Genomic DNA, 57,671 nt, shown 5'->3' with positions numbered 1-57,671 from the left:
GCAGCGGGAAGCCGTTTTCCTTGTCGTCGGCGATTTCCTTGCGCATCAGCGCGATGCATTCCTGCAGCACGTCGCGCTTGGCGCCGGACACGCGCACCGCTTCGCCCTGGATGCTGGCCTGCACCTTGAGCTTGGCGTCCTTGATCAGTTTGACGATTTTCTTGGCCAGATCGGATTCCAGGCCTTCTTTCACCGTCAGCACTTTCTTCACCTTGTTGCCGCTGACTTTTTCCAGCTTGCCGTACTCCATGCAGCGCACGTCCACGCCGCGCTTGGACAGCTTGTTCACCAGAATGTCGTTGACCTGGTCCAGTTGAAACTCGGCGTCGGCGTACAAGGTCAGTTCCTTGTCTCCGGTTTCGATGCGGGCGTCGCTGCCCTTGAAGTCGTAACGGGTGGACACCTCTTTATTGGCTTGCTCCACGGCGTTGCGCACTTCCACCTTGTTCACTTCGGACACGATATCGAAAGACGGCATGAAATATTCCTAATAATGCTTGATGCCGACATTTTAGAGGCTGGCTCCGCCCTTGTCACTCGGCCGCCCGTTCGTTGCCCTCGCCGCCTTCGCCCAAACGCGCCCGCATCGCTTCCACCTCCTTGAGCCGGCCGCTGATGCGGTCCCAATGCCGCGCGTTCAGGGCGGCGATCACCGCGTCCACCAGCATCATCAGCGGCGTGTTGCTGTCCCAGCCGGCCGGTCCGGCGGTGTGCGCCGCCAAGGTGTAGCGCGCCACGCGCGCCACCGGCGACAGCCACTGATCCGTGAACAGCAGCACGCTGGCCTTGCGCTGCGCCGCCATTTCCGCGATGCGCAGCGCGTCGTCCCAGTAGCGGCGGATGTCGAAGATCACCAGCACGTCCGGCCGGCCCATGTCCACCAGCGAATCCGCCCAGCTTGCCGGCACCCCGCGCAAATGCACCACGTCCGGCCGCACCACTTTCAGATGGTGGCAAAGATAGGCCGCCAGCGGATCGGTCAACCGCCCGCCCAGCAGCCAGATCCGGTGCTTGCGCTCGCCCAGCAGGTCCACCGCGCCGTCGAACTCGGCGCGCGGCACCTGGGCCGCGGTCTGGCGCATCAGCTCGGCGATGCGCTCGGCGTGGCTGGCCAGAAAATCATGATCGCCCTGCAACTGTCCCGGATCATGGCGCATCAGCGGCGATTGCAAACGCAATTCCAGTTCTGCGCGCAGCGCGGACTGGAAGGCGGCGTAATTGTCGAAACCCAGCTTGCCGATCAGGCGCAGCACCGTCGGGCCGCTGACGTCGGCGCGCTGCGCCCATTGCGCGATGGTTTCCAGGCCGGCCACCGGGTAGTTGGCCAGCAGCGCCCGTCCCACCTTGCGTTCGGTGGGGGTCAGCGCTTCGAACAGCGCGCGGACTTGCTCCGCGATCGAGCGACTTTGGCTCATTCTGTTGCCCCTTTGGCGATGCACGACTGCCCTCGTGCCGCGCAGCATAACAGCGCCGGTGTAAAAACGGCATTGTGTCATTGCGCCCACACTGCCGCCCTGATTCTAATATTTATTACAAATTTGGCTTGATTCATTTTTTTTTAACGAATAATACTACCCAAACAACATGGCGGCGACAAAAAAGCAGCCCGCAAGGCAGCGATAAATCACCGCCAAAACAGACAGTTGCAAGCCAGACGATGAACGCTCGGCCGGTATCGGGGAAGTTAGACCGCGGCAATCAGGGAGAGACAGCGATGGAAGCACGCGACGTAAAGACAATCGCGGATTTGAAGGTTTTGATCGAAGAACGCCGCCTGAGTCAGATCAAGGTGGGCCTGGTGGACATGGACGGGGTGATGTGCGGCAAATACATGTCGCGCGACAAATTCCTGTGCGCCCTGGAAGGCGGCTTCGGCTTCTGCGACGTGGTGTTCGGCTGGGACGTGGGCGACAAGTTGTACGACAACACCCTGCTCACCGGTTGGGGCCGCGGCTACGGCGACGCCGAGGTGAGGCTGATTCCCGAATCCTGCCGCGACCTGCCGCTGGAAGGCGATATGATCTTCGTCCAGGGCGAGGTGGTGGGCCGGCTGGAAAGCCTCTGTCCGCGCGGCCTGCTGCGCCGGGTGCTGGAGCGCGCGCGCGACATGGGCTTCGACGTGCTGGCCGGCTTCGAATACGAGTTTCTGGCGGTGGATGAAGACAACGACGCGCTGCAGCAGCGGCTGTACCAACACCCCAAGCCGCTGGGCAGCGGCGCCTTCGGCTACTCCATTCTGCGCAGCTCGGTAAACACCGACTTCTACCGCGCGCTGCTGGACCTGTGCGAGCGGATGCAGATGCCGATCGAAGGCCTGCACGAGGAAACCGGACCCGGCGCGCTGGAAGCCGCGCTGTGCGTGGACAACGCCTTGCGCGCCGCCGACAACGCCGTCTGTTTCAAGACCTTCTCCAAGGTGCTGGCGGAGAAACAGGGCCGCATGCTCTGCTATATGGCCAAGTGGCACCAGGAGCAATCCGGCCAGGGCGGCCACATCCATATCTCGCTGCGCCGCCGCGACGGCGGCGACAGCGCCTTCCACCAGCCGGGCCGCGAACACGCGATCAGCGACGCGATGCGCCACTTCATCGGCGGCATCCAGCGGCTGATGCCGGAATTCATGAGCCTGGCCGCGCCCACGGTCAACAGCTTCCGCCGGCTGGTGCCCGGCTATTGGGCGCCCACCAGCTCGCTATGGGGCGTGGACAACCGCACCGTGGCCATCCGCGCGATTCCCGGCAGCGCCAAATCGCAACGCGTCGAATACCGCCTGCCCGGCGCCGACAGCAACCCCTATCTGGCGCTGGCCAGCGGCCTGGCCGCCGGCCTCTACGGCATCGAACACCGGATCGAGCCGGAAGAACCGGTCAGCGCCAACGGCTATCTGCTGGACGCGCCGCCCCATTTGAAACTTCACCGCACCTTGTGGGAGGCCGCTCAGGCGCTGCGCGGCTCCGCCGCCGCCCGCGACTGGTTCGGCGACGACTTCGTCGATCACTTCGCCGCCACCCGCGAATGGGAGGAACGCGAGTTCCAGCGCCATGTCACCGACTGGGAATTGAAACGCTACTTCGAGATCATCTAAATGAGCGAAAACTACTCCGTCATCACCCCGCTGGACGGTTCCACCCTGCTGCAGCGCGGCTACACCAGCCCGGTCCAGACCCAGGCCGCGCTGGACGCCGCCCGCGCCGCCCAGGCCGGCTGGCGCGCCACCCCGCTGGCCGAACGCAAGGCTTTGATCGGCCGGACGGTGGACTGGCTGATCGCCCACAAGAGCGACTGCGCCGACGCCGTCACCCGCCAGATAGGCCGGCCCATTCGTCAGTCCCCCGGCGAGATCGGCGGCCTGGCCGAGCGCGCGCGCCATATGCTGGACATCGCCGAGGAGGCGCTGGCCGACCTCCACCCCGCGCCCAAGCCCGGCTTCGAGCGCTGGCTGCGCCGCGAACCGCTGGGCACGGTGCTGGTGCTGGCGCCGTGGAACTACCCCTTCCTCACCGCCATCAACACCATCGCGCCGGCGCTGGCCGCCGGCAACTGCGTACTGCTCAAGCACTCCTCGCAAACCCCGCTGATCGCCGATCTGTTCCGCCAGGCCTGCGCCGCCGCCAGCCTGCCCATCGGCGTGTTCCAGACCCTGGAGCTGGACCATGCCGCCACCTTGAAACTGACGGCCGCGCCGGAGATCGACTTCGTCGCCTTCACCGGCTCGGTCAGCGGCGGCCGCGCGGTGCAAAAGGCGGCCGCCGAGCGCTTCATCGGCGTCGGCCTGGAACTGGGCGGCAAGGACCCGGCCTATGTGCGCGCCGACGCCGACCTGCCGGCGGCGATAGAAAACCTGGTGGACGGCGCTTTCTTCAATTCCGGCCAGTCCTGCTGCGGCATCGAACGCATCTATGTGCAGCGCCAGCGCTACCGCGACTTCGTCGACGGCTTCGTCGAGCTGACCCGGACCTATCGCTTCGGCCATCCGCTGGACCCGGACACCAATCTGGGACCCATGGTGCGCGCCGGCGCCGCCGACTTCGTGCGCGGCCAGATCCAGGCGGCGCTGGCCGCCGGCGCGCGCGCGCTGATTCCGGCCGGCCATTTCGCCGCCGACGCGCCGGGCAGCGCCTATCTGGCGCCGCAAGTGCTGGTGGACGTGGACCACGCCATGAGCGTGATGCGCGAGGAGAGCTTCGGCCCGGTCATCGGCATCATGGCCGTGGACTCCGACGAGGAGGCGCTGCGGCTAATGAACGACAGCGCCTACGGCCTGACCGCCTCGATCTGGACCGCGGACCGCGACGCCGCCGTCCGCCTGGGCCAGCAACTGGAGACCGGCACCGTGTTCATGAACCGCTGCGACTACCTGGACCCGGCGCTGGCCTGGACCGGGGTCAAGGACACCGGCCGCGGCGTGTCCTTGTCCACGCTGGGCTATCAGCAGCTGACCCGGGTCAAATCCTTCCATCTCAAGGGGTAAGGCGATGCAACTGCAAGGCAACTGGAACTATCCGACCAGCATCCGCTTCGGCGCCGGCCGCGCCGCCGAACTGCCGGCGCTGTGCCGCGAACTGGGCATGCGCCGCCCGCTGCTGGTCACCGACCCCGGCCTGGCCCGGCTGCCGATGCTGGCCCGGCTGCGGAGCTTGCTGAGCGACGCCGGCCTGGAGACCGCCTTGTTCAGCGATATGCGCCCCAATCCGGTGGGCCGCGACGTCGACGCCGGCGTCGCCGCCTTCCGCGATGGCCGCCACGACGGGGTGGTCGCCGTCGGCGGCGGCAGCGCACTGGACGTAGGCAAGGCCATCGCTTTGATGTCCGGACAAAAACGCCCGCTGTGGGACTTCGAGGACGTGGGCGACAACTGGCTGCGCGTCGATCCCGCCGGCGTCGCGCCCACGCTGGCGGTGCCCACCACCGCCGGCACCGGCTCCGAGGTGGGACGAGCGTCCTTGATCATCGACGAAGCCGCGCACCGCAAGGTCATCATCTTCCACCCGGCCATGCTGCCCAAGCTGGTGCTGGCGGACCCGGAACTGACCGTCGGCCTGCCGCCGGCCCTGACCGCCGCCACCGGCGTCGACGCGCTGGTGCACAATCTGGAAGCCTTCTGCTCCCCGTTCTATCACCCCATCGCCCAGGGCGTGGCGCTGGAAGGCATGCGGCTGGCGCACGACTGGCTGCCGGCGGCCCACGCCGACGGCAGCAATCTGGAAGCCCGCGCCCAGATGCTGTCCTGTTCCATCATGGGCGCCACCGCCTTCCAGAAAGGCCTGGGCGGCGTGCACGCGCTGGCGCATCCCATCGGCGCGGTGTTCGACACCCACCACGGCCTGGCCAACGCCGTGCTGCTGCCCTATGTGCTGGTGCGCAACCGGCCGGCGATAGCCGAACGGCTGAGCGCCGCCGCCCGCTACCTGGGCCTGGCCGACGCCGGCTTCGACGGTTTCCTGGCCTGGGTGCTGCAATTGCGCGCCGGCCTGGGCATTCCGCACACCCTGGCGGAGATCGGCATCGGCGCGGACGCCGCCGCCGACATCGGCCGCATGGCCAAGGCCGACCCCAGCGACGGCGGCAACCCCTTGCCCCTGTCCGCCGACGACTACCGCGCGATCTTCCTCGCCGCGCAGCAAGGCAGGCTGTGATGAGGCGCCCGCTGATCGGCCTGACCACCTACCCGGCCACGCCCGAGCACGGCTACCACACGCCGCTGGAATACGTGGCGGCGGTGGTGCGCGCCGGCGGCGCGCCGGTGCAATTGCCGGCGCTGGGCCCGGAGATGGTGGACGGCTGGCTGGACAAGCTGGACGGCGTGGTGCTGATCGGCGGCGGCGACATCGACCCGGCCCGCTTCGACCGCGACGGCCACCCGACCATTTACAACCTCAGCCCGGAGCGCGACGCCACCGAAATCGCGCTGGCGCGCGCGCTGCTGCAGCGCAAGCTGCCGACGCTGGCGATCTGCCGCGGCCTGCAAATCCTCAACACCGTGCTGGGCGGCAGCCTGCACCTGCACCTGCCGGACGTGGTGGGCGAGGCCGTGCCCCATCGCGCGCCGCCGCGCGTGCCGACGCCGCACCCGGTGCGCGTCGCCGCCGATTCCTGCCTGGCGGGCCTGATCGGCACCGAAGTCCTCACCCAGTCCTGGCACCACCAGGCGATAGACCGCCCCGGCCACGGCGTGGTGCCGGTGGCCTGGGCGCCGGACGGCGTGATCGAGGCGATAGAAATCGCCGACTTTCCCCAGTTGATCGCGGTGCAATGGCACCCCGAGCTCTCCGCCGAGCGCGACAGCGGCCAGCAAAGGCTGTTCGACGCGCTGGTCACCATGAGCGGAACGCCGCCGCCCGGCTGAGCGCCGCCGCGCCTCGCTTCTGAAATAGACACGAAGCCCGGATCACCGGGCCAGGGCCCGGCCGGCCTCCGCCGCCGTTCGGGCGCCGGCGCGTACGCGCGCCCAGGCGGAAAACCACAGACATGCACAATGAGAGAGGAACATCATGGAACCAGTTCGGCATGAGTCCGCGCCCGTCGGCGAGGACGAGAAACTGTTGCACAGCATGGGTTACGCTCAGGAGTTGTCCCGACGCATGAGCGGCTTTTCCAACTTCGCCATCTCCTTTTCCATCATCTGCGTGCTGGCCGGCGGCATCACCGCCTTCCCGGCCGGACTCAGCGCCGGCGGCGGCGCGGCCATCGGCATAGGCTGGCCGCTGGGCGCGCTGTTCGCCGCCATCGTCGCCGCGGCCATGGCCCAGATCGCCTCCGCCTACCCCACCGCCGGCGGGCTTTACCACTGGGCGTCCATTCTGGGCGGCAAGGGCCTGGGCTGGACCACCGCCTGGATCAATCTGCTGGGACTGATCTTCGTCACCGCCGCGGTCAATTTCGGCGTTTACGATCCCTTCTTCAAAACCCTGGTCGCGCCGCTGCTGGGCCTGAATCCGGAACAGCTGGGCTGGGGCCATCAGACCTTGTTTCTCGCCGTGGTGGCGCTGAGCCAGGCCTGGCTCAACCACCTGGGCATCAAGCTCACCACCCGGCTGACCGATCTGTCCGGCTATCTGATCTTCGTCGTCACCCTGGCCCTGGTGGTGTCGCTGCTGATCTACGCGCCCGGACCGCTGGACTTCTCCCGCCTGTGGACCTTCCACAATTACAGCGGCGCCGACGGCGGCGCCTGGCCGCGGATGGACAATACGGTGATGGTGTTCCTGGCCGGCCTGCTGCTCACCGTCTATACCCTGACCGGCTACGACGCCTCCGCCCACACCTCGGAGGAGACCCGCGAAGCGGCGCGCAATGTGCCCAAGGGCATCTTGCGCTCGGTGCTGTGGTCCGGCGTGTTCGGCTATCTGATGATCTGCGCCTTCGTGCTGGTGCTGCCGGACCTGGGCGCTGGAGTCAAGGCCGGCATGGGCTTTTTCGATCTGCTGCTGAGCGCGCTGCCGCCGGCCTTGAAGGCGGCGCTGGGCATAGGCATCTTTCTGGTCAACTATCTGTGCGGCCTGGCCTGCCTGACCTCCACCTCGCGCATGATGTACGCCTTCGCCCGCGACGGCGGCCTGCCGGCCTCGCGCTGGCTGCGCCAGGTGCATCCGCAACACCGCACTCCGGGCCCGGCGATCTGGGTCAGCGCCGCGCTCGCCATCGCCGCCACCTTGTACGGCGACGCCTTCCTGGTGCTGTCCACCGGCGCCGCGGTGTTCCTGTACATTTCCTACATCCTGCCGTCCGCCGCCGGCCTGTTCGCCGAGGGCCGCAGCTGGACCCACAAGGGGCCGTTCGATCTGGGCCGGGCGTCCAAACCCATCGCCGCGCTGGCCACGCTGGGCGGCGCGGTGCTGGTCTTCGTCGGCATCCAGCCGCCGAATGAGAAGGTCTTGTACCTGACCGTCGCGCTGCTGCTGGTGCTGGCCTTGTTCTGGTTCGCGCTGGGCGTGCGCAAGCAATTCAAGGGACCGCCCACCGGTCAGCGCATCCAAGGCCATCAAGCGCATATCCGCGAAATCGAAAGCGCGCTGGACGAGGCAGGCTGAACGCGCAGTCCAAAGGGAGACCGGCGCGGCCGGACAAAGCGCTTGTCTCCCGGCGGCAAATGCGGAATCATCCGGACACGAACCACCGCCAGAGAAGCCCATGCTCGTCACCCCGGAACAATTGCTCGCCTTCACCGCCGCCGCGATGCTGATCACCCTGTCGCCCGGCCCGGACAATCTGATGGTGCTGAGCCAGGGCATCGCCCGCGGCCGCCGCCAGGGCATGGCCTTCGGCCTGGGCTGCGCCTTGGGCTGCCTGAACCACACGGTGCTGGCCGCGCTCGGCGTCAGCGCGCTGATCGCCGCCTCCCCGCTGGCCTTCACGCTGCTGAAGTTCGCCGGCGGCGGCTATCTGATCTATCTGGGCTGGCAGGCGCTGCGCAGCCCCGGCGCCAGCTTCCAGGCCGGCGCCGCCGGGCGGGACGCCGCGCCGCTGGCCGCCACCTTCCGCAAAGGCCTGATCGCCAATGCGATCAACCCCAAAGTGGTGCTGTTCTTCCTCGCCTTCCTGCCGCAATTCGTCAACCCGGCCCAGGGTCCGGCCGGGCTGCAGATCGCCGCGCTCGGCCTGGTCTTCACGCTGCAAGGCGCGCTGATCTTCGGCTGCCTCGGCTATTTCTCCGGCACCATCGGCCAATGGCTGTCCAAGAGCCGCCGCGCCAGCCAGTGGCTGGACCGCATCGCCGGCAGCGTGTTCATCGCGCTGGGCTTGAAGCTGATACTGGACCGCGGTCACTAGCGGCTAGCGAGTTTTCCAGGGGCCATAAAAAAGCCGGCAAGCAAGCTTGCCGGCCGTTCGCTGTCTCGCGAGCCTTCATTTCTGGATCAGGAACTCCACCAGCACGTTCTTGAACAGGAAGCCGGACACGCCGAAGCCCAGCACCAGGAACAGGATGAACATGCCCATCTTGCCGGCCTGAGCCTTCTTGCCCAGGTCCCAGATGATAAAGCCCATGAAAATGATCAGGCCGCCCAGGCACACGATCATGGAAATATTGGTGAATTGTTCTTCCGACACTTGTTGTCCTTTGCGTCCACAGCAGATCACGGACCGGCGGGGTCTTAGCGATGCGCCCCGCCTGGCCGTAATAAGATACTCGCCATCGCCCTCCGGCTCAATGCCCGCGCGCGCCTATCGGCGCCAGCGCAACCTCTGCAGCACCAGGGCGACACCCAGCGCGGCCAACAGCATGCCGCCCACCGCCAGCAGACTCAATTGCTCGTCGAACAGCCACCAGGCCTGCACCGCGGCCAGGCCCGGCGTCAGATAGAAATAGCTGGCCACCTTGCTGACATCGCCGTCTTTCAGCATGCGCATCAGCAGCAGGATGGCGAGCACCGACAGCGCCAGCACGCTCCAGCCCAGGGCCAGCGCCAGTTGCGCGTTCCAGTGGATGGCCTCGCCGCGCTCCAGCCCCAGGGCCAGCGCGCCGGTAATCAGAAAGGCCGCCAGGTATTGATGGAAGGCGCCGGTCAACGGATGCACGCCCTGGCCGAAGCGTTTCTGGTACAAGGTGCCGGCGGTGATCGCGCACAAGGCCAGCGCGGTCAGCCACAGGCCGGGATTGGCGCCTAACTGCAAGCCCTTGCCGCCCAGCACCACCAGCAGCGCGCCGCCAAAACCTGTCGCCAGGCCCAGCCATTGCATGCGGCTCAGCCGCTGCTCGCCCATCAGCCAGCTCAGTATCGCAGTCAGTATCGGCTGCAGGCCGACGATCAGCGCGGTAATGCCGGCCGGCACCGCCAGCTTGATGCCGGCGAAGCTGGCGCCCAGATAAAGGCCGTGCAGCATCGCGCCGCAAGCCCATTGGTGCTTGGCCGCCGCCAGGCCCGGCCAGGCGGGCCGGAAGCAGGCGATCAGCGCGCCGAAGCACAGCAGGGTCAGACCCATCCGTATCGCCAAAAAGGTGAACGGGCCGATGAAAGGCAGGCCCAGCTTGGCGCCGATGAAGCCGGTGCTCCACAGCAGCACGAAGGCCCAGGGGATCCAGGCATTGGATCGATGATTGGTTTCCATATTTTGCGTCATTAAAAAAAGCCCCCTGCGGGGGCTCTTGGGGTCCAACGCGGCGCTTTAGCCGCGTTTCTGTTTGGCGTTGCCGGCAATCCGCATCCGCAGCGCGTTCAGGCGGATGAAACCGGCCGCGTCGGCGTGATTGTAAGCCCCGCCGTCTTCGTCGAAGGTGGCGATGGCGGGGTCGAACAGCGAGTCGGTCTTGGATTCGCGGCCCACCACGATCACATTGCCCTTGTACAGTTTCAGCCGCACCCAGCCGTTGACCGTGGCCTGGGAGGCGTCGATCATGCCTTGCAGCATCAGACGCTCCGGGCTCCACCAGTAGCCGGTGTAGACCAGCTTGGCGTACTTGGGCATCAGTTCGTCCTTCAGGTGGGCCACTTCGCGGTCCAGGGTGATGGATTCGATCGCGCGGTGCGCCTTCAACATGATGGAGCCGCCCGGGGTTTCGTAGCAGCCGCGGGACTTCATGCCCACATAGCGGTTTTCCACGATGTCCAGCCGGCCGATGCCGTGCTTGCCGCCCAGGCGGTTCAGCTCGGTCAGCACCTGGGCCGGGCTCATCGCCACGCCGTTGATCGCGGTGATGTCGCCCTTCTCATAGCTCAGCTCGATGTATTCGGCCTGATCCGGCGCGTTCTCCGGGCTCACCGTCCACAGCCACATATCCTCTTCCGGCTCCGCCGCCGGGTCTTCCAGCACCGTGCCTTCATAGGAGATGTGCAGCAGGTTGGCGTCCATCGAATACGGGCTGCCGCCGTTCTTCTTCTTGCTGATGTCGATGCCGTGGGTTTCCGCGTAGTTCAGCAGTTTTTCCCGCGACAGCAGATCCCATTCGCGCCACGGCGCGATCACCTTGACGTCCGGCTTCAGCGCGTAATAGCCCAGCTCGAAGCGCACCTGATCGTTGCCCTTGCCGGTGGCGCCGTGAGACACCGCGTCGGCGCCCACCTGGTTGGCGATCTCGATCTGGCGCTTGGCGATCAGCGGCCGCGCGATCGAGGTGCCCAGCAGGTATTCGCCTTCGTAAACGGCGTTGGCGCGGAACATCGGGAACACGAAATCGCGGACAAACTCCTCGCGCAGATCGTCAATGAAGATGTTTTCCGGCTTGATGCCCAGCGACACCGCCTTCTTGCGCGCCGGTTCCACTTCTTCGCCCTGGCCAATGTCGGCGGTGAAGGTCACCACCTCGCATTGATAGGTATCCTGCAGCCACTTGAGAATTACCGAAGTATCCAGACCGCCGGAATAAGCCAGTACCACTTTCTTGATGTCAGACATTTTGTATTCTTTCAAATCCATTGATTGCCGGATCCGGCCCGCGCCTGGCGCGGCCTTGCCGAATCGCGTAAACGGCGGGCTCGCCCGCGTCGTCAGTTCAGTCGTAGCGCTGGCCCAGCAGCAGGAACTCGATCAGCGCCTTCTGCACGTGCATGCGGTTTTCCGCCTCGTCCCAGACCACGCTCTGCGGCCCGTCTATCACCGCGGCGGCCACTTCCTCGCCCCGGTGCGCCGGCAAACAGTGCATGAACAAGGCGTCCGGCTTGGCCAGCTTCATCAGCTCCGGCGTCACTTGGTAGTCGCGGAAGGCTTCCAGCCGCGCTTCCTTCTCCGCCTCGAAGCCCATGCTGGTGAACACATCGGTGGTCACCAGGTCCGCGCCGGTCGCCGCATGGCTGGCGCTGTGGCTGGGTTCGAAGTGCTCGGGGCCGTAATGCTGGCCGTCCAAGGCCTTGAGCTCGAAGCCCACCGGCGTCGCCACCTTGAGCTTGAAGCCCAGGATGCGAGCCGCCTGCAGCCAGGTGCGGCAGACATTGTTGCCGTCGCCTATCCAGGCCACGGTCTTGCCCTTGATCGAGCCGCGCTGCTCGATGTAGGTGAAGATGTCCGCCAGAATCTGGCACGGGTGGTATTCGTTGGTCAGGCCGTTGATCACCGGCACCTTGGAATGCGCGGCCAGCCGCTGCACCAGCGCCTGCTCATAGGTGCGGATCATGATGATGTCGCTCATCCGCGACAGCACGCGGGCGGTGTCCTCGATGGGCTCGCCGCGGCCCATCTGCGAGCTTTGCGAGTCCAGGAACATCGCGTGGCCGCCCAGTTGCGCCATGCCCGCTTCGAAAGAAACGCGGGTGCGGGTGGAGTTCTTCTCGAACACCATGGACATCACCTTGCCGACGAGCGGCTGGTACAGCTGGCCGTCGCTACGTCGTCGTTTCAGGACCTTGCTGCGCTCGAAGAGATGGCGGTATTCCTCGTGGGTCAGGTCGCTGAATTGCAAGTAATGCCTAGGGGACGTCATGGTGCTCCATTTCAAAAAAAAAGCCACCGCGCGTTCGACACCGTTTCAGTGTCCTTCATGCGCGATGGCACATTACTACACGCTGGTCTCAAGTCATTCACAGGCGTCGCAAGCATGCCTACGCAAAGCGCATGATTTACATAATTGCGACAAGACTTATATTTATCGGAAATCAGCCTGTCTGACAAGCATTCATTTGAACAAGGCGCGTCCAGGCAGTTGCGCCAGCTCCCCTTCTTTGAGCACTCGCAGCAAAAACTCGCCGCCATCCTCGGCCAAACCGTGCATTTCTATGGATTTCTGGGTTTTTTGCAGCCGCGCCAAATACGCGAGAATGGTGTCGTCTATCACCTGGCCGGGCACCAGCACCGGAATGCCGGGCGGATACGGCACGATCTGGTCGCAGCAGACCCGTCCGACCAGGGCCGCGTTGGGGCGGCCATCGTCGTCCAGCAGCGGCAAGCGCTCGCCGGCCTCGTAAAAAGCGTCGCGCGGCAAGCTGGCCAGACTGGAGAAACGCGGAATCTCCGGCATCCTTCCCAGCGGTCGCGGCGGGCGCTTTTCCTTGGCCAGACGCAGCATGGCATCATAAAGCCGCGACACCTTGCTGCGGGTGGTGCCCAGGGTCAGCAGCAGGGTGATGGTGCTGAACGTGGATTTCTCCACCTGGATGTTGTAGCGCTCGAACAGCGCCTGCTGCAATTCGTCCGCGGTGAAGCCTGACTGGGTGATGTCCACGGTCAGCTTGGTCGGGTCCAGCTGGATGCCGTCCTCCCTCACCTCCTCCGGCAATAGGTCCGACAGTTCCAGCACCCGGAAAGCGCCGGTGGAGTTGATCTTGTCGCGCAACTCCTGCGCCAGCTTCAGCGTGCGGTCCAGCAGCCGGTAGCCCTCCATCACCGCCTGTTTGCGCGCCACGTCCAGGCTGGCGATCAGGTTGTACTGCGGGCTGGTCGACGCGTGCATATTGAAGTTCTCGCGGAACAGATGCGCGTCGAAGCCGGGGTCGTTGACGTGGATCATGCTGGCCTGGGAGAACGCCGACAGCACCTTGTGCGTGCTCTGGGTCACGTAGTCGGCGCCGGACTCCAGCGCCGTCGGCCGGAACGCCGGGTGGAAACGGGCGAAGCCGTACCAGGCCTCGTCGACGATGACCTTGATGCCCTGCTCGTGCGCGGCCTCGATGATGGGCTTCAGATCGTAACGCAGCCCGTCGTAGGTGCAGGAGGTCAGGATCAGCACCCGCGCGTCGGGGTTGGCGTCGATCGCGGCGAAGATGGTTTCCTTGGGCACCGGTCCGAAAATGCCGAACTGCTTGTTGATCGAGGAATCCAGATACACCGGCAGCGCGCCGGACAGGATCACGCCGTGATGCACCGATTTGTGACAATTGCGGTCCAGCAGCAGCTTGTCGCCGGGCGCCAGCAAGGTCTGGAAAATCACTTTGTTGGAGGTGGAGGTGCCATTGGTGGCGAAGTAGGTGCGCTTGGCGCCGAAGGCCTTGGCCGCCAGCATCTGCGCCTCCTCTATCACCCCGGTGGGGTGCAGCAGAGAATCCAGCATCGGCACCGACACCGACAGGTCGGCGCGCAGCATGCTCTCGCCGACGAAGTCGTGAAAATCGCCGACCCAGGGGCTGCCTTTCAAGGAATCGCCGCCGGAATGGCCCGGCGTGTGCCAGGAATCCTTGGCCATGCGCACGTATTGCTTGAGCTTGTCGTAGAACGGCGTCGCGGACTTTTCCGCCAGCTCCGCCGACAGAATGCGGAACCAGCCGTGGAAATCCAGCTCGTCGCGGTAGAAATAGCCGTCCACCGCGTGGCTGGCCAGGTCTTCCACCAGCGCGCGCTCGTCGTCGTCGAACAATAAGACATACAGCGAAATTTCCGGACGGAAGGCGCTGATGCGGTTGGCCAGCTGCGCCGCCGCCTGACTGACGCCCTTCTCCTGCAACTGCTTGTCCACCAGCACCACCTGGACGTCGCCGTCTCGGGCGATCTGATCCAGCGCGTCCTGACTGCGCGCGACGCCGACGAAAGTCAGGCCGTAGGGGTTTTCCAGCCGGACCGCGGCGGCGCCCAGTCCGGCCAGCACATCGGCCTGCCATTTGGCGTCGTCGCTGACCACCAGCACTCGGCTAACGGGTGTCATGATCGGGTTTCTCCTGTTGATATTGCTTTGCGCTGTTATTGATGGATTTGTCTGCCTAAGTCGCTCGCGCAATTTCGCTTGTTTTTATATTTGCCTATCCTATCCACATCCGCGCGTCGCCGTCATTTTGCAGTCGCACATCAGGATTTCCCCATATTCGACGCCCGGCTTGGCGCGGCCAGACAAGGCCGCCCCCTTGCGGTACAATCGCCGCCATGCTGACCCCTGCTGAAAAAGACGCGATTCGCGACCATTACCGGACCATAGCCGACAACTTGCCGGGCTTCCGCCCGCGCGCCGCGCAACGCCGCATGCTGGCGGAGATCGCCAACGCGCTGTCGCGCAGCAAGGACAAGGAAGGCGACGACTGGCCGGAGCGCGCCGGCGAAAGCATCGCCGTGATCGAAGGCCCCACCGGGGTCGGCAAAAGCCTGGCCTATCTGCTGGCCGGCGGCGTGATGGCCAAATCCCGCGCCAAGAAGCTGGTGGTCACCAGCGCCACCGTCGCCCTGCAAGAGCAGCTGGTCAACCGCGACCTGCCCTTCGTCGTCGAAAACAGCGGCCTGCCGCTGACCTTCGCCCTGGCCAAGGGCCGCGGCCGCTATCTGTGTCCGCAGCGCATTTACGCGCTGACCGCCGAGAACGCCCAAGGCCAGCTGCTGGATCTGGACCCGACGCTGGCGCTATGGGACCGCAAGCCGGAAGCCGGCGAAATCGAAACCCTGCGCCAGCTGGCCGACGCCTTCTATTACCGCCGCTGGAACGGCGACCGCGACGCCTGGGAAAGCGTGATAGAGGACGGCCTGTGGTCGCGCGTCACCAACGACCGTCACGGCTGTTTGAAAGCCGCCTGTCCCAACCGGCCGGAATGCCCGTTCTATCTGGCGCGCGACGTGCTGGAAAACGTGGACGTGGTGGTGGCCAACCACGACCTGATGCTGGCCGACGTGTCCATGGGCGGCGGCGTCATCCTGCCGGCGCCGGAAGAAAGTTACTACTGTATCGACGAGGCGCACCACCTGGCCAAAAAGGCGGTTAACCAGTTTTCCGCCGAACATTCGCTGGCTCAGGCCATGTCCTGGCTGGACAAAGTGGCCGCCGCCGCCATCCGCGTGGAGGCGCTGACCGACAAGGTGGACATCGTCAGCCAGGCGATAGAAGCCGCCAGCGCCTGCTCCGAAACGCTGACCGAGTGGCTGTGGCTGCTGGAAGGCGAAGACGCGCTGGCCGCCTCCAGCGACAATCTGGAGCCCACCTGGCTGATAGAGGACGGCGTGCTGCCGGAACGCTTCCAGGGCCCCACCGCCAATATGGCCACCTCGGCGCGCTCGCTGTTCAAACAGCTGAGCCTGCTGACCGACGCGCTGGGCGAGGCGCGCAAGGACAAGGGCGGCGAAGCGGCGCAAGTCGACAAGACCGCCTCCGACCTGGGCTTTCTGACCGCGCGCGCCGAACAACTGCTGGCGGTGTGGGAGTTGTTTGAAAAAGAAACCGAGCCCGCCAGCCCGCCCATCGCCAAATGGATCACCCGCCGCGCCGAGGGCAAGGGCGATTACCTGTTCTCCGCCTCGCCGGTCAGCGCCGCCGCCAGCCTGGCCGCCACGCTGTGGCGCCGCGCCGCCGGCGCCATCCTGACCTCGGCCACGCTGCGCTCGCTGGGCGAATTCGACCTGCTGCTGTCGCAGACCGGCCTGAAATGGATGCCGGAAGTCAGCTGCGTGGCGCTGGACTCCCCTTTCAATTTCGACGAGCAGGGCGAGCTGTATCTGCCGCCGATGCTGGCCAGCCCCAAGGACGCCGGCGGCCATACCCGCGAAATCGTGGAATGGCTGCCCAAGCTGATCGATGTGAAAGAACCGGTCGGCACCCTGGTGCTGTTCTCCTCCCGCAAACAAATGCAGGAGGTCGCCGCCGGCCTGCCGGCCGCGCTGCGCGAGCGGCTGCTGATTCAGGGCGAAATCCCCAAGAGCCTGCTGATAGAACAGCACCATCAGCGGCTGAAACAGAGCGAACCCAGCGTGATCTTCGGCCTGGATTCCTTCTCCGAAGGCCTGGACCTGCCCGGCGAAAGCTGCGTGCACGTGATTATTGCCAAACTGCCGTTCGCAATGCCGGACGATCCGGTAGGCAAAACCCTGTCGCGCTGGATAGAGAAACGCGGCGGCAATCCCTTCATCGAGATCACGGTGCCGGAAGCTTCGATCAAGCTGGTGCAGGCCGTGGGCCGGCTGATCCGCACCGAACGCGACTACGGCCGCGTCACCATTCTGGACAACCGCTTGCAAAAACAAAGCTACGGCAAGCGGCTGCTCGCCTCGCTGCCGCCATTCAAGCGCATCTGATTTTCGGGTAAAATGCTAAATATTCAGCAACAAACAAAACGCCTGAACATAAAACGCCAAGTGCAAATCGCTTAGCAGACGATAAAAAACAGGCTAAACCAAAAGCAAACACTCCGGTCCACCGCCATGATCTGCAATCCATACGAAATAGTCATCCAGGGCATCACTTCCGAGGGGCGCACCTTCCGCCCCAGCGACTGGGCCGAACGCCTGGCCGGCATCCTAGCCTCCTTCGACGATCAGAAACTGCACTACCACGCCCATGTCCGCCCGATGATGCTGGACGGCGTGCGCTGCGTGGCGGTGGACAAAAAACTGGAGAAAATCAGCCCGCAGGTGTTTTGCTTTCTGATGGACTTCGCCAAGGACAACGATCTGCGCATCGTCGATTGCCGCACCCTGCTGGACGAGGTCTACCCCAATCAATTCTTGGCGTAATTGCAACACTACCCCTGTCCGAATTGTCTTGATGCAACAACATTGCAACACCCACGTCATATTTTGTGGCTAAACTAAGACATGTGTTGTGGCGATACCGCACTTATCTACTATAGATATTGCAGGTCCGCCAGCTTCGGCACCTGACTTTAGTAAAGCAAAAACTGACTTGGAGCATTCAAGATGCAAAAGAAAAATCTGGCAGCCCTGCTTGCCGCAATGTTCGCCTTGCCCGTTGTCGCCCACGCTGACGTAACCATCTACGGTTTCCTCAGCGGCGGCATCGAATCGAGCAAAGCCACCGGTTCCGGCGGCAGCGAATACAGCAGCCGCACCCGCATCGTCGACCACAACTCCCGCATCGGCTTCAAGGGCTTTGAAGACATCGGCGGCGGCACCAAGGCGATCTGGCAGGTGGAAAACAGCCTGCGCAACTTCGAACAAGGCGGCACCGACGACAAAGGTCAAACCGCGACCTTCGCCACCCGCAACACCTTCATCGGCCTCGACAACGGCGACTTCGGCCGCGTGCTGCTGGGTCGGCACGACTCCGCCTACAAGATGTTCACCGGCAGCGGCAACAGCGCGCTGGGCACCGACCTGATGGTCAACACCACCGCCGACAACTTCGGCAGCAGCTCGGTCAACAGCCGCGGCGAAGCGCGTATGGCCAACTCGGTTCACTACTTCTCCCCGAGCTGGGCCGGCTTCAAGCTGGGCGCGTCCTGGGGCGTGGATGAAAACCGCGTATCCGGCAACGACTCCAAACGCATCTCCCTGGGCCTGGGCTACACCTGGCAAGGCCTGAACCTGGCCGCCGCCTGGGATCGCCAGTACGATACGGCGGTTACGGCCAACAGCAACACGTACAACACCTCCAGCAGCAACAGCCCGGCGGTACTGTCGCTGAACTCCGGCAAGAACGTCACCTTCTACGGCCTGGCTGCCAGCTATAAGTTCGACACCGGCACCTTCGTCGGCGGCAACTACGAATGGGGCACCTACGACCAGGTAGGCGGCGGCCAAGTTAAGCAAGACGACTGGCTGATCGCTCTGGGTCAGGACTTCGGCGCGGCTTCGGTCAAGCTGTCCTACGGCCAGCTGGGCACGCTGAAGAACACCTCCGCCGGCGTTAACGGCGACGACTTCAAGGCCAAGCAATGGACTCTGGGCGGCACTTACAACCTGTCCAAAACCACCCAAGTACTGGCTTACTACACCAAGATCAGCAACAACGCCAAGGCCAAGGCCAACTTCGCCAACAACCCGGTATACGATGCAGGCACTCTTGGCACCTCTTCTGCCTCTCTGACCGCCGGCAACGACCCGCAAGCCTTCGGCGTAGGCTTCAAGATCGCCTTCTGATCCTGAACGACTGCCGTTCCAATCACGCCGCCGGCCCTGCCGGCGGCGTTTTTCATTTGCTCAGGCTGGCGCGCAAGGCCTCGATCGCGTAACGCACTTTGGCCGGCTGAATGTCGCGGCGCGGCGTCACCGCGTAAATCGCCAGCGGCGGCAAGCTCCACTCCGGCAATACTCGCAATAAGCGGCCGTCGGCCAGTTCCTGACGTATCTCCGGCTCCGGCTGCACCGCCACCCCCATGCCGGCCAGCACGAACTGGCGCGCGGCGACGATATTGTTGCTGACCAGGCGCGCGTCCGGCTCGGCGGTGAAGCGGCTGCCGTCAGCGTGCTCGAAGGCCAGCCAACCCAGCTTGCGGTCAGACAAAGCCACCCACTGCAGCGCGGACAATTGCTCCGGCCGCGTGATCGCCGGCTGACGCGCGAGATAAGCCGGCGACGCGCACAGCACATTGGGCCAGTCCGCGAGGTGGCGCGCCACCAGGCTGGAGTCCTTGAGCACGCCGGCGCGCAAAGCCAGATCGATGCGGTTGTCCACCAGATCTATCATTTCATCGTGGAAGAACAAACGCAGCTTCAGGCCCGAGTGCGCGCTCAGCAGCGGCGTCAGCGCCTCGCTCAACAAGGCACCGGCAAAACCGGTGGGCGCGGCGATGCGCAGCTCGCCCACCGGCGCGTCGCGCAGCTCCAGCAAACGCTGCTCGGCCAGCTGCGCCGCGGCCAGCATATCGGCGCAGCCCTGATAGAACAGGCTGCCGGCCTCGGTCAGCGTCAGCTTACGCGTGGTCCGGTGCAGCAGGCTGACGCCGTGCTGCTGCTCCAGCTTGCTGATGTGCTGGCTGACCGCCGACGGCGTCATGCCCAGTTCGCGCGCCGCGCCGTTCATCGAACCCTTGTCCACCACCATGGCGAAGACCGCCATCCGTCTCAACGCATCCATTATTAAGCCCATCTAAACTATCAATCTTATTTTTGCCGGATTATCGCTCTATAATCAAGCTGCTATTCTGAACGCCATCAAACTTCATCACGTTTATCGCGAAAAGGAATCCCCATGAAAATCGCTCTGATCGGCGCCAGCGGCTTTGTCGGCTCGGCCATCTTGCAAGAACTGCTGGCCCGCAAACATCAAGTCAGCGCCATCGTCACCACTCTGTCCAAGCTGCCGCAACACCCGCAACTGAGCGGCGTGGCCGCCGACGCCTACCAGGCCGGCCAGATCGCCGCCGCCGTGGCCGGCCACGACGCCGTGGTCAGCGCCTTCAATCCCGGCTGGGACAAGGCCGACATCCAGGCGCTGGCCGTCAAGGGCCACGACGCCATCGTCGCCGGCGTCAAGCAGGCCGGCGTCAAGCGCTTCCTGGAAGTGGGCGGCGCCGGCAGCCTGGAAGTGGCGCCCGGCGTGCAATTGGTGGACACCCCGGAATTCCCGGCGGAATGGAAGGAAGGCGCACTGGGCGTGCGCGAGGCCCTGCGCCGCCTGCGCGAAGAAACCGCGCTGGACTGGACCTTCGTCTCCCCGCCGGCCTTCCTCCACCCGGGCGAACGCAGCGGCAAATACCGGCTGGGCGGCGATCAGCTGCTGTTCAACGGCGACAAGCCGGCCGATATCAGCGTGGAAGACCTGGCCGTGGCCATCGTCGACGAACTGGAAAAACCGCAGCATCTGCGCCGCCGCTTCACCGCCGCCGCAGTCTAAGAGGCGGTTCAAAGTCTTGCGAGCAAGAGCGAGACAAGGCGAAAACGAGAGAAAAAGCGGAATGTACACGTGGTACATGAGCATTTTGAGCTCGGTTTCAACGCTGTATCGCCGAAGCGCAGCAGACCTTGAACAGGTTCTAAGAACGTGTTTACGATCTCGCGAGCTAGGGCGAGACAAGGCGTTGCGGCTGAGAACGCGGAATGTACGCGTGGTACATGAGCATTTCGAAAGGGTACTCACCGTGTCACGTCTCACGACGCGCAGCAGATCGTAAACAGGTTCTAAGCTCCAAGCCCGGCTCGCCCGGGCTTTTTCACGCCCCATTCCCCTCCCCGGCCTGCCCCAAGGGCCTTCCGCCCGCCCGGTTCATGCCGTCCGAATGCGAAGCGGTTTCAACTCGTCGAATCCCCGACGCAACTTAGTCCTGACTCTATAATTCTAAATTGACAGCCGTCGCCGGCTTGTCTAGATTGCCCGGCTGCCGCAAGATGGCGAGGCGCAGGCCGGACCCTCGCGCCAAAGCCGTGCGAAACCATGACAACGACAATAATAAGGACGGTCCAGGCCGTCCGGACAACAACCCGCTTAGCGGGACACAGCCCTTAAAGAGAAGCATTATGGCCATCAGTGTTTTTGATTTGTTCAAGATAGGCATCGGCCCGTCCAGCTCCCACACGGTTGGACCGATGCGCGCCGCGCGCCAATTCATCGCCCGGCTGGAAAAAGACGAGTTGCTGACTCAGACCGCCAGCGTGCGCGCCGAAATGTTCGGCTCGCTGGGCGCCACCGGCAAGGGCCACGGCACCGACGTCGCGGTCTTGCTGGGCCTGCAGGGCGAACAGCCCGACCTGGTGGACACCGACGCGGTGGACGGCATGCTGGCCGCCATCCGCGCCGACAAGTCCGTCGCCCTGCTGGGCAAGCAGACCGTGCCCTTCGTCGAAGGCGAACACCTGATTCTGCACAAGAAGAAAACCCTGCCCTACCACCCCAACGGCATGATTTTTGAAGCCTTCGACGCCGCCGGCGCCAGCCTGTCCAAGCGCGCTTATTACTCGGTGGGCGGCGGCTTTGTGGTTGATGAAGCCGCCATCGACGCCGGCTTCGTGCCGCCGGGCGTCACCGAGCTCAAGCACCCGTTCAAGAGCGCGGCGGAATTGCTGGCCTTGTGTCAGCGCCACGGCAAATCCATCAGCCAGATCATGCTGGAGAACGAGCTGGCCTGGCGCAGCGAGGAACAAGTGCGCGCCGAGCTGCTGAAGATCTGGCAAGTGATGCAGGACTGCGTCAAGCGCGGCTGCGAGCGCGAAGGCATCCTGCCCGGCGGCATGAAGGTGAAGCGCCGCGCCGCCGACATGCACCGCAAGCTGCTGGCCTCGCCCGAGGCGGCGCTGCGCGACCCGCTGACGGTGATGGACTGGGTCAATCTGTACGCGCTGGCGGTGAACGAGGAAAACGCCGGCGGCGGCCGCGTGGTCACCGCGCCCACCAACGGCGCGGCCGGCATCATCCCGGCGGTGATGCACTATTACGCCCGCTTCGTGCCCGGCGCCAGCGACGACGGCATTGTGCGCTTCCTGCTCACCGCCGGCGCCATCGGCGTGCTGTTCAAACTCAACGCCTCCATCTCCGGCGCCGAAGTGGGCTGCCAGGGCGAAGTGGGCTCGGCCTGCTCGATGGCCGCGGGCGCCTTGGCCGAAGTGCTGGGCGGCACCCCGGAACAGGTGGAAAACGCCGCCGAGATCGGCATGGAGCACAATCTGGGCCTGACCTGCGATCCGGTGGGCGGCCTGGTGCAAGTGCCCTGCATCGAACGCAACGCCATGGCCTCGGTCAAGGCCATCAACGCGGCGCGCATGGCGCTGCGCGGCGACGGCCAGCACTTCGTGTCGCTGGACCGGGTGATCAAGACCATGCGCGACACCGGCATGGACATGAGCACCAAGTACAAGGAAACCGCGCGCGGCGGCCTGGCCATCAACGTCATCGAAGTGCCGGTGAATATTGTTGAGTGCTGAGCCGCAGGCCTGTTAGCATCAAAGCCGATGGCGCTTGCGCCGTCGGCTTTTTTTACGACCTCATCCCGCGAAATCCGAACCAGCCATGCATCACATCGCCACCGCCAGACTGCAACTGCGTCCGCTGCACGCCAGCGACGCCCCCTTCATGCTCAAGCTGCTGAACGAGCCGGCCTTCATCGCCAATATCGGCGACAAGGACGCCCACGATCTGCTCGGCGCGCTGCGCTATATCGAAGAAGGCCCGCAAACCAGCTATCGCAAGCACGGCCACGGCCTCTTGCTGGTGGAACGGCTGGACGACGGCGCCCCGGTCGGCATCTGCGGCCTGGTCAAGCGCGACGGCCTGGACTACCCGGACATCGGCTACGCCTTCCTGGAGCAATACTGGGGCTGCGGCTACGCCAGCGAAGCCGCGCTGGCCGCCATAGAGCACGGCCGCGAGCAACTGGGCCACGCGGTGGTGGTGGGCATCACCGCGCCGCACAACCAGGCGTCCATCCGCGTGCTGGAGAAAATCGGCCTGCTTTATCAGGGCCGGATCGAACTGCCCGGCATCGACGGCGACAGCTGTTACTTCGTGCCGCCGGCCCTGTTCAAAGATCAGCCCGCCTGAGCAGGCGCCGCCAGCCGCAGCCAGCGCCGGCACAGCAACACGCCCAGCGCGGCGGCGGCCGTCGACATCGCGAACGTCGTCGCCATGCCGCCGTGCGGCCACACCAGCCCGCCGATCAGGCCGCCGGCGCTGCCGCCAACCCCAAACGAGGCGATGATGTACAGACCCTGGGCGCGGCCGTGGTGATGTGGGTCGAACATGCGGTGGATCAAGCCCACCGAGGCGGCGTGGTGCAGGCCGAAAGTCAGCGCGTGCAGCAGCTGCGCGCCTATCGCCACCCAGGCCAGCTCGGCCGCAGCGGCGATCAAGGCGAAACGCAGCGCCGCCGCCAATAGCGACGCCAGCATCAGCGTTTCCAAACGCGCGCGCGCCATGATCTTGGGCATCAACAGGAATACCGCCACCTCGCTGACCACGCCCAGCCCCCACAGCATGCCGATCGCGCCTTGCTCATAACCCGCCTGCTTCAGGCCGATGGAGAAAAAAGTATAGTAAGGGCCGTGGGCGAAGGCCATCAGGAAGCAGCAGCCGAACAAGGCTATCACCTCCGGCCGCCGCAGCGTGGCCGCTATCGGCGCCGACGGTCCGCTCTTGCGCTCGGCGGCCACTTCCGGCACCCGCCAGGCCGCCGCGGCCACCAGGGCCAGCAGCGCGCACAGCGCCCAGGGCAGATTGCCAATACCGATGCTGTCCAGCAGCAGGCCGCCGCTCATCGCCAGACAGACGAAGCCTATCGAGCCCCAGACCCGCACCCGGCTGTAACGCCCCGGCTGCGCGCGCGTCAGGTGGGCGGTGCTGGCCTCCACCAGCGGCAGCGCCGCCGCCCAGAAGAAGTGGGACACCGCCAGGCTGACGAACACCCACCAGAAAGCGCGGTCCAGTCCCACCAGCAGGAAGGCCGCCGCCGACAACAGCGACGTCGTCAGGATGATGGCGCGCCGGCGGCCGCGGCGGTCCGCCAGCCAGCCCCAGAAGCCGGGCGCCACGATGCGCGCCAGCGTGGACAAGGCCATCAGCACCGAGATCTGCCAGGCGGAGAAGGACAGCGATTGCAGATAGAGCCCCCAGAACGGACTGAACAGGCCCTGGAAGGCGAAATAACTGAAATAGAACAGGCTGAACGGCAGCAGGGATACGGTGGGTGACGCGGAAGACGACATGATCTGAAGCTCGGCCCTTGACGGGTTTCTGGTTGAAAATGGCGCGCAGAATTCGAGCGGCTTTTTAGAGCCTGTTCAAAGTCTCGCCAGCTAGAGCGAGACAAGGCGAAAACGTTTTCAACGCCGTATCGCCGACGCGCAGCAGACTGTGAACCGCCTCTTAAAATTGCCCTTTGAACTTGCCGATATCCCGCCGCGCCTTCTTGGTGGGACGGCCGTCCCCGTGCGGGAAGCTGGCGCGCTCCGACTTCAACAGCAGCACCTGCTCTTCACGGGCGCGCTGAGAAGCCTCGTCCTCGCGGTAGAGCAGCCGCGCCTCCTGCGCCGGCCGGCGCTGGGTGCTCAGCGCCAGCACCTCGACGCGGTATTCCAGCTGATGGATGCGCATCACCAGCTGGTCCCCCTCCTTGACCACCCGCGACGCCTTGACCCGGTCGCCGTTGACCTGCACCCGCCCCAGCTCCAGCGCCTCGTGCGCCAGCTGCCGGGTCTTGAAGAAACGGGCGGCCCACAGCCATTTGTCGAGACGGACCTTGCCGTCGTCCTCGCCTGAGGCCGCCATCAGAGCACGCTCCATTCGGCGGCGGCCAGGCCCTCCAGCTTCAGGCTGAGCCGGTCGCCGGAACGCACCGCGGCCACGCCTTCCGGCGTGCCGGTATAAATCAGATCGCCGGCCTGCAGGCCGTAGATCCGCGACAGATAGGCGATGACGGCGGCCACCGGGAACAGCATCAGGCCGGTGTCGCCCTGCTGGCGCAGCTCGCCGTTGACGCGCAATTCAAAGCTCAGCCGCTGCGGATCGGCCACCCGCTCCGCCGGCGCCAAACGAGACAGGCAGGCGGCGGTGGGGAAACCCTTGGCCTTGGTCCAGGGCTGCCCCTTGCTCTTGGCCGCCGATTGCACGTCGCGCGCCGTCATGTCCAGACCGATGCCATAGCCGGCCACATGGCCGAGCGCTTCGGACTCCGCAATGTCGCGGCCGCCCTTGCCTATCAGCAGCACCAGTTCGCACTCATGGTGAACGTCGCGGGAATAGTCGGGCAAACGCAGGGGCTCGCCCTCTCCGGCCAGCGCCGACGTCGGTTTCAGGAACACCAGCGGCTCGTCCTCCAGCGGGTTGTTCAATTCCGCCGCGTGGGCGGCGTAATTGCGCCCGATGCAGAAGATATTGCCCACCGCGACCTCCTGATCGCCCAAGCGCGCCTTGAATGCCGTCATGACCATCCTTTCCCGTTCTGTTCAACGCCAAGCTTACCAGCTCGCGATTATCCCATAATTTCCACCCCCCCGGCATGCCAGGCCGAAAGGACAGCTAGGCAGATTGTGCACTGCGGCAACAAGATGCGGCTTTCGACGCGCCTTATCGTCCTCCTCCCGGTGAAAATGTCATGCAACCCTGTTACAGTCATGGCGTACCTTGCGACCGCACACTTTGTTACACGGTCCAATGCAGGAAAGCTTCGATAACGCTTCGGCACGTTTCAGGAGACAGCTTTGACCCAAGAAAGTACAAACCCGCTGGATAGTTTCTTCGCCAGCCTATCCGAGGCCAACCAACAATGGATGCAGCAGTTCGTCAACAACCTGCCGCTGCCGCCGCAACCTGGAAATGCTGAACTGCCGCTGGCCAACGCCTGGGGCGCCATGCTCAGCAACGCCGGCCAGCTGTTCGCCTGGCAAAGCAGCTTGTATCAGCAGCAGATGAATCTGTGGTCGCAATTCCTGGGCCAGGCGCCCGTCAACGGCGACGCCTCGGCGAAAAAGGGCGATCGCCGCTTCGCCTCGCCGGAATGGGATGAACACCCGTTCTACCATTTCCTCAAGCAAGGCTATCTGCTCACCAGCAAATGGATGACCGAGCTGGTGGACAACGCCCAGCTGGAGGAAGAAGCCAAGGACAAGCTGGCCTTCGCCACCCGCCAATACCTGGACGCGGTCTCCCCCAGCAACTTCATGCTGACCAACCCGGACGTAATGAAACGGGCGATAGAGACCAAGGGCGAAAGCCTGGTCGACGGCATGAAGAACATGCTGGAGGATTTCCAGAAGGGCCATATCTCGATGTCGGACGAGAGCCAGTTCGATATCGGCAAAAACATCGTGGTCACCCCGGGCGAGGTGGTGTTCCGCAATGAATTGATCGAACTGATCCAGTACACCCCCACCACCGGCCAGGTCTATGAAAAACCGCTGCTGATCGTGCCGCCCTGCATCAACAAGTACTACCTGATGGATTTGCAGCCGGACAACTCCATGGTCCGTCACTTCGTCGCCCAGGGTTACCGCGTATTCCTGATCAGCTGGCGCTCGGCGGAACCGGAGATGAAGCACTTCACCTGGGAAAGCTATATCGAGAAAGGCGTGATCGCCGCGGCGGAAACCGTGCGCAAGATCAGCAAACAGGACAGCATGAACGCGCTGGGCTTCTGTGTCGGCGGCGTGATCCTGACCACCACCCAGTGCGTGCTGCAGGCGCGCGGACTCAAATACTTCGACTCCACCACCTTCATGACCTCGCTGATAGATCACGCCGAGCCGGGCGAGATCTCCTACTTCATCGACGAGAATCTGGTGGCCAGCCGCGAAGCCAAGATCGCCGCCGGCGGCATCATCAGCGGCAAGGAGATAGGCCGCACCTTCGCCAGCCTGCGCGCCAACGATCTGGTGTGGAACTACGTGGTCAACAACTATCTGCTGGGCAAGACGCCGGCGCCGTTCGACCTGCTCTACTGGAACAACGACGCGGTGGACCTGCCGCTGCCGATGCACACCTTCATGCTGCGCCAGTTCTACATGAACAACGCGCTGACCAAGCCGGGTTCCATCACCCTGTGCGGCGTGCCCATCGACGTTTCCAAGATCGACATCCCTGTCTACATCTTCGCCGCGCGCGAAGACCACATCGTGTTGTGGAGCTCCGCCTACTCCGGCATCCACTACCTGACCGGCGCGCCGTCGCGGCGCTTCGTGCTGGGCGCCTCCGGCCATATCGCCGGCTCGATCAACCCGGTGACCAAGGACAAGCGCAATTACTGGGTCAACGACGCCCAACCCCAGCACGCGGACGCCTGGCTGGAAACCGCGGAAAGCCGCCCCGGCAGCTGGTGGAAGGACTGGGACGCCTGGCTGGCCCCTCAATCCGGCAAGAAAGTCGCCGCGCCCAAGAGCCTGGGCAGCAAAGACTTCCCGCCGCTGCAAGCGGCGCCGGGCAGCTATGTGCTGGCCAAGGCCATGCCCAGCGTGGTGGCCAGCCTGCAATAAGAACCTGTTTACGATCTGCTGCGCGTCGGCGGGATGGATAGACATGGGCGTTGAAAGCCGCTTCGCAACGCTTTAGCGGCCTCCCCGCCCCGCCGCCGGCGCGCTGGCCGACACACCGACCTTCGCGGTCACATTGAAGAGAGAGACGGAGAAAAACATGGAAGTCGTGATTGTCGCAGCAACCCGCACCGCCATCGGCAGTTTCGGCGGCGCGCTGGCCAAGATCCCGGCCCCGGAACTGGGCGCCACCGTCATCAAATCCCTGCTGGCCAAAACCGGCCTGAAACCGGAAGACGTCAGTGAAGTCATTCTCGGCCAGGTGCTGACCGCCGGCAGCGGCCAGAACCCGGCGCGCCAGGCGCTGATCAAGGCCGGCCTGCCGGTCACCACCCCGGCCACCACCCTCAACGTGGTCTGCGGCTCCGGCCTGCGCGCCGTGCACCTGGGCGCCCAGGCCATCGCCAACGGCGACGCCGACATCGTCATCGCCGGCGGCCAGGAAAGCATGTCCCTGTCGCCGCACATCCTGCCCGGCTCGCGCGACGGCTTCCGCATGGGCAACGCCCAGCTGATCGACACCATGGTCAACGACGGCCTGACCGACGCCTACAACGCCTACCACATGGGCATCACCGCTGAAAACGTGGCGGAAAAGTACGGCATCGGCCGCGAAGAGCAGGACGCGTTGGCGCTGGCCTCGCAGCAACGCGCCGCCGCCGCTCAGAAAGCCGGCAAGTTCAAGGACGAAATCACCCCGGTGCTGGTGCCGCAGCGCAAGGGCGATCCGCTGGCCTTCGACAGCGACGAGTTCATCAAGCACGACGCCAGCGCCGAAGGCCTGGCCAAGCTGCGCGCCGCCTTCAAGAAGGAAGGCACCGTCACCGCCGGCAACGCTTCCGGCATCAATGACGGCGCCGCAGCGGTGCTGCTGATGTCGGCCCAAAAGGCGGACCAGCTGGGCCTGAAGCCGCTGGCCGCGATCAAGGGCTACGCGCTGACCGGCTGCGCGCCGGAAATCATGGGCATAGGCCCGGTGGCCGCCACCCGCAAGGCGCTGGACAAGGCCGGCTGGAAGGTGGAAGAGCTGGATCTGGTGGAAGCCAACGAAGCCTTCGCCGCCCAGGCGCTGGGCGTGGCGCGCGAACTGGGCTGGGGCCCGGACAAGGTCAACGTCAACGGCGGCGCCATCGCGCTGGGCCACCCGATCGGCGCTTCCGGCTGCCGCGTGCTGGTCACCCTGCTGCATGAAATGCAGCGTCGCGACGCCAAGAAGGGCCTGGCCACGCTGTGCATAGGCGGCGGCATGGGCGTGGCGCTGGCGGTGGAACGGCGCTAAAACCGGTACCCGTCAATCACAAAACCCACCGGTTCCGATCGGTGGGTTTTGTTTTGGCCGCGCCCGCCGCGGCTAGCCCGAGCGCCCGTTGTCGCCGTGCTGGCGCAGAAAGTCCATGTTCAACTCCAGCGGCGCGCCCAGCCACATGGCGAAGTCGCTGTGGTCCTCGACATCGTCGCCGGTCAGCGGATGCAGCAGCACGCTCAGCCCTTCCCGGTTCAGCATCAGCCACGGCACGATCTCGCCGAACAAGGCCGGCGCGAAGGCGATCTGATACGCGCCCACCGGATGCGGCCCGTAAGCCTGCTCTCGCCAGCGCCCCAACTCCACGGCGAAGCGCTGCGCCACCGCCTCGCGCAGCCGCCGCGCCGCGGCTTGCTGCGCCGCGTCGAAATACACATGGGCGTGATAGCCCGTCGCCTCGATGGCCTCTTGCATCGCCTGTCCCCCGCCCCCGCCGCGTTCACGGCGGCCGGCCCCGAATAAAGCCGGTAAAGCTATCGTCTCCGCCGAAAAAAATCAACAAGCATATTTTGGCGGCGCGCGCCTGCCCTTGATCCGCAAGCAATCCGCGCCAAACAAAAACCTCCTGGCCGCAAAGGCAGGAGGTTTGGGCGATTGGCCGGCCCGCTGGCCGGCGTAGACGGTCGGATGGACCGTGAGGGGAAACAGCGCACGGATCAAAACCAGCGAGGCGCTCAGCACATCAAGGCAGCCGCATCGCCGCGGCGCTCGCCTTAGTGAGGGACAATGATGGGCGCCCCGTCCGGCCCATGCTTCTTCTGATGTTTGGCCGCCCGCTTCTCCTTGGGCGTCATCAACGGCTGTTTTTTGGCTTCCTTGCTGCTGTGTCTTGATTTACTCATGATCAGCTCCTTGGCGTGCATCGGCGGTGCCAATGCCGGCTCCAGTATAGACCTCATCCGGGCTTGCCATGGCGATAAAATACCCATCCGGGCGTCAAGACCAGAGCGGCGGTTCCAATCGCCTTTTAAATGGTTCAATCAATACTTACACCTGAAACAAAGTCGCCGCCAAGGCCGGGATCGCCACGGCGAAACCCTCCGGCCCCAGTTGGCGAAAATGCTGCTGCGTCGCGCTAATAAAATCCTGGATGAAAGCGGGTTTTTCCCGACCATGTTTATCCTGCACGATCAGCGTGGGCGCGGGACTGAAATCGGCGAACGGTCTTCGTATCAACGCCGGTCCATCCCGAGTGGCGCTGCCGGACGGGCACATATTCAGGATGGAACAGCCGAATCCCGCGGAAACCGCCGCGCGCACGGTTTCATAAGAGCGCGTCCTGAAGCGCACATGAGGCTGACAAGGCGATATGGCGAACAAGGCCAGCAAATACGCCGCCGTCTGCGGCAAATCCAGCAATACCAGCGGCCGCAGCGCTAAATCCGCCAAGGAGACCGACTCTTGTTCCGCCAGCGGGTCTTGTCTCGACAGCAAGGCATGACAGGGCACTTTGCAGATACGGCTGACCTCCTCGTCCAAGTGAAATCCGATATCGTAGGTCACGATCAAATCCACCTCGTCGGCCGCCAGCCAGCCGCGCAATTGCGACTGATCTCCTTCCCGCAGCTGGATGTCGACTTCGCCCTGGCCCTGTATATAGCGCTTCAGCACATCCGGCATGAATAAAGCGCCAAACGGCTCAAAACAGCCAATCCGCAATTGCACGGCGCCCGGCCGCGTCAGATTGGCGATGCTGCGATTAAACGTCGACTTCGCCTCCAACATATCCTGCGCCGCCAGCATGAATTGCTTGCCCGCCGGGGTGATTTTTACGCCTCGCGCCGGGCGGCGTTCAAAAATCCGAAATCCGATTTGGTGTTCCACATGAATGATGGCGCTCAACAAGGCGGACTTGGAAATCGGTATCGACTCCGCCGCCGCCGCGATGCTGCCCGTCAACGCCACCTCATAGACATAACGGATTTGTCTAATCGAAATATTCATGGCCCCGCCCCCTCGCCGGCATTGAGCAGCTTGTTAAAAGTCCGCCGCGCTTCAGCGATACGGCCTTGAAAACAGCTTCAGAATGCTCATGCACCGTATGACCATTCCGCTTCTTCAGCCGCAACGCCTTGTCTCGCCCTCGCTCGCAAGACTTTGAACAGGCTCTTACACATAAAAACAGCGCAACTTGCCGCGAAAAATGCGTTTTTCCGCGCCGCCTCGTTTGCTTACCATCATCGCCAGGCAACACCACCGCCCAGTCATGCCATTGCGGCCACGCCGCTCCTTGCCTTGGAGCTGAGTATGTCATCTATTTCTACAAATCCGCTGGCGGACGCGTCCCCGCTCTGCCGGCTGAACGTGCAAACCATGACCGCCCGCTACGCCGCGGCAAGCCTTTCTCCGCTTGAAGTCGCGGACGCGGCGCTGGCCAGGGCCTCGGCGGTCCAAGACCGATACAACGCCTTCGCTTCCATCGACCGCGCCGGCGCGCTCGCCGCCGCCGCCGCGGCCGATGAGCGTTGGCGGCGGGGCCGTCCCTTGTCGCCCATCGATGGCGTGCCGGTCACGATCAAGGACATCGTCCAGGTGCAAGGCTGGAGCGTGCGCTATGGCAGCCACAGCAGCAGCGCGGCGGTTTGCGACAGCGACGCGCCGTCGGTGGCTCGCTTGCGCGCCGCCGGCGCCGTCTTGCTGGGCATGACGACAACGCCGGAGTTCGGCTGGAAAGCCGTCACCGATAATCCGCTGCATGGGATTACGCGCAATCCTTGGCGGCCTGAGCTGACGCCGGGCGGCTCTTCCGGCGGCGCGGCGGCGGCGGCAGCGGCCGGCGCGGGCGTATTGCACCTGGGAACGGACGGCGGCGGGTCCATTCGCATCCCGGCGGCCTTCTGCGGCCTGGTCGGACACAAGCCGAGCTTTGGCCGGGTGCCCGCCTATCCCGGCAGCGCCTTCGGCACCCTGGCGCATCTTGGTCCGATCGCGCGCTGCGTCGGCGACGTCAGCGCCATGCTGGACGCGATGAGCGGCCGCGACCTGCGCGACTGGCATCAGCCCATCGGCAACCCGCCATCCTTCCCGCCCCTGGCGCTCAGCCGGGCCAGGGTGGCTTACTGGTCCACCCCGGCCTGCGGCCAGCTGCGGCCGGAAGTGGCCGCGGTCATGGAACGGGCCTTGAGTCTGCTGCGCTCCTTGGGGATGGAAATCCAGCCATTCGAGCTCCCCGACATCGATCTGCTCGATGTTTTCCAAAAGCACTGGTTCAGCGGCGCGGCCAACCGGCTGTCCAGGGTGGCGCCGGCCCTGCGCGGACAACTGGACCCGGGCTTTGTCGAGATAGCCGAACGCGGCCTGGCCCTGAGCGCGGCGGACTTGGTCGCGGCTCAGACCCGGCGCGCCGAGTTTGGCGCCTTCATGGACCAGACAATGAGCCGGTTCGATCTGCTGCTGGCGCCGGCCACTCCCTTGGCGGCCTTCCCCATCGCCTCGCGACAGCCGGCCGGCGATGGCGCGGCCTGGACGGAGTGGGCGGGCTTCAGCTTCCCGCTCAATCTGAGCCAGCATCCCGCCTGCGTCGTCCCCTGCGGCCTGACTCCGGACGGCAGACCGCTTGGGCTGCAATTCATCGGCGCGCGCGGGGCGGACCGGCAATTGCTGTCGCTGGCCGGCCAGTTTGAAGCGCTGGGTGCCTTTCCTCATTTATTAGACTCAGGAGCCGACGATGAGCGCTGAACCCCTATCCGCCGCCGACTGGCGCGCCCTGGCCAAGGAGCCGCCCTTGGAACTGGGGCTGTTCATTGACGGGGATTTTCGCCAGGCGCGTTCCGGCCGGCGCTTCGCCAGCGTCAATCCCAGCAATGACCAAATCCTGGCCGAGCTGCCCAGCGCCGATGGCCAGGATGTGGATCTCGCCGTCAATTCCGCGCGGCGCGCGTTTCAGTCCGGCGCCTGGTCCAGACGGCCGCCGCGCGAGCGTATGGCCGTGCTCAATCGGCTCGCCGATTTGATCGAACGACATCAGCGCACCTTCGCCTTGCTGGACTGCCTGGACATGGGCAAGCCGATCAGCGAGATGCTGACGGTGGACCTGCCCCTGAGCGTGCAATGCCTGCGCTTTACCGCGGAATCCATCGACAAGGTGCAGGGCACGGTGGGCGCAACCGCCCACCACATCCATAGCTTTGTGCTGCGTCAGCCCTTGGGCGTGGTGGCCTGCGTGGTGCCCTGGAATTACCCCCTGCTGATGAGCTGCTGGAAGATCGCGCCCGCGCTGGCGGCCGGCAACTCCGTGGTGCTCAAGCCGGCGGAGGAGTCTCCGCTCAGCGCTTTATGGCTGGCCAAGCTCTTCGTCGAGGCCGGCGGCCCGCCCGGGGTATTCAATGTGCTGACCGGCGATGGGCCTGGCTGCGGCCGGCCGCTGGCCTTGCATCGGGATGTCGACAAGATCGCCTTCACCGGTTCGGTGGAAGTGGGCAAGCTGATGCTGGGCTACGCGGGCCAGTCCAATATGAAGCAACTGTCCTTGGAGTGCGGCGGCAAGTCCCCCCATGTGATTCTGGCCGATGTCCAGGACCTGGAGGCCGCCGCGCGCTGGGCGGCCATGGGCGTATTCGGCAATCAAGGCCAGGTATGCTGCGCCGGCTCCCGCCTGTTGGTGGAGCAAAGCATTCTTCCCGATTTCCTCGACGCCTTCCTAAGCGCCGCGCGCAGCCATCACCTCCCGGGAGACCCGCTGGACCCGGCCACCAGCATGGGCCCGCTGGTGAGCCGCGGTCAGCAGCGGCGCGTGCTGGATTACATCGCGCTGGGCCGGCAAGCCGGCGCGCAATGCCTGTTGGGCGGCGACGCTCCGCGCCACCTGGAACACGGCGCCTACGTCAACCCCACGGTGTTCGCCGGCGTGGACAACGGCATGCGCATCGCGCGGGAAGAGATCTTTGGCCCGGTGGCCTGCGTGCTGCCGGTATCCGGCTTGGACCAGGCCATCGCCATCGCCAATGACAGCCGCTTTGGCCTGGCGGCGGGCATCTGGACCCAAAACCTCAACCATGCGCATCGCTTCGCGCGCGAGGTCGAAGCCGGCATGGTCTACGTCAACAGCTATATGGACGGCGATATGCAACTGCCATTCGGCGGCTGGAAAGAGTCCGGCAATGGCCGCGACAAATGCTTTGACGCGTTGCTGGCCTACACCCAGACCAAGGGGGTGTGGATGACGCTGAATCAGGAGCAGTAGGACAGCAGAACGCCGGCCATCGAAACCAACCGGCACCGCATCGTAAAACCGAGGAGAGAACATCATGAGCAGCACGGCCAATCGCCATCCCACCGGCCATCTCTTGTACCCCTTCGCCAATGCCAGCCATATTGCCGCGCATCCGCCGTTGCGGATCGATCGCGCTTCGGGTTGCCATGTCTTCGATCAAACCGGGAAACGCTATCTTGATGGGCAAGGCGGCTTGTGGAATGTGAACGTCGGGCACGACCATCCGGAAATCAAGGAGGCGATCACCCAACAATTGAACCAGCTGGGTTTTTATTCGATTTTTGGCGGCACCACCACGCAGCCGGCCCAGGCGCTGGCCGAACGCTTATGCCGGATGACGGAGCCGGAAGGCATGAGCGCCGCCTTTTTCTCCTCCGGCGGCTCGGAAGCCAATGAGGCGGCGTTTAAGCTGGCCCGCCAGTACTGGCGGCAAAGCGGCGAGCCGGAGCGCCATAAAATCATCTCGCTGAAGCAGGCTTACCACGGCGTCACCCTGGGAGCCTTGTCGGCGAACGGCAGCACCGCTTATCGCCAGGCTTACGAGCCCTTGCTGGCGGGCTTCAGCCAAGTGGACACCCCCCATCTATACCGCAACCCCTACACCGACGATTCAGACACCCTAGGCCGCTTATGCGCGCAATTGCTGGAGCGGGAAATCCTGCATCAGGGCCCCGGCAGCGTGGCGGCCTTCATTGCCGAACCGGTGCAAGGCGCCGGCGGCGTCATTGTCCCGCCCGCCAATTACTGGCCCTTGGTGCGCGAGGTGTGCGACCGCCATCGCGTGCTCCTGATTGCGGACGAGGTGGTCACCGGTTTCGGCCGCATTGGCAAGCTGTTCGGCAGCCGGCATTGGGGGGTGAAACCGGACATCATGGTATTCGCCAAAGGGATTAACAGCGGCTACATCCCGCTGGGCGCGACTTTGATCAACCAGCGGGTGGAGTCCGCCTTTCACTCCAGCGACGCCCGCCAGTTCAGCCCAACCGCCTTCTATCACGGCAACACCTATGCCGGCCATCCGCTGGCCTGCGCGGCGGCGCTGGCCAATCTGGAGATCATCGAAAGGGACAAGCTGACGGCAAACGCGGCCAAGGTGGGCGGTCATTTATTGCAGCGCCTGACAAGGATAAAGAGCACGCATCCCCATATGGGCGATGTCCGCGGCCTGGGCCTGATGATAGGCGTGGAACTGGTGGCCGACCCCGTCGGCAAACAGCCTTTTGATCTGGATCTGGGCTTCGGCGCCTATATCTCCGACTACTGCCGTCAACATGGGGTGTTGATACGCAATCTGGCGGACACCTTCATCATTTCGCCGCCGTTGACGCTGAGCCTGGAGCAGGCCGACCTCATCGCGGACACTTTCGAGCAAGCCGTCGAGGCCGCGGAGAAAGCCTTGCTACGATAAGCGCCATGGATAGCAAGCGGCTTGAATCGACAACAATAGCCGGTCCCAAGAGACGGTTAACGACGCGCAGCGGACTTTGGACAGGTGCCAAAGCGCTGGCCGACAATAGAGGAGCATCATGATGCCAGGATCCCCCCCGTTCCCCATGACGGCGCCCGCGCAGCCCCTGCCCTACGCCGGATCGCTGCGCCGAGTCTTATCGCTGCCGGCGCTGACCTTGTTTGGCCTGGTCTATATGGTGCCCTTGACCGTATTCACCACCTATGGCGTGGTCACTCAAGTCACCGGCGGCCGCACCGCTTTGGCTTATCTGCTCACCTTGCTGTCCATTTTTTTCACCGCGCTGTCTTACAGCCGCATGGTCGGCCGTTACCCGGTTGCAGGCTCGGCCTATTCTTACGCCCGTAAAAGCTTTGGTCCGATGGCGGGCTTTCTGGCCGGCTGGTCTTTATTGCTCGATTACCTGTTCTTACCGATGATCAATTATCTGGTGATCGGCATCTACCTGCATCAAAGCTTTCCTCAAGTGCCGGCCTGGGGCTTTATCGTGACCATGATCGCGCTGGTCACGGTGTTTAATGTGCTGGGCATTCAATCGGTGTCGCGTTTCGGCAATGTGCTGGTGGCCGCTCAACTCGTCTTTGTTCTGGTGTTTGTCGCGCTGGCCGCCCGGCAGATCATGACTCAGACCAGCGTGGATCTGCTGGCCCCGTGGCAGGGGGACGGCAGCGCCATCGGCATGGCTCCGGTGCTGGCCGGCGCGGCCATTCTGTGTTTGTCCTTTCTGGGCTTTGACGCGGTGTCCACTTTGGCGGAAGAGGCGCGGGAACCGCATCGCGACATCCCGCGGGCCATCATCATCACGACAATAGGAGCGGGGCTGCTGTTCATCCTGCTGGCGGCCATCAGCCAGCTGGCTTTCCCCGGCAGCCGGTTCCAGCATGCGGATTCCGCCGCCAATGAGGTGATGCAGCGCATCGCCGGCCCCTATTTCGTCAGTTTTTTCACCGCCAGCTATGTGGCCGGGGCTTTTGGATCGGCGCTGGCCTCCCAAGCCTCGGTCTCGCGCATTCTGTACAGCATGGGCAGGGATCGCGTCTTGCCGCACCGGGTCTTCGCCGGCCTGTCGCAACGCTTCAACACCCCGATCTGGTCGATACTGGTGGTATCCCTCTGTTCCCTGCTGGCGCTGGTGATGGATTTGGCCACCCTGGCCTCCCTGATCAGTTTCGGCGCGCTGGTGGCGTTCTCGGTGGTGAATCTGGCGGTGATCAAAACCTATCTGCTGGACGGCAAGCCGCATCCGTTCAGCGCCTGGCTGCGTTATGGCTTGCCTGCGGCGGTTGGATTTGCCCTGACGCTATGGCTATGGACCAGCCTATCGGCGCTCACCCTGCAAATCGGCCTGGCCTGGCTGGCCGCGGGCATGGCGTATTTGCTGTGCCTGACGCGCGGCCTGCGCAAAGCCGTGCCCACGGTTCAATTCGACGACAGCGGGTCTTGAACGGGGGCGGGCGTCCGACGCCCGCGCCCCCAGCCAAAATGACATGGCAATCATCAGCTATGCTCATACTCTTGCGCCCCGGTTTCATTAGCCACAGAATGCATGGCATACATCCCCCGGAGCCGGCATGAACACCCTCGCAACCCCGCAATTGGACACCATTCCGCAACGCATCGCCTCTTTGCGCGCCGCCATGAAGAACGCCGGCGTCGACGCCTGTCTGGTGCCCTCCTCGGACCCGCATCTGTCGGAATACCTGCCGGCGCGCTGGCAGGCCCGCCAATGGCTGTCCGGCTTCACCGGCTCCATGGGCACGCTGATCGTCACCCGCGACTTCGCCGGCGTCTGGGCCGACAGCCGCTACTGGGTGCAAGCGGAAGCCGAATTGGCCGGCAGCGGCATCCAGCTGGTCAAGATCGTCAGCGCCGCCAGCGCCGACCACCTGGGCTGGATCGCCAAGACCCTGAGCGCCGGCCAAACGCTGGCGGTGGACGGCGACTCGCTGGGCCTGGCCGCGGCCAAGGCGCTGCAAGCCGCGCTGGAACAGGCAGGAGCCCGCTTGCGCACCGATCTGGACCTGATAGACGCCATCGACCCGCAGCGCCCGCCGCTGCCGGACGAGCCGGTCTATCAACATGAACCGGCCTTCGCGCCGCAAAGCCGCGCCGACAAGCTGGCGCGCTTGCGCGCCGCCATGGACGAGGCCGGCGCCGACTGGCACTTCCTGTCCACGCTGGACGACATCGCCTGGAGCTTCAATCTGCGCGGCAGCGACGTCAACTACAATCCGGTCTTCATCAGCCACGCGTTGCTGAGCCGGCGGCAGGCCACCCTCTTCGTCGGCGAAGGCAAGGTTTCCGCCGAGCTGCGCGCCCAACTGGCGGCCGACGGCGTCGAAGTGCGGCCTTACGCCCAGGCCAAGCCGGCGCTCGCCGCCTTGCCGGCCGGCGCCAGCCTGCTGCTGGACCCGCGCCGCGTGACCCTGGGCCTGCGCCAGGCGGTCAACCCGGCCGCCCGCGTGATCGAGGCGATCAATCCCAGCACCCTGTTCAAGTCCTGCAAGACGGAGGAAGAGGCCGCCCACATCCGCGGCGCGATGGAACAGGACGGCGCGGCCCTGTGCGAGTTCTTCGCCTGGTTTGAAGGCGAGGTCAACCGCAGCCGCGTCACCGAGCTGACCATAGACGAGGAAATCACCGCCGCGCGCGCGCGCCGGCCCGGCTTCGTGTCGCCCAGCTTCGGCACCATCGCCGGCTTCAACGCCAACGGCGCGCTGCCGCACTACCACGCCACCGAAGCCGCCCACAGCGAGATCAAGGGCGACGGCCTGCTGCTGATAGACTCCGGCGGCCAATACCTGGGCGGCACCACCGACATCACCCGCGTGGTGGCGGTCGGCGCGCCGTCCGCCGAGCAGAAGCGCGACTTCACCCTGGTGCTGAAAGGCACCATAGGCCTGTCCATGGCCCATTTCCCGCGCGGCACCCTGTCGCCGATGCTGGACGCGCTGGCGCGCGCGCCGCTGTGGCAGCAGGACATCGACTTCGGCCACGGCACCGGCCACGGCGTCGGCTACTTCCTCAATGTGCACGAAGGCCCGCAGAGCATTTCCCGCGCGGTGCCGGACGCCAATATGGCGATGCAGGAAGGCATGGTCACCTCGATTGAGCCCGGCGTCTACCGCCCGGGCCGCTGGGGCGTGCGCATCGAGAACCTGGTGCTGAACGTGGCCTCGTCGCAGAACGAATTCGGCGACTTCCTGCACTTCGAAACCCTGACCCTGTGCCCCATCGACACCCGCTGCCTGGACTTCAACCTGCTGTCCCGCGCCGAGGTGGACTGGCTGAACCAGTACCACGCCGAGGTGCGCGCGCGCTTGCTGCCGCTGGTGGACGGCGCGGCGCGCGAATGGCTGCTGGCCAATACCGAAACCATTTAAACCTCTCCCCGCCCGGGCGCTGCCGCGCCCGGGCCACGCTCATGCTCGATCGACTCAACGACCTACGCCTCTTCCTCGACGCCGCCCAGCTGGGCAGCTTCTCCGCCGCCGGCCGCAAGCAAGGCCTGTCCCCCGCCGCCGCCAGCGCCTGCATCCAGCGGCTGGAAGCGGCGCTGGACAGCCGGCTGTTCCAGCGCACCACCCGCCAGCTGCGGCTGACCGAGGCCGGCGAAGTCTTCCGCGACCACTGCCAGCGCGCGCTGGACACCCTGCAGCAAGGCCAGGACCGGCTGCAGCGCGAGCAGCGCGAACTCAGCGGCCTGATCCGGCTGTCGGCGCCGTCGGACCTGGGCCGCCACGCCTTGCTGGACTGCCTGGACGAATTCCGCCGCCTGCACCCGGCGGTGCATTTCGCCTTGCAGCTGGACGACACCCCGGCCGATTTGATCGGCGAGGACATCGACATCGCCATCCGCTACGGCCAGCCGGCGGACAGCAGCCTGATCGCGCGCGAACTGGCCGCCAGCCGCCGCGTGGTTTGCGCCGCGCCGGCGCTGCTGGCGCGCACCGGCATGCCCAGCCATCCGCGGCAGCTGGCCGAGCTGCCGACGCTGACCCTGGTCACCGGCGACGGGCCGATGCATGAATGGCCTTACCGCGAGCACGGCCAGCGCCGCGCGCTGCGGCTGGAGCGCGCGCAGCAGAGCAACGACGGCGAGGTGATCCGCCGCTGGGCGCTGCAAGGCCAGGGCTTCGCCTACAAATCGCTGCTGGACATCGCCGACGATCTGCGCCAGGGCCGCCTGCTCACGGTGCTGGACGAATACTTCACCGACAGCGCGCCGCTGCACCTGCTCTACCCCGGCCAGCGCGGCCAGCCGCTGCGCATTCGTCGGCTGATCGATTTCCTGCGCGAGCGGCTGTCGACGCTGCCGGCCACCGCCCTGCTGCCGGAGGCCGGCGCCCAATTGTAAGAACCTGTTTACGATCTGCTGCGCGTCGGCGATACGGCGTTGAAAACGCTTTCAGAATGCTCATGTAACACCTGTACATTCCGCTTCTTCAACCGTTTTCGCCTTGTCTCGCCTTAGCTCGCGAGATCGTAAACAGGCTCTAAGAAAACCGCGGCGCGGCCAATGGCCGTCCCGCGGTTGTGGAACGCGACTCAAGACCCAAGGCTCTCAGTCCGCCGGCACCTTGTCCGCCTGCAGCGCGTAGCGCGCGATCTCGTCCTTGCGCATGAAGGCGACGCCGGCATGGCTCTGCGCATAGCGGATGAACTGCTCCAGCGCCTTGACCCGCGCCGGCGAGCCGGAAATGCGGTCGTGGGTGCTGATCGACATCATCCGCCGCCGCGAACCCGCCTCGGCGTAGAGCACGTCGAATTCAGCCTTCAGATCCGACAGATAAGCCTCATTGCTCAGCGCCGGCGAATCGAAACGCACGATGTCGTTGTTGCGCAAGGTATAGGGCACCACCACGAACGGCTTGCCCTTGACCGCCACCGTGAACGGCTCGTCGCGGCTGACGTTGTCGATGTGATAGAGAAAGCCCAGTTGCTGCAGAATGCTCAGGGTATTGGGCGTGCCGCGCAGCCAGAAGGCGTTGAAGCCCACCGGCCGCGTGCCGGTGGCGCGCTCGATGCTGGCGATATTGGCGCTGTAGGCCGCCAGCTCCTGCTCCGGCGTCATCGGGTATTGCGGCTCCCAGGTTTGGCCGTGCGCCGCCGCCTCGTGGCCGCGCGCCACGATCTCGCGCGCCAGCCGCGGGCTGCGGTCCACCGCCTGCCCCACCATGTGCGAAGTCACCTTGACCCCGGTGCGGTCCCACAAGTCCAGCAGCCGCGGAATGCCCTCCTTCACGCCGTAGTCGTACCAGCTTTGCATCGGCAGATCCGCGTACTTGGGGTCCAGCGGCGGAAACGGCCCGCTGGCGCCGCGCTCCGGCTGCGCGCCGGCCTCGAACTGCATGGAAATCGAAATCGCCAGGCGGGCGCCGTTCGGCCAGAAGGCGCCGCCGCTTGTTGAAGTTGTCGTCATCTTGTTGGCTCCTGTCGCCGCCAGCGCCGCGCCGTGCGCCAGCATCAGCGCGGTGCCGCCCGCGGCCGCGCCGGCCAGGAACTGGCGACGATTAATGGGTAGGGTATCGGACATCTCGAGTCCTCTTGTTCGCTTCGGCGCGGCCTACAACAAGGCCCCGCCCTCCACGTCCAGCACTGCGCCGCTGATGAAGCCGTTGGCCATCGCCAACAGATAGGCTTGCGCCAATTCCCGCGGCTGGCCGACGCGGCCGACGGGCAGGCCCTGGCCGATGCGCGCCAGCGTCGCCTGGCGCGCGGCCGAGCCGGCCTCGCCCCACAGCTCGGTGTCCACCACGCCGGGGCTGACCACGTTGACGCGGCGCGGCGCCAGTTCCTTGGCCAGATTCTTGGCCGCCGCCTCCAGCGCGGCGTTGACCGTGCTTTTCAGCAGGCCGCCGCTGGAGAATTTGCGCGCCAGCAGGCCGGAGGTGAAGGTCACCGACGCCCGCTCCGTCAGATAGGGCAAGGCCTCGCGCACCGCCAGCAGGCTGCCGAACAGCTTGACGTCGAAAGTCTGCCGCAAAGCCTCCTCGCTCAACTCGGCCAAGGCCGGCGCGCCGACCCGGGCGCCTGCGGTCAGCACCAAGTGATCGATGCGGCCGATGTCGGCGAAGGCCCGGGCCAATGCCCGGCTGTCCGTCATGTCCGCCTGGATGCCTTCGCGATCCGCCTCGGATTGGGCGCTGCGTCCCAGCACATAGACCCGCGCGCCGGCCGCCGCGGCCGCGTCCGCCACCGCCCGGCCGATGCCGGAGCCGCCGCCCAACACCGCCACGGTCTGGCCGTGGAAAGCAAAATCCCCCGCGCTCATGGCTTCACCACGCCCAGTTGCTGCATCAGGGTCAGATTGTCTTCCAGATGCCAGTTCTCGGCGATGCGGCCGTTCTTGACACGGTACAGGTCGAAGGCCTGGAACTCCACCGGCTGGCCCTGGCCTTGCACGTCGCCGAAGCGGCCGCTGAAATGGCCCTGGAAATGCAGGCGCAGCGCGACGCGGTCGCCGGCCAGCACCATGTCGGTGACGTCCACCTTCAAATCCGGCACCGCGGCGCGGAACTGGCGCGAGGCCTGCAAGGGCCCGGCCACGCCCTGCTGGCGGCCGGCGGGCAGGGTGCGGTCGATGAAGTCGGGGTCCAAGGCCAGTTCGGCGTAACGCGGATCGCCGCTGTTCCAGAACGCCGCGTAACGCAGCGCGGCCAGTTTCACCGCCGCCGTGCTGCCGGCCGGACGGTCCGCCCACACCCGCGCCGGTTGCGGCAGGTTTTCCGCCGCGCCGGCGAAGGCCGCGGTCAAGGCCAGGCCGAAGCCCAGCGCCAAGGTCAAAGCTTTCATCATCGTCTCCCGATTGCGGCGTCGCCAACACGGCGACACCGGACCAGCGCATTGTGTCGCCGCCGAAGGAATTTGATAATTGGCTTTAAATTTGGATGATCTGCTTGTTCAATTTGAAAATAGGCGTAAAAAAAAGCGAAGCTCCAGCGCTTCGCCTTTCTCAAAGAACCTGTTTACGCAGGTTCTTAGAGCCTGTTCACAATCTCGCGAGCAAGAGCGAGACAAGGCAAAAACGAGCGAAAAAGCGGAATGTACACGTGGTACATGAGCATTTTGAGCTTGTTTTTAACGCTGTATCGCCGCAGCGCAGTAGATCGTGAACAGGTTCTTAGCCGCCGGTGCCGCCCACGGTCAGGCCGCCGTCTATGCGCAGCGTGGGCTGGCCCACGCCCACCGGCACGCTCTGGCCTTCCTTGCCGCAGACGCCGACGCCCTGATCCAGCTGCAAATCATTGCCTATCATGCTGACGTAGTTGAGCACGTCCGGCCCGTTGCCTATCAGGGTGGCGCCCTTGACCGGATAGCTGAGCTTGCCGTTTTCGATGCGCCAGGCTTCCGACGCGGAAAACACGAACTTGCCGCTGGTGATGTCCACCTGGCCGCCGCCGAAATTGACCGCGTACAGGCCGTCCTTGACCGAGGCGATGATTTCCTGCGGATCGTGCTGGCCGGCCAGCATATAGGTATTGGTCATCCGCGGCATCGGGATGTGGGCGTAGGACTCGCGGCGGCCGTTGCCGGTGGCGCCCACCTGCATCAGGCGCGAATTCATCGCGTCCTGCATATAACCCTTGAGCACGCCGTCCTCGATCAGCACGGTGCGCTGAGTGGGATTGCCCTCGTCGTCTATCGCCAGCGAGCCGCGGCGCTCTTCCATCACCCCGTCGTCCACCACCGTGACGCCCGGCGCCGCCACCCGCTGGCCGATCTTGCCGGAAAAGGCCGAAGTGCCCTTGCGGTTGAAATCGCCTTCCAGGCCATGGCCTATCGCCTCGTGCAAGAGCACGCCGGGCCAACCCGGCCCCAGCACCACGGTCATCTGGCCCGCCGGCGCCGGCCGCGAATCCAGATTGGTCAGCGCCTGATGCACCGCCTGGCGCGCGTAGCGCTCCAGCACCTCGTCGTCGAAGTAGGCCAGGTCGAAGCGGCCGCCGCCGCCGCTGGAGCCCTGCTCGCGGCGGCCGTTCTGCTCGGCGATCACCATCACCGACAGCCGCACCAGCGGCCGCACGTCGGCGGCGCGCACGCCGTCGTGGCGCGCCACGTAGACCACGTCGTATTCGCTGGCCATGCCGGCCATCACCTGGATCACCCGCGGGTCCTGCGCCCGCGCCATCCGCTCCACTTTTTCCAGCAAGGCCACCTTGGCCGCCGCCTCCAGGCTGTGGCAGGGGTCCAGCGCCGGGTACAGCGGCTTGGGCGCGCGCCGGGTCTGCGCGCCGGCGGAACCGTCTCCGCCCGCCTGGCCGATGGCGCGCACCGCGTCGGCGGAGCGGCTCAGCGCCTCCAGGCTGATGGCGTCGGAATAGGCGAAGGCGGTCTTGTCGCCGGCCACCGCGCGCACGCCCACGCCTTGGTCAATGCTGAAGCTGCCGGACTTGACGATGCCCTCTTCCAGGCTCCAGGCCTCGCTGCGGGTGTATTGAAAATAGAGATCGGCGTAGTCGATGGCGTGGTGGCGCATGCGCGCCAGCGTGGCTTCCAAAGCCGCCTCGTCCAGACCGTAAGGCTTGAGCAGCAGGCTGTCTGCCGCGGAGAAAGCATCTTGCATAGTGTCGGGTTCTTTCACGCGAGTACGCGGTGCGCCAGCGCCGGCAGGCGGGTGCGCACCGACTGGATCAATGTCGGGTCGATTTCGGCGAGGATCACGCCCTCGCCCTTGTCTATTTCGGCCAGCACGCGGCCCCAGGGATCGATGATCATCGAATGCCCGTGGGTCTTGCGGCCGTTGTCGTGTTCTCCGCCCTGCGCCGAGGCCAGCACATAGCTCTGATTCTCTATCGCGCGCGCGCGCAGCAAGGGCTCCCAATGCGCCTCGCCGGTGGTGGCGGTGAAGGCCGCCGGCAAAATCATCAGATCATAGGGCGACAACTGGCGGAACAGTTCAGGGAAACGCAGATCGTAGCAGATGCCGAAGGCCATCTCGGCGAAGCCCAGATCCGCCTTGACCGGCTGTTCGCCCGGACGGATGGTGTTGGATTCGCAATAAGTCTCGCCCAGGCCGGAGAAGCCGAACAAATGGATTTTGTCGTAGCGGGCGCGCACTTCGCCGTCCGGGTCGAACAGCAAGGTGGTGTTCAACACCCGCTGCGGTTCCGGGCTGCGCAAGGGCACGGTGCCGGCCGCCAGCCACACGCCGTTCTCCTGCGCCATCCGCGCCAGCGCGCTCTGGATGGGGCCGTCGCCGTAGGCTTCGCACACGGCCACCTTATCGGTTTCCTGCCGCCCCATCAGGCAAAAATACTCGGGCAAGACCACCAGCCGCGCGCCCTTGCCGGCGGCTTCCGCCACCCAATGCGCGGCGCGCTGCAAATTGGCCGTCACGTCGGAGCCGGACACCATCTGCACCGCCGCCGCCAAAAATGTCTGCTTCATGGTTTTCCCCCTTTGTTCTGCTGTATCGGACCGATCGCCGTGCGCACCACCTTGGGGTCGCGCAAGGAGCCGCTCACTTCGTAATCCACCGACAGGATGCGGCCCACCGGATCGCGCAGCACTTTCTGCGCCGCCAGCGTGGCGATGCCCACCACCGGATTGAGCAGGGCCGCCCCCGCCGCCAGCGCCACGCTTTCCGCCAGCCGCGGCACCACGTGCACTTTCAAGACCTGGCTTTCCTTGCCCAGATCCAGTTCTCCGGAAATCGTCACGTCCGCGCCCGGCCCCTTCATCTCCACCTTGGACGAAGTGAACAGACCGTTGCGGGCCTGCGCCTCGCCCTTCAGGCTGTCGAAGGCGAAGCCGTCGCTGAACACGTCGGTGAAGTCCAGCCGGATGCGGCGCGGCAGCGATTGCAGGCTGAGCGCGCCCAGGAGCTTGACCACGCCCGGGTCCACCTTGGCGAAGCGTCCGTCCTTGAAGTCTAGCGCCAATTCGCCGGATACCTTGGCCAAATCCAGATCGCCCAGGCCGCCGGGCCAATTCAAACGGCCGTTGAGCGTGCCCTGGCCGTTGCGGAAAATCTCGCCCTGACCCAGCCGCGTCAGCAGCTTGCCGGCGTCGCCGACGAGCAATTCGAAGCGGGCGTCGACATTGCCGGCGCCGCGCGCGTCCGAACGCACCGTGGCCTTCAGCGTGCCGTCGTTGGTGGTCAGCCGCAAGGGCGCCATCTGCCAGACGCTGCCGTCGCGGCGCGCCTCCAGCTCCAGCCGGCCCACCGAGCGCCCCTGCAACACCAGCTCGCCGACGCGCACCTTCATCTCCGGCAGCCTGCGGTTCAGCACCGAGGCTTCGCCGCCGGCCGCGGCCTTGGCCTCCGCCGCGCCCTCCTTCTTCTCCGCCGGCAGGCTCAAGGCCAGACGGCTGAGATTGGCCTGCAGCAGGCCGTTGCCTTCCGGCCGATAGCTGGCGTCGCCGCTCATCTCGTTGGAGCGCAGCTGTACGGTCCAGGCCTTGGACAGCTCGCGGTTGCCCAAGCGGGCGTTGACCTTGTGCAGGCTCAGGCCCGGCAACACCAGTTCCGGCGTTTCCAGTTCCAGCTGCAAGGCCGGCAGGGCCGCAGGCTCTCCGCCGCCGCTGGACTGCGCGGCGCCGTCGGCCAGTTTCAGCCAATCGTCCAACACCACCTTGGGCTGCGCCACCCGCACCGCCAGGCCGGACGCCGCCGGCTCGCCCGGCGCGCGGCCCACGCCCAGCGCGCCGGCCTGCAAATCGCCGTGTTCGTTCAAACGCAGGCGGCCGGCTATCATGCCGTCCAGACTGAAGTCCAGGCGCTGGGTCTGGACGCCGCGCATCTGCTGCGGCCGCAGCTGCAGTTGCAGCGGCAAGGCCGCGCCGGCGCTCTTGGCCAGCGGCGGCGGCAAATCGAAGGCGGTGCCTTGCAAGTCCGAACTCACCGCCAGGCTTTCCAAGCCCTGCTTGACGACGAACTGCGCGCGGTAGCCGGACTTGCCCGACACCTGCTCCGCCAGCGCCGGCAGATACTGCTTCAGCACTTGACGCGAATCGGCCTGGCCGGCCAGTTCGAAACGCATGCGCTTGTCTGCGCCGGTGTTGGCCTTCAACTGGAACGGACCGCCGAAGCCGACGAACTGCAGGCCCGGGCTGTCCACGCCGCGTTCGGTAAAGGTCAGCCGGCCGCGCGCCTTGCTCAGCGGCGGAATCGGCAGGGATTTGAAGCGCAGCGCGTTGTCGGCGAAGCGGATGTCGCCGCGCACCGTCACGCCCTGTTCGCCGGCCAGCGGTATCCCCAGTTTCAAGTCCAGGCTGGCGTCGCCGCCGGCTTCGATCTGGCCGGTGAAACCGTCCAGCCAGCCGTCCACTGGGCTTTGCGTGGTGAAGGCCAGCATGCGCTGCAGACGGTCGGCCGCGCGGCCCTCCACCGTCAGCATGGGCACGTCGGCGCCCAGATTGTCTATCACCGCCTTGACGCCGCTCAGCGGTACGCCCACGGTGACGGCGCGGCGCGCGTTCACCTCCATCCGTTCGTTGCGGAACAGCAATTGGGCGTCGATGTCGTCGATGCGCGGCCAGCCGGACTGATAGCTGAGACGCGCGCGCTCCACCTCGGCCTCCACCAGAAACTCGCCGCCCTTGCCGCCGGCAAAGGGGAACTGCTCCAGATCGCCGCGCAGCTTCATCGTCGCCTGGCGCAGCTGCCCGCCCTGCAAGGCCTGGCGCAGCCAGCGCAAAGTGTGCTCGCCCACCTCGTGCGGCAGATACTCCGCCACCCTGGCCGCCGGCACTCCGGCGATGCTGGCGCGCAGATCGGCTACGCCGGCCCCGGCGCCCTGATGCCGATAACTGCCTTGCAGGCTGCCGGACAAATCGGCGTTGGAGAAGGCGGCCTGGCGGAAGTCCAAGACCACCGCCTGCCCTTCCCGCCGCCAGCCCACGTCGGCGGTCAGCTTGTCGAAATTCAACGGCGCGACAAAAACCGATGGATAGCTGACCTGGGACTTGCCGGTGTCCAGCTGCAGGCGGCCGCCTTTTTCGTCGAAGCTGATCGCGCCGCTGACGCCGGACACGCCGGGCAGCTCCCCGAACGGCTGCCAGGCCAGCTTTTCAAAACGGGATTTGAGTTTGAAGGCCTTGGGCGCTTCCAACGCGCCCTTCCAGCTGACGGTCAGGTCGCGCAGCGCGCCGCTGGGCGAGAAACGCGCGAACAGCGGGTTGCGGTCGGCGCCCAGCGCGTGGATGAAGGGGGTCAGGTGGCTGAGGTCCACATTGTCCAGCGTCAGTTGGCCGAAGCCTTGCTCGCCGTAACGCCACTCGCCGTCGATATTGGAATTGTCGAAAGCCAGGCCGCTGGCGCTGGCCAGGCTCAGCCGGCTGGCCTTGACCTTATAGCTGCCGCTGAGCTGGCGCGTCAGCTGCAACTCGCCCTGCAGCCGCGGCAGCACCAGTTCGTGGGAATCCGGCGGCGTGTAGGCGGCGTCGTGGACGTTGACGCTGGCTTTCAAGGCGTCGATGGCGCCGTCGGAGAAGGACATCTCCACCGTGCCGCTGCCCTCGCCGCTGCGCAGCATGCCCAGTTGTTGCAGATAACGCGTCCACGACCCCACCTTGGCGCCGTCCAGCGCCACCTTGAGCGAGCCCGACCACTGCTGCCAGGCGGCGATGTCGTCGCCGCGCCAGGACGCCGTCAGATCGAAGCCCTTGCCCAAGGACGCCGCCGGCTGGCCGGACAGCTTCAGGCCGTGGCCGAACAGGCCGGCGCTCAGCTTGAGCTGGCCCTGGCTCAGATCCAGCCGCGGCAGGCCCAGCAATTCGTCCTGCCAGCTCAGCCGCGCGTCGCTGATCTCCAGGCTGGGCTGGCGCAGCAGCCAATTGCCCAGGCCGCTGTCGGCGGAGCCGGAACTCAGATCGAAGCCGTTCAGATAGATCACGCCCTGGCGCGAGCGCAGCAGCTCCACAGTCGGGCCCTTGACCACCACGCTGGCCAGCCGCGGCTCCAGCGCCAGCAAGGAACGCCACGACGGCTCCAGCGACACCTGACGCAAGGTCAGCGCCTTGCCGTCCTGCGGATTGGCGATGGTGACGCCGCCCAGCTCGAAACGCGGCCCCACGGTCAGCCATTCGCCGGACAAGGCCGCCACCTGCACCGGCCGCCCCAGCGACTGGCTCAGATAACGCTCCAGCGGCTGGCGAAACTGGTTCAGATTGGGCAGTACCCAGAAAGTGAACGCGCAAAAGGCCGCCAGCAGCAGCGTCAAGGCGGCGGCGGCGGCCATTCCCAACAGCGCACAGGTCCGTTTCAGGACCTTGATCACATGGATATGGGACAGAACGGAGAAGAGCTTTTCCAAATGCGGCAAACCGTTACAATGTGGCCATCAAGAATTGACATGCCGTAGAGGCCTATTATGCCAGCAAACACGGCCGCTGCCATTGCCCGCAGCCGCGAGTTCTCTCACTATCTGCAGCGTCTGCTGACCGCCCGCCCCGAAGAATTGGAGCGGCTGCAAGCCAGGCTAGGCCGGCCTTTCGACGCGGCGGAGATGGAAGCCTTCGCCGACTGGCGGGCGCTGAGCGACGCCGAGGGGCTGGCGCCGGCGCTGCGGCGGCTGCGCCAGGCGGTGGTGGCGCGGCTGATCTGCCGCGATCTCAACGGCCTGGCGGATCTGGGCGAGGTGGTGTCCACCGTCAGCGCGCTGGCCGATTTCGCCGTCGAACGGACGCTGGCCTGCGCCCGCGCCGGCCTCGCCCACTACGGCCAGCCGATAGGCGAGGACAGCGGCGAGGTCCAGCAATTGATCGTCATCGGCATGGGCAAGCTGGGCGGCGGCGAGCTCAACGTCAGTTCCGACATCGACCTGATCTTCGTCTACCCGGAAAGCGGCGACACCGACGGCGCCGCCCATGGCGGCCGCGCCATCAGCAACCACGAATACTTCACCCAGGTGGGCAAGAAGCTGATCGCCCTGCTCAACGACGTCACCGCCGACGGCCAGGTGTTCCGCGTCGACATGCGGCTGCGGCCCTACGGCGACTCCGGCCCGCTGGCGATGAGCTTCGCCGCCTTGGAAAACTATCTGCTGAGCCAGGGCCGGGAATGGGAGCGCTACGCCTGGATCAAGGCCAGGCCGCTCAGCGGCGACGCGGCGGCGCTGGCCGACACGGCGCGCCCCTTCGTCTACCGCAAATACCTGGACTACAGCGCCTACGGCGCGATGCGCGAACTGCACGCGCAGATCCGCCGCGAAGTGGCCCGCCGCGACATGGCCGACAACATCAAGCTGGGCCCCGGCGGCATCCGCGAAGTGGAATTCATCGCCCAGGTCTTCCAGCTGATACGCGGCGGCCGCGACCGCAGCCTGCAACTGCGCGGCACCCGCGAAACCTTGCGCCGGCTGGGCGAACTGCGGCTGCTGGAACCCGCCGCCGTCGCCGAACTGCAGGAAGCCTACGCCTTCCTGCGCAATCTGGAACACCGGCTGCAATATCTGGACGATCAACAGACCCAGACCCTGCCCGCCGCCGCGGACAACCGCGCCCGCATCGCCGCCGCCATGGGCTGCGCCGACTGGGAGCAGTTCATGAACCGGCTCAACCAGCAGCGCCGCAAAGTCACCCGCCACTTCGAACAAGTGTTCATCCTGCCCACCGAGGGCGCCGCCGATCATCCGCTCACCGAACTCTGGAGCGACATCGCCGAGGAATTGCCGGTGGAGAAGCTGCGCCAGCTGGGCTTCGCCGAACCGGAACAAGTGGCTCGCCAGCTGCAAAGCCTGGCCCAGGGGCAGCGCTACCAGCAGATGCCGCTGAACGGCCGCAAGCAGTTCGATCAATTGATGCCGGCGCTGATCGAAGTCGCCTCCCGCTTCGACAACGCCGACGCCACGCTGACCCGCATCATCGCCTTGATGGAAGCGATCAGCCGCCGCGCCTCCTACCTGGCGCTGCTGACCGAATACCCGCAGACCCTGCAACGGCTGGCCTCGCTCTACTCGTCCAGCGCCTGGGTTTCTGGCTATCTGACCCGCCACCCGATACTGCTGGACGAGCTATTGGACGCGCGCGTGCTCTACGCCACGCCGGACTGGCCGCAACTGGCGGAACAACTGGAACAGCAGCTGAGCCAGGCCGACGGCGACGTGGAGGCCAAGATGGACGCGCTGCGCCACTTCCAGCACGCGCAATCCTTCCGCCTGGTGGCGCAGGACCTGGCCGGCATGTGGACGGTGGAGGCGCTGTCCGATCAACTGTCGCTGCTGGCCGACATCGTGCTGGCGGCCACGCTGCGCCACGCCTGGCTGGACATCCCCAGCCGCCACTGCGACACGCCGCGTTTCGCCATCATCGGCTACGGCAAGCTGGGCGGCAAAGAGCTGGGCTACGCCTCGGACCTGGACCTGATCTTCCTCTACGACGACGAGCACCCGGACGCCGCCGAACTCTATTCGCGGCTGGCGCGCAAAATGTCCACCTGGCTGACCAGCGCCACCGCCGCCGGCGTGCTCTACGACATCGACCTGCGGCTGCGCCCCAACGGCGCCAGCGGCCTGCTGGTCAGCTCGGTCAACGCCTTCCGCCAATACCAGGAGCAACAGGCCTGGGTCTGGGAACACCAGGCGCTGACCCGCGCCCGCTACGTGGCCGGCGACGCCGAAGTCGGCGTCCAGTTCGAACAGGAACGCCACGCCATCCTGACCCGTCGGCGCGAGCCGGCCGTGTTGCGAGACGAGGTGCTGGCGATGCGCCAGCGCATGCTGGACAGCCACCCCGCCCGCGACGAAGACCCCAAAAACGCGCGCGGCGGCATCATAGACATCGAATTCCTGGTCCAATACCTGATCCTGGCCCACGCCCACGCGCTGCCGGCGCTGACCGCCAACGCCGGCAATATCGCGCTGCTGGCCACCGCCGCCGAGGCCGGGCTGATCCCCGCCTCCGACGCCGAAGCCGCGCGCAACGCCTACCGCCACTACCGCCGGCTGCAACACGCCGCCCGGCTCAACGAAAAGCAGACCGTGACGCCGGACGCCGCCTTGCTGGAGGACTATCGCCAGTGCCGCGCGCTATGGCAGCGGGTATTCGAGCAAGCGCTCAAATAACGGTTCACAGCGTCATGAGGGCGAGATAAACTCATTGGATAAGAACCTAGTTCAAAGTCTGCTGCGCTTCAGCGATACGGCGTTGAAAACCAGCTCAAAATGCTCATGTACCACGAGTACATTCCGCTTTTTCGCTCGTTTTCGCCTTGTCTCGCCCTTGCTCGCGAGACTTTGAAAAGGTTCTGAGGTCGGACAAGATCCGGCCCCATCCCAAAGCGAAAACACAATATTGGAGAACACCAAGATGTCGATGGCTGATCGTGACGGAAAAATCTGGTATGACGGCGAAATGGTGGACTGGCGCGACGCCACCACCCACGTGCTGACCCACACCCTGCACTACGGCATGGGCGTGTTCGAAGGCGTGCGCGCTTACGAAACCCCCAAGGGTCCGGCCATCTTCCGTCTGGAAGACCATACCGCGCGGCTGTTCCGCTCCGCCAAGATCCTGGGCATGGCGCTGCCGTTCACGCCGGAACAGATCAGCCAGGCCCATCTGGACGTGGTCAAGGCCAACGGCCTGAAATCCTGCTATTTCCGCCCGATGGCCTTCTACGGCTCCGGCAAGCTGGGCGTGGCGCCGCTGAAGAACGACGTGCGCGTGATCGTGGCCGCCTGGCCCTGGGGCGCCTATCTGGGCGACGAAGGCCTGGAAAAAGGCATACGCGTGAAGACCTCCTCCTTCACCCGCCACCACGTCAACATCACCATGTGCAAGGCCAAGGCCAACGGCAACTACATGAACTCCATCCTGGCCAACAACGAAGCCACCGCCGACGGCTACGACGAGGCGCTGCTGCTGGACGTGGACGGTTTCGTGGCGGAAGGTTCCGGCGAAAACATCTTCATCATCCGCAAGGGCAAGCTGTACACTCCGGACCTGACCAGCGCGCTGGAAGGCATCACTCGCGACACCGTGGTGCAGATCTCCAAGGAAATGGGCCTGGAACTGATAGAAAAGCGCATCACCCGCGACGAGGTCTACAGCGCGGACGAAGCCTTCTTCACCGGCACCGCCGCCGAAGTGACCCCGATCCGCGAACTCGACAGACGCGCGATCGGCGACGGCAATCGTGGTACCATCACCGCCGAAATCCAGAAGCGCTACTTCGACATCGTCAAAGGACTGGATGCCGAACACCAGCACTGGCTGACCTACGTCAACTAAGCAAGACGAGCCGCCCGCGCGGCGGCTCCGCAAGGAATACAGAATGGCTGAACAGAAAGAAAACACTCAACGCGTGATCGAAGTCACCCAGCACGACCTGCCGCTGCATTGCCCGATGCCGGACATGGTGTCCTGGAACTCCCACCCGCGCGTGTTCCTGCCCGTGCACAAGACCGGCGAAGCGCTGTGCCCCTATTGCGGCACCCGCTACAAGCTGAACGGCCCGGCAGGCGGCCACCACTGAGACCGGCTCCGCGCCGGCAACGCAGCTAAGGTGTGGCGCGAGCCGCACCTTTTTTGCTTGCCGGCCCGCCTCGTCTGCAAACCCAAGCCGGGCCGCGCCCCGGTTTCGGTTTGCAATCGGAACATCTGCAATGAAGAAGAAAATCCTCGTCATCGGCCCTTCCTGGGTCGGCGACAGCGTCATGGCGCAACCGCTGTACCAAAGACTGCACCAACGCCACCCCGATCTGGAGCTGCACGTGTTCGCGCCGGCCTGGACCCTGCCCTTGCTGGCGCGGATGCCGGAAGTGGCCAAGGCTCATCTCAACCCCTTCGGCCACGGCGCGCTGCGCCTGGGCGAGCGCTGGAAAGTGGCGCGCCAGCTGGCCGCCGAACGCTTCGATCAAGCCATCGTGCTGCCCAACTCGCTGAAATCCGCCTTGATTCCGCTGTTCGCCGGCATCCCGCTGCGCACCGGCTTCCTCGGAGAATCGCGCTACTGGATTCTCAACGACGCGCGCGAACTGGACGAGCAGGCGCTGCCGATGATGGTGGAACGCTTTTGCGCGCTGGCCGAAGACAAGGGCGAGCCGCTGCCGCGGCCGCTCAGCCATCCGCGGCTGGCGCTCACCGACGCCAGCCAGCGGGCGGCGCTAGACAAGCTGCAACTGGACGCCGGCCGGCCCGCGGTCGCCTTCTGCCCCGGCGCCGAGTACGGCCCGGCCAAGCGCTGGCCGGCCCGGCACTTCGCCGAACTGGCGCGCCGCTTCGACGCCGCCGGCTACGCAGTGTGGCTGTTCGGCTCCGGCAAGGACCGCGAAGTGGGCGACGACATCAGCCGCCTGTCCGGCGGCCTGGCCGTCAACCTCTGCGGCGCCACCGGCCTGGAAGAAGCGATAGACCTGATAGGCTTGACCCGGCTCGCCGTCTGCAACGATTCCGGCCTGATGCACGTGGCCGCGGCGCTGGACAAGCCGCTGGTGGCGCTGTACGGCTCCTCCAGCCCCGACTTCACGCCGCCCTTGTCGACGCGGGCCGCCATCGTCTCCCTCAACCTGGATTGCAGCCCCTGTTTCGAACGGACCTGTCCGTACGGCCATACCGATTGCCTGGAAAAAATGGAGCCGGAACGGGTCTGGCAAGCCGCGCTTCCGCTGCTGCCCGCCCACTCCCAAGAAAAAACACAATAATGAGCACAGACAACACCGCACCCGTCGAAGAAAACAGCCGCCGCATGGAGCTGATCCGCGCCGCGGCGATACTGTTCCGCGACCAGGGCTACGAGCGCACCACGGTGCGCGACCTGGGCAACGCGGTCGGCATGCAGTCCGGCAGCCTGTTCTACCACTTCCGCACCAAGGAGGAAATCCTGGTCGCGGTGATGGCGCTGGGCATCACCAGCACCACCGAACAGCTGAAGCGCGCGCTGGACGCGGCCGGATCGCCGCGGGCCAAGCTGGCCGCGCTGTTCCGCGTCCACCTCAATTCGCTGCTGGGAGACAATCAGGCGGCGCTGGAAGTGATGCTCTACGAATGGCGCAGCGTGTCCGCCGCCGCCCGGCCCGGCCTGATCGTGTTGCGTGACCGCTACGAAGCGCTGTGGCAGCAAGCGCTGGACGAAGCCGCCGCCGCCGGCCTAGTCAAGCCCGACACCGCGCTGCTGCGCCGCACCCTGCTGGGCAGCCTGCACTGGTCGGTGCAGTGGTACCGCTCCCAAGGGCCGCTGAGCGTGGATCAATTGGCCGAACGCATGCTGGAATTGGTATTACTGCCACAAATCTGACCTTTAGGCCTGAAAAAATTCGGCAATCCGGTAAAAAAGATTCTAGAATCAGCGATATAGGGCACCTGGGCTCTATACCGTCCTGCGCGACGGCAACGGCACCCACGGTTTGGAGAGAGCGATATGGCAAGCACCGGCAGCATAGGCAGCCTCAACTCTCTGCAGCAATTGCAATCGCTGCAGAACACGCGGCCTGAGCAAAAGACGCTGGAAGAACCGCGGTCCGCCACTCCTGCGGTTTCCCAGCAAAACGTCAGCCAGGCCGCGGTCCGGCAGAACCCCGACACCGCGCGGGTCGAACAGCAGCTGCAACGCCAGCTGAACACCGCGCAGACCAATGCCGCGCAAACCCGCAACGGCGAGCAGCAAAGGGTCAGCCAGGAACAGGCGCAAACCGCCGCCCTGGCCAGCTCCGCCGCGCCGGCCGCCGCGGCCAACGACACCCCGCGGGCTCAGCAGCGCGCGGCGGAAGCGGCCAGCACCAATCGCGCCGCCAGCGCCCCGCCGGCGACGCCGCCGCGCCCGAACACGGTGCCGGCGGCCAATGAGCAGCAAGCCGCCAACAATCAGGCGGAACAGCAGACCAATCAGACCAACAACAACGCGAACAACGCGGTGGCCCGTTCCCAACAGCAGAACGCCAGCGGCCAGCTGGCGGTCACCCAGTACCAGACCACCCAGTCCCTGCTGCAGAACAGCACCTACCGTCCGCGGGTTTCGGAAGTGGCCTGAGGCCTCCTCACTGAAAAAAACGGCAATCCATGCGGATTGCCGTTTTTCTTGCTGGATCGCCGCTCGGACCATCCCGCCGACGCGCCGCAGACATCAAACAGCCTCTCAGGCCTCTCCGGTTTTGCGCCCCGGTCGCCACAGCACGTCCGGCTCGCCGGCCTGACGGTTCAGATAACGCGACAGCACGAACAGCAGATCGGACAGACGGTTCAGATAGCGGCGCGCGGCGTCGGACACCGTCTCCCGCTGCGCCAGCGCCACCACCGCGCGCTCGGCGCGGCGGCATGCCGAACGCGCCTGGTGCGACAGCGCCGCCGCCCGGCAGCCGCCGGGCAGGATGAACTCCTTCAGCGGCGGCAAATCCTCGTTGAGGAAGGCCACCACGGCCTCCAGCGCCTGCACATGCTCGGCGCCCAAGGCGCTGTAGCCGGGCACCGCCAACTCCGAGCCCAGGTCGAACAAATCGTGCTGCGCCTCGGACAACCAAGTCCTGACCTCGTCCGGCAAGGTCTCCGCCAGCAACACGCCCAGCACCGAGTTCAGCTCGTCCACCTCGCCCAGCGCGCAAATGCGCAAGCTGTCCTTGCCCACCCTGCTGCCGTCGCCCAGGCCGGTGCTGCCGTCGTCGCCGGTGCGGGTGACGATATGCGATAACCTATCACTCATCGCGTTTTCCATCCTTTTCAATCTTGCCCAAAGAATTGATGGTCTGGCGCAAGCTCTCCTTCAAGGCCTCGCCGAACAACATCTCGTAATCCTCCTTGAGCTGATGCATCACGCCGGACAACATCTGCTTGGCCTGCAACTCCAAAGCGTCCTGCAGCCACAAGGACAACTCCACCTTCATCCGCGGCAGCATTTTCTCGTACATGGACTGCAGCAAGGCCTGCTCGTCTATCACCGCCACCGTGCCCGGCGGCGCATTCACCGCCTGAGGCGCCATCATCGCGGCGGCCGCGGCGGCCGAAGCCACCTCGGACACTTTCAAGACTTCCACGCCGCGCGCCGGCGGCGCGTCGGAAACGGCTTCCCGCTCGGGCTCTCCCGACGACGCCGCGCCGGCAGCCAGCGCCAGGCCCGCGGCCGCCAGCGCCCCGGCTCCCGCCGCCAACTCCGCGGCCCCCATCCCATCCGTCTCGGTCTCGGGCTCGGACTCCAGCACTGTCAGTTCGGGAATCTCGCCCTCGGCCAGGGCCAAGGACTCGGGCTCGGCGTCCGCCAAGGGCATGGCCGGCTCGGCCGCTTGCGGCTCCAGCATTTGATCCAATACAGGCTCGGCTACCGCTTCGACTTCCGCCTGCTCGGCAAACTCAGCGTCCAGCTGCGGAACTTCCAACTCGGCGGCTTGCGGCTCCAGCACCTCGTCCAGCACAGGCTCGGCTACCGCTTCAACTTCCGCCGGCTCGGCAAACCCAGCGTCCAGCTGCGGGACTTCCGACTCGGCGGCTTGCGGCTCCAACGCCTCGTCCAGCACCGGCTCGGCCACCGCTTCAACTTCCGCCAGCTCGGCAAACCCAGCGTCCAGCTGCGGGACTTCCAGTTCGGCGGCTTGCGACTCCAGCGCCTCATCCAGCACAGGCGCGGCTGCCGCTTCGACTTCCGCCTGCTCGGCAAACGCAGCGTCCAGATGCGGGGCTTCCAGTTCGGCGGCTTGCGGCTCCAGCGCCTCATCCAGCACAGGCTCGGCTACCGCTTCGGCTTCCGCCGGCTCGGCAAACGCAACGTCCAGCTGCGGGACTTCCGGTTCGGCAGCTTGCGGCTCCAGCACCTCGTCCAGCACCGGCTCGGCCACCGCTTCAACTTCCGCCGACTCGGCGAACACAGCGTCCAGATGCGGGACTTCCAACTCGGCGACTTGCGACTCCAGCACCTCGTCCAGCACAGGCTCGGCTGCCGCTTCGGCTTCCGCCGGCTCGGCAAACCCAGCATCCAGATGCGGGGCTTCCGACTCGGCGACTTGCGGCTCCAGCGCCTCATCCAGCACAGGCGTGGCTACCGCTTCGACTTCCGCCGGCTCGGCAAAACCAGCGTCCAGCTGCGGAACGTCCGACTCGGCCACTTGCGGCTCCAGCGCCTCGTCCAGCACAGGCTCGGCTACCGCTTCGGCTTCCGCCAGCTCGGCAAACCCAGCGTCCAGCTGCGGGACTTCCAACTCGGCGGCTTGCGGCTCCAACGCCTCATCCAGCACAGGCTCGGCTACCGCTTCGGCCTCCGCCAGCTCGGCAAATTCAGCGTCCAGCTGCGGGACTTCCGACTCGGCGGCTTGCGGCTCCAGCGCCTCGTCCAGCACAGGCTCGGCTACCGCTTCGGCTTCCGC

The 57,671-nt window shown here is 65.4% G+C and carries 47 protein-coding genes and 1 pseudogene (1 of these 48 running past the window's edge); 26 read left to right on the top strand and 22 right to left on the bottom strand.

The window, feature by feature from the left end; translation table 11 throughout:
- Both ACODSD_RS17060 and ACODSD_RS17055 read right to left on the bottom strand, forming a co-directional pair.
- Window positions 1-478, bottom strand: the 5' portion of a protein-coding gene (locus ACODSD_RS17060) for a YajQ family cyclic di-GMP-binding protein (RefSeq protein WP_019099884.1). 23 nt of this gene lie to the left of the window's left edge; only the first 478 of its 501 coding nucleotides appear in the window; its start codon is at window positions 476-478; the stop codon falls past the left edge of the window.
- A gap of 55 nt (window positions 479-533) precedes the next feature.
- Entirely contained in the window at window positions 534-1,415 is an 882-nt protein-coding gene (locus ACODSD_RS17055) for a MurR/RpiR family transcriptional regulator (protein WP_235088962.1), read from the bottom strand.
- Window positions 1,416-1,747: 332 nt separating this feature from the next.
- On the opposite strand from ACODSD_RS17055, the gene ACODSD_RS17050 reads away from it, so the two are divergent.
- The 6 genes from ACODSD_RS17050 to ACODSD_RS17025 all read left to right on the top strand — a co-directional run bounded on the left by ACODSD_RS17050 (window position 1,748) and on the right by ACODSD_RS17025 (window position 8,769).
- Complete coding sequence (locus ACODSD_RS17050; protein WP_486637037.1) at window positions 1,748-3,085, top strand: glutamine synthetase family protein; 1,338 nt, start codon at window positions 1,748-1,750, stop codon at window positions 3,083-3,085.
- On the top strand, window positions 3,086-4,471 hold the full coding sequence (locus tag ACODSD_RS17045; RefSeq protein WP_488877897.1) for an aldehyde dehydrogenase family protein: 1,386 nt from the start codon (window positions 3,086-3,088) through the stop codon (window positions 4,469-4,471).
- Between the two features lie 4 nt (window positions 4,472-4,475).
- On the top strand, window positions 4,476-5,636 hold the full coding sequence (locus ACODSD_RS17040) for an iron-containing alcohol dehydrogenase (protein WP_488877896.1): 1,161 nt from the start codon (window positions 4,476-4,478) through the stop codon (window positions 5,634-5,636).
- Window positions 5,636-6,346, top strand: coding sequence for a gamma-glutamyl-gamma-aminobutyrate hydrolase family protein (locus ACODSD_RS17035; RefSeq protein ID WP_107799420.1), 711 nt, complete (start codon window positions 5,636-5,638; stop codon window positions 6,344-6,346). The genes ACODSD_RS17040 and ACODSD_RS17035 overlap by 1 nt, the downstream gene beginning before the upstream one ends.
- Before the next feature lie 145 nt (window positions 6,347-6,491).
- A complete protein-coding gene (locus ACODSD_RS17030; RefSeq protein WP_235088968.1) occupies window positions 6,492-8,030 on the top strand; it encodes an amino acid permease in 1,539 nt (512 codons plus the stop codon).
- Between the two features lie 100 nt (window positions 8,031-8,130).
- A complete protein-coding gene (locus ACODSD_RS17025) occupies window positions 8,131-8,769 on the top strand; it encodes a LysE family translocator (protein ID WP_227107952.1) in 639 nt (212 codons plus the stop codon).
- Between the two features lie 75 nt (window positions 8,770-8,844).
- Here ACODSD_RS17025 and ACODSD_RS17020 read toward each other — a convergent pair whose 3' ends face one another.
- The 5 genes from ACODSD_RS17020 to ACODSD_RS17000 form a co-directional block, all read right to left on the bottom strand.
- Window positions 8,845-9,048: a DUF2788 domain-containing protein gene (locus tag ACODSD_RS17020; RefSeq protein ID WP_019099892.1), complete on the bottom strand. Its 204-nt coding sequence runs from the start codon at window positions 9,046-9,048 to the stop codon at window positions 8,845-8,847.
- A gap of 114 nt (window positions 9,049-9,162) precedes the next feature.
- On the bottom strand, window positions 9,163-10,047 hold the full coding sequence (locus tag ACODSD_RS17015; RefSeq protein ID WP_107799422.1) for a DMT family transporter: 885 nt from the start codon (window positions 10,045-10,047) through the stop codon (window positions 9,163-9,165).
- Window positions 10,048-10,104: 57 nt separating this feature from the next.
- On the bottom strand, window positions 10,105-11,331 hold the full coding sequence (locus ACODSD_RS17010) for an argininosuccinate synthase (protein ID WP_107801798.1): 1,227 nt from the start codon (window positions 11,329-11,331) through the stop codon (window positions 10,105-10,107).
- Window positions 11,332-11,428: 97 nt separating this feature from the next.
- Window positions 11,429-12,352 carry an ornithine carbamoyltransferase gene (argF, locus tag ACODSD_RS17005; protein ID WP_107799423.1) on the bottom strand — a complete coding sequence of 308 codons (924 nt, stop codon included), beginning with the start codon at window positions 12,350-12,352 and terminating at the stop codon, window positions 11,429-11,431.
- 192 nt (window positions 12,353-12,544) lie between these two features.
- A complete protein-coding gene (locus ACODSD_RS17000) occupies window positions 12,545-14,503 on the bottom strand; it encodes an aminotransferase class I/II-fold pyridoxal phosphate-dependent enzyme (RefSeq protein WP_235088971.1) in 1,959 nt (652 codons plus the stop codon).
- A 215-nt stretch (window positions 14,504-14,718) separates the two neighbouring features.
- On the opposite strand from ACODSD_RS17000, the gene dinG reads away from it, so the two are divergent.
- The 3 genes and pseudogenes from dinG (at window position 14,719) to ACODSD_RS16985 (ending at window position 18,648) form a co-directional block, all read left to right on the top strand.
- Window positions 14,719-16,845, top strand: a complete 2,127-nt coding sequence (gene dinG, locus ACODSD_RS16995; protein WP_253314920.1) for an ATP-dependent DNA helicase DinG — start codon at window positions 14,719-14,721, stop codon at window positions 16,843-16,845.
- 126 nt (window positions 16,846-16,971) lie between these two features.
- Window positions 16,972-17,256 (top strand): annotated as a pseudogene (locus ACODSD_RS16990) (DUF3579 domain-containing protein); the annotation flags it as partial.
- Window positions 17,257-17,466: 210 nt separating this feature from the next.
- On the top strand, window positions 17,467-18,648 hold the full coding sequence (locus ACODSD_RS16985) for a porin (RefSeq protein ID WP_488877895.1): 1,182 nt from the start codon (window positions 17,467-17,469) through the stop codon (window positions 18,646-18,648).
- Window positions 18,649-18,700: 52 nt separating this feature from the next.
- On the opposite strand, the gene ACODSD_RS16980 is transcribed toward ACODSD_RS16985, so the two are convergent.
- Window positions 18,701-19,585: a LysR family transcriptional regulator gene (locus ACODSD_RS16980; protein ID WP_048412147.1), complete on the bottom strand. Its 885-nt coding sequence runs from the start codon at window positions 19,583-19,585 to the stop codon at window positions 18,701-18,703.
- A gap of 114 nt (window positions 19,586-19,699) precedes the next feature.
- Between ACODSD_RS16980 and ACODSD_RS16975 the strand changes: the two genes are divergently transcribed.
- The 3 genes from ACODSD_RS16975 (at window position 19,700) to ACODSD_RS16965 (ending at window position 22,981) form a co-directional block, all read left to right on the top strand.
- A complete protein-coding gene (locus ACODSD_RS16975) occupies window positions 19,700-20,344 on the top strand; it encodes an NAD(P)-dependent oxidoreductase (protein ID WP_107799427.1) in 645 nt (214 codons plus the stop codon).
- A 620-nt stretch (window positions 20,345-20,964) separates the two neighbouring features.
- Entirely contained in the window at window positions 20,965-22,365 is a 1,401-nt protein-coding gene (locus ACODSD_RS16970; RefSeq protein WP_488877894.1) for an L-serine ammonia-lyase, read from the top strand.
- An 85-nt stretch (window positions 22,366-22,450) separates the two neighbouring features.
- The gene (locus ACODSD_RS16965) at window positions 22,451-22,981 is read left to right on the top strand and encodes a GNAT family N-acetyltransferase (protein ID WP_488877893.1); all 531 of its coding nucleotides are present in this window, start codon (window positions 22,451-22,453) and stop codon (window positions 22,979-22,981) included.
- Here ACODSD_RS16965 and ACODSD_RS16960 read toward each other — a convergent pair.
- The 3 genes from ACODSD_RS16960 to ACODSD_RS16950 form a co-directional block, all read right to left on the bottom strand.
- A complete protein-coding gene (locus ACODSD_RS16960) occupies window positions 22,969-24,141 on the bottom strand; it encodes an MFS transporter (protein ID WP_488877892.1) in 1,173 nt (390 codons plus the stop codon). The two genes, ACODSD_RS16965 and ACODSD_RS16960, sit on opposite strands and share 13 nt — an antisense overlap.
- A gap of 160 nt (window positions 24,142-24,301) precedes the next feature.
- Entirely contained in the window at window positions 24,302-24,703 is a 402-nt protein-coding gene (locus ACODSD_RS16955; protein ID WP_107799431.1) for an RNA-binding S4 domain-containing protein, read from the bottom strand.
- Complete coding sequence (locus ACODSD_RS16950; protein ID WP_227103561.1) at window positions 24,703-25,359, bottom strand: fumarylacetoacetate hydrolase family protein; 657 nt, start codon at window positions 25,357-25,359, stop codon at window positions 24,703-24,705. Before ACODSD_RS16950 ends, ACODSD_RS16955 begins: the two co-directional genes overlap by 1 nt.
- Before the next feature lie 345 nt (window positions 25,360-25,704).
- On the opposite strand from ACODSD_RS16950, the gene ACODSD_RS16945 reads away from it, so the two are divergent.
- Window positions 25,705-27,402 carry a PHA/PHB synthase family protein gene (locus ACODSD_RS16945; RefSeq protein WP_488877910.1) on the top strand — a complete coding sequence of 566 codons (1,698 nt, stop codon included), beginning with the start codon at window positions 25,705-25,707 and terminating at the stop codon, window positions 27,400-27,402.
- A 157-nt stretch (window positions 27,403-27,559) separates the two neighbouring features.
- On the top strand, window positions 27,560-28,738 hold the full coding sequence (locus tag ACODSD_RS16940; protein WP_488877891.1) for an acetyl-CoA C-acetyltransferase: 1,179 nt from the start codon (window positions 27,560-27,562) through the stop codon (window positions 28,736-28,738).
- Between the two features lie 72 nt (window positions 28,739-28,810).
- Here ACODSD_RS16940 and ACODSD_RS16935 read toward each other — a convergent pair whose 3' ends face one another.
- The 3 genes from ACODSD_RS16935 to ACODSD_RS16925 all read right to left on the bottom strand — a co-directional run bounded on the left by ACODSD_RS16935 (window position 28,811) and on the right by ACODSD_RS16925 (window position 30,706).
- Complete coding sequence (locus ACODSD_RS16935; protein WP_488877890.1) at window positions 28,811-29,176, bottom strand: DOPA 4,5-dioxygenase family protein; 366 nt, start codon at window positions 29,174-29,176, stop codon at window positions 28,811-28,813.
- Window positions 29,177-29,475: 299 nt separating this feature from the next.
- Window positions 29,476-29,742: a hypothetical protein gene (locus ACODSD_RS16930; protein WP_235088982.1), complete on the bottom strand. Its 267-nt coding sequence runs from the start codon at window positions 29,740-29,742 to the stop codon at window positions 29,476-29,478.
- A 7-nt stretch (window positions 29,743-29,749) separates the two neighbouring features.
- Window positions 29,750-30,706: a LysR family transcriptional regulator gene (locus ACODSD_RS16925; protein ID WP_235088985.1), complete on the bottom strand. Its 957-nt coding sequence runs from the start codon at window positions 30,704-30,706 to the stop codon at window positions 29,750-29,752.
- Window positions 30,707-31,009: 303 nt separating this feature from the next.
- Here ACODSD_RS16925 and ACODSD_RS16920 point away from each other — a divergent pair, with 303 nt between their 5' ends.
- The 6 genes from ACODSD_RS16920 to ACODSD_RS16895 all read left to right on the top strand — a co-directional run bounded on the left by ACODSD_RS16920 (window position 31,010) and on the right by ACODSD_RS16895 (window position 39,799).
- Complete coding sequence (locus ACODSD_RS16920) at window positions 31,010-32,440, top strand: amidase (RefSeq protein ID WP_488877889.1); 1,431 nt, start codon at window positions 31,010-31,012, stop codon at window positions 32,438-32,440.
- Window positions 32,430-33,944 carry an aldehyde dehydrogenase gene (locus tag ACODSD_RS16915; protein ID WP_488877888.1) on the top strand — a complete coding sequence of 505 codons (1,515 nt, stop codon included), beginning with the start codon at window positions 32,430-32,432 and terminating at the stop codon, window positions 33,942-33,944. The genes ACODSD_RS16920 and ACODSD_RS16915 overlap by 11 nt, the downstream gene beginning before the upstream one ends.
- 64 nt (window positions 33,945-34,008) lie before the next feature.
- Complete coding sequence (locus ACODSD_RS16910) at window positions 34,009-35,382, top strand: aminotransferase class III-fold pyridoxal phosphate-dependent enzyme (RefSeq protein ID WP_488877887.1); 1,374 nt, start codon at window positions 34,009-34,011, stop codon at window positions 35,380-35,382.
- Window positions 35,383-35,503: 121 nt separating this feature from the next.
- Window positions 35,504-36,886: an APC family permease gene (locus tag ACODSD_RS16905; protein ID WP_488877886.1), complete on the top strand. Its 1,383-nt coding sequence runs from the start codon at window positions 35,504-35,506 to the stop codon at window positions 36,884-36,886.
- Window positions 36,887-37,037: 151 nt separating this feature from the next.
- Entirely contained in the window at window positions 37,038-38,825 is a 1,788-nt protein-coding gene (locus tag ACODSD_RS16900) for an aminopeptidase P family protein (RefSeq protein WP_488877909.1), read from the top strand.
- Window positions 38,826-38,866: 41 nt separating this feature from the next.
- On the top strand, window positions 38,867-39,799 hold the full coding sequence (locus ACODSD_RS16895; RefSeq protein WP_227103577.1) for a LysR family transcriptional regulator: 933 nt from the start codon (window positions 38,867-38,869) through the stop codon (window positions 39,797-39,799).
- A 207-nt stretch (window positions 39,800-40,006) separates the two neighbouring features.
- On the opposite strand, the gene ACODSD_RS16890 is transcribed toward ACODSD_RS16895, so the two are convergent.
- From ACODSD_RS16890 to ACODSD_RS16865, 6 genes are all read right to left on the bottom strand, one after another.
- On the bottom strand, window positions 40,007-40,978 hold the full coding sequence (locus ACODSD_RS16890; protein ID WP_488877885.1) for a polysaccharide deacetylase family protein: 972 nt from the start codon (window positions 40,976-40,978) through the stop codon (window positions 40,007-40,009).
- Window positions 40,979-41,008: 30 nt separating this feature from the next.
- Window positions 41,009-41,716, bottom strand: coding sequence for an SDR family oxidoreductase (locus tag ACODSD_RS16885; protein ID WP_488877884.1), 708 nt, complete (start codon window positions 41,714-41,716; stop codon window positions 41,009-41,011).
- The gene (locus ACODSD_RS16880) at window positions 41,713-42,237 is read right to left on the bottom strand and encodes an ester cyclase (RefSeq protein ID WP_081544511.1); all 525 of its coding nucleotides are present in this window, start codon (window positions 42,235-42,237) and stop codon (window positions 41,713-41,715) included. Before ACODSD_RS16880 ends, ACODSD_RS16885 begins: the two co-directional genes overlap by 4 nt.
- Before the next feature lie 328 nt (window positions 42,238-42,565).
- Window positions 42,566-44,008, bottom strand: a complete 1,443-nt coding sequence (gene tldD / locus ACODSD_RS16875) for a metalloprotease TldD (RefSeq protein ID WP_107798766.1) — start codon at window positions 44,006-44,008, stop codon at window positions 42,566-42,568.
- A gap of 14 nt (window positions 44,009-44,022) precedes the next feature.
- A complete protein-coding gene (locus tag ACODSD_RS16870) occupies window positions 44,023-44,832 on the bottom strand; it encodes a carbon-nitrogen hydrolase family protein (RefSeq protein ID WP_488877883.1) in 810 nt (269 codons plus the stop codon).
- Window positions 44,829-48,701, bottom strand: coding sequence for a YhdP family protein (locus ACODSD_RS16865; protein WP_488877882.1), 3,873 nt, complete (start codon window positions 48,699-48,701; stop codon window positions 44,829-44,831). Before ACODSD_RS16865 ends, ACODSD_RS16870 begins: the two co-directional genes overlap by 4 nt.
- Window positions 48,702-48,758: 57 nt before the next feature.
- Here ACODSD_RS16865 and glnE point away from each other — a divergent pair, with 57 nt between their 5' ends.
- From glnE to ACODSD_RS16835, 6 genes are all read left to right on the top strand, one after another.
- Window positions 48,759-51,449, top strand: coding sequence for a bifunctional [glutamate--ammonia ligase]-adenylyl-L-tyrosine phosphorylase/[glutamate--ammonia-ligase] adenylyltransferase (glnE, locus tag ACODSD_RS16860; RefSeq protein ID WP_488877881.1), 2,691 nt, complete (start codon window positions 48,759-48,761; stop codon window positions 51,447-51,449).
- A gap of 244 nt (window positions 51,450-51,693) precedes the next feature.
- Entirely contained in the window at window positions 51,694-52,617 is a 924-nt protein-coding gene (locus tag ACODSD_RS16855; RefSeq protein ID WP_107798762.1) for a branched-chain amino acid transaminase, read from the top strand.
- Between the two features lie 43 nt (window positions 52,618-52,660).
- Window positions 52,661-52,861 carry a zinc-finger domain-containing protein gene (locus tag ACODSD_RS16850; RefSeq protein WP_019104039.1) on the top strand — a complete coding sequence of 67 codons (201 nt, stop codon included), beginning with the start codon at window positions 52,661-52,663 and terminating at the stop codon, window positions 52,859-52,861.
- Window positions 52,862-52,991: 130 nt separating this feature from the next.
- Entirely contained in the window at window positions 52,992-54,029 is a 1,038-nt protein-coding gene (gene waaF, locus ACODSD_RS16845) for a lipopolysaccharide heptosyltransferase II (RefSeq protein ID WP_107798761.1), read from the top strand.
- Window positions 54,029-54,622 (top strand): TetR/AcrR family transcriptional regulator, encoded by a 594-nt coding sequence (locus ACODSD_RS16840; RefSeq protein WP_107798760.1) that lies wholly within the window; start codon window positions 54,029-54,031, stop codon window positions 54,620-54,622. Before waaF ends, ACODSD_RS16840 begins: the two co-directional genes overlap by 1 nt.
- 123 nt (window positions 54,623-54,745) lie before the next feature.
- Window positions 54,746-55,354: a hypothetical protein gene (locus tag ACODSD_RS16835; protein WP_488877880.1), complete on the top strand. Its 609-nt coding sequence runs from the start codon at window positions 54,746-54,748 to the stop codon at window positions 55,352-55,354.
- Between the two features lie 105 nt (window positions 55,355-55,459).
- Here the strand turns inward: ACODSD_RS16835 and ACODSD_RS16830 are convergent, their stop codons facing one another.
- Both ACODSD_RS16830 and ACODSD_RS16825 read right to left on the bottom strand, forming a co-directional pair.
- The gene (locus ACODSD_RS16830; protein ID WP_107798758.1) at window positions 55,460-56,020 is read right to left on the bottom strand and encodes a cob(I)yrinic acid a,c-diamide adenosyltransferase; all 561 of its coding nucleotides are present in this window, start codon (window positions 56,018-56,020) and stop codon (window positions 55,460-55,462) included.
- On the bottom strand, window positions 56,013-57,671 hold a 1,659-nt coding region (locus ACODSD_RS16825; RefSeq protein WP_488877879.1), incomplete at its 5' end, for a hypothetical protein. The genes ACODSD_RS16825 and ACODSD_RS16830, both read right to left, overlap by 8 nt.

It is taken from the genome of Chromobacterium sp. FG22 (assembly GCF_057809415.1).
The sequence above is the reverse complement of the archived record's forward strand: the minus strand, read 5'-3'. Positions and strand labels throughout refer to the sequence as shown.

Excerpts from the sequence above, each read along its gene's own strand:
- ACODSD_RS17040 (WP_488877896.1), top strand. The coding sequence starts at position 4,476 with ATGCAACTGCAAGGCAACTGGAACTATCCGACCAGCATCCGCTTCGGC.
- ACODSD_RS16840 (WP_107798760.1), top strand. The coding sequence starts at position 54,029 with ATGAGCACAGACAACACCGCACCCGTCGAAGAAAACAGCCGCCGCATG.
- ACODSD_RS16835 (WP_488877880.1), top strand. The coding sequence starts at position 54,746 with ATGGCAAGCACCGGCAGCATAGGCAGCCTCAACTCTCTGCAGCAATTG.
- ACODSD_RS17035 (WP_107799420.1), top strand. The coding sequence starts at position 5,636 with ATGAGGCGCCCGCTGATCGGCCTGACCACCTACCCGGCCACGCCCGAG.
- ACODSD_RS16870 (WP_488877883.1), bottom strand. The coding sequence starts at position 44,832 with ATGAAGCAGACATTTTTGGCGGCGGCGGTGCAGATGGTGTCCGGCTCC.
- dinG (WP_253314920.1), top strand. The coding sequence starts at position 14,719 with ATGCTGACCCCTGCTGAAAAAGACGCGATTCGCGACCATTACCGGACC.
- ACODSD_RS16895 (WP_227103577.1), top strand. The coding sequence starts at position 38,867 with ATGCTCGATCGACTCAACGACCTACGCCTCTTCCTCGACGCCGCCCAG.
- ACODSD_RS16975 (WP_107799427.1), top strand. The coding sequence starts at position 19,700 with ATGAAAATCGCTCTGATCGGCGCCAGCGGCTTTGTCGGCTCGGCCATC.
- ACODSD_RS16950 (WP_227103561.1), bottom strand. The coding sequence starts at position 25,359 with ATGACGGCATTCAAGGCGCGCTTGGGCGATCAGGAGGTCGCGGTGGGC.
- ACODSD_RS17030 (WP_235088968.1), top strand. The coding sequence starts at position 6,492 with ATGGAACCAGTTCGGCATGAGTCCGCGCCCGTCGGCGAGGACGAGAAA.
- ACODSD_RS16960 (WP_488877892.1), bottom strand. The coding sequence starts at position 24,141 with ATGTCGTCTTCCGCGTCACCCACCGTATCCCTGCTGCCGTTCAGCCTG.
- ACODSD_RS17025 (WP_227107952.1), top strand. The coding sequence starts at position 8,131 with ATGCTCGTCACCCCGGAACAATTGCTCGCCTTCACCGCCGCCGCGATG.
- ACODSD_RS16925 (WP_235088985.1), bottom strand. The coding sequence starts at position 30,706 with ATGAATATTTCGATTAGACAAATCCGTTATGTCTATGAGGTGGCGTTG.
- argF (WP_107799423.1), bottom strand. The coding sequence starts at position 12,352 with ATGACGTCCCCTAGGCATTACTTGCAATTCAGCGACCTGACCCACGAG.
- ACODSD_RS17045 (WP_488877897.1), top strand. The coding sequence starts at position 3,086 with ATGAGCGAAAACTACTCCGTCATCACCCCGCTGGACGGTTCCACCCTG.
- ACODSD_RS16880 (WP_081544511.1), bottom strand. The coding sequence starts at position 42,237 with ATGAAAGCTTTGACCTTGGCGCTGGGCTTCGGCCTGGCCTTGACCGCG.
- ACODSD_RS16985 (WP_488877895.1), top strand. The coding sequence starts at position 17,467 with ATGCAAAAGAAAAATCTGGCAGCCCTGCTTGCCGCAATGTTCGCCTTG.
- glnE (WP_488877881.1), top strand. The coding sequence starts at position 48,759 with ATGCCAGCAAACACGGCCGCTGCCATTGCCCGCAGCCGCGAGTTCTCT.
- waaF (WP_107798761.1), top strand. The coding sequence starts at position 52,992 with ATGAAGAAGAAAATCCTCGTCATCGGCCCTTCCTGGGTCGGCGACAGC.
- ACODSD_RS16945 (WP_488877910.1), top strand. The coding sequence starts at position 25,705 with ATGCAGCAGTTCGTCAACAACCTGCCGCTGCCGCCGCAACCTGGAAAT.
- ACODSD_RS16935 (WP_488877890.1), bottom strand. The coding sequence starts at position 29,176 with ATGCAAGAGGCCATCGAGGCGACGGGCTATCACGCCCATGTGTATTTC.
- ACODSD_RS16970 (WP_488877894.1), top strand. The coding sequence starts at position 20,965 with ATGGCCATCAGTGTTTTTGATTTGTTCAAGATAGGCATCGGCCCGTCC.
- ACODSD_RS16980 (WP_048412147.1), bottom strand. The coding sequence starts at position 19,585 with ATGGATGCGTTGAGACGGATGGCGGTCTTCGCCATGGTGGTGGACAAG.
- ACODSD_RS16955 (WP_107799431.1), bottom strand. The coding sequence starts at position 24,703 with ATGGCGGCCTCAGGCGAGGACGACGGCAAGGTCCGTCTCGACAAATGG.
- ACODSD_RS16915 (WP_488877888.1), top strand. The coding sequence starts at position 32,430 with ATGAGCGCTGAACCCCTATCCGCCGCCGACTGGCGCGCCCTGGCCAAG.
- ACODSD_RS17055 (WP_235088962.1), bottom strand. The coding sequence starts at position 1,415 with ATGAGCCAAAGTCGCTCGATCGCGGAGCAAGTCCGCGCGCTGTTCGAA.
- ACODSD_RS16940 (WP_488877891.1), top strand. The coding sequence starts at position 27,560 with ATGGAAGTCGTGATTGTCGCAGCAACCCGCACCGCCATCGGCAGTTTC.
- tldD (WP_107798766.1), bottom strand. The coding sequence starts at position 44,008 with ATGCAAGATGCTTTCTCCGCGGCAGACAGCCTGCTGCTCAAGCCTTAC.
- ACODSD_RS16855 (WP_107798762.1), top strand. The coding sequence starts at position 51,694 with ATGTCGATGGCTGATCGTGACGGAAAAATCTGGTATGACGGCGAAATG.
- ACODSD_RS16890 (WP_488877885.1), bottom strand. The coding sequence starts at position 40,978 with ATGTCCGATACCCTACCCATTAATCGTCGCCAGTTCCTGGCCGGCGCG.
- ACODSD_RS17010 (WP_107801798.1), bottom strand. The coding sequence starts at position 11,331 with ATGTCTGACATCAAGAAAGTGGTACTGGCTTATTCCGGCGGTCTGGAT.
- ACODSD_RS16920 (WP_488877889.1), top strand. The coding sequence starts at position 31,010 with ATGTCATCTATTTCTACAAATCCGCTGGCGGACGCGTCCCCGCTCTGC.
- ACODSD_RS16910 (WP_488877887.1), top strand. The coding sequence starts at position 34,009 with ATGAGCAGCACGGCCAATCGCCATCCCACCGGCCATCTCTTGTACCCC.
- ACODSD_RS16830 (WP_107798758.1), bottom strand. The coding sequence starts at position 56,020 with ATGAGTGATAGGTTATCGCATATCGTCACCCGCACCGGCGACGACGGC.
- ACODSD_RS17015 (WP_107799422.1), bottom strand. The coding sequence starts at position 10,047 with ATGGAAACCAATCATCGATCCAATGCCTGGATCCCCTGGGCCTTCGTG.
- ACODSD_RS16850 (WP_019104039.1), top strand. The coding sequence starts at position 52,661 with ATGGCTGAACAGAAAGAAAACACTCAACGCGTGATCGAAGTCACCCAG.
- ACODSD_RS17000 (WP_235088971.1), bottom strand. The coding sequence starts at position 14,503 with ATGACACCCGTTAGCCGAGTGCTGGTGGTCAGCGACGACGCCAAATGG.
- ACODSD_RS16885 (WP_488877884.1), bottom strand. The coding sequence starts at position 41,716 with ATGAGCGCGGGGGATTTTGCTTTCCACGGCCAGACCGTGGCGGTGTTG.
- ACODSD_RS16905 (WP_488877886.1), top strand. The coding sequence starts at position 35,504 with ATGCCAGGATCCCCCCCGTTCCCCATGACGGCGCCCGCGCAGCCCCTG.
- ACODSD_RS16965 (WP_488877893.1), top strand. The coding sequence starts at position 22,451 with ATGCATCACATCGCCACCGCCAGACTGCAACTGCGTCCGCTGCACGCC.